The organism is Colwellia sp. MB02u-9 (assembly GCF_014077085.1).
In the GTDB taxonomy this organism is placed as follows: domain Bacteria; phylum Pseudomonadota; class Gammaproteobacteria; order Enterobacterales; family Alteromonadaceae; genus Cognaticolwellia.
Genome location: NZ_JACGVF010000099.1, coordinates 1 through 57,671, shown reverse-complemented (window position 1 = coordinate 57,671; position 57,671 = coordinate 1). Strand labels below are relative to the sequence as shown.

General features: G+C 38.5%; 46 protein-coding genes, 2 tRNA genes and 2 pseudogenes (1 of these 50 running past the window's edge). 24 read left to right on the top strand and 26 right to left on the bottom strand.

What is annotated here, in order from left to right:
• The 4 genes from H4J65_RS15210 to H4J65_RS15195 all read left to right on the top strand — a co-directional run.
• On the top strand, positions 1 to 70 hold the end of the coding sequence (locus H4J65_RS15210; RefSeq protein WP_182136526.1) for a diguanylate cyclase. The gene continues 1,220 nt to the left of window position 1, outside the view; the window shows 70 of its 1,290 coding nt (coding positions 1,221-1,290); the start codon falls outside the window, past its left edge; the stop codon is at positions 68 to 70.
• Positions 71 to 234: 164 nt separating this feature from the next.
• A complete protein-coding gene (ettA, locus tag H4J65_RS15205) occupies positions 235 to 1,914 on the top strand; it encodes an energy-dependent translational throttle protein EttA (protein ID WP_182198724.1) in 1,680 nt (559 codons plus the stop codon).
• A 124-nt stretch (positions 1,915 to 2,038) separates the two neighbouring features.
• On the top strand, positions 2,039 to 2,398 hold the full coding sequence (locus H4J65_RS15200; protein ID WP_182198723.1) for a PilZ domain-containing protein: 360 nt from the start codon (positions 2,039 to 2,041) through the stop codon (positions 2,396 to 2,398).
• Between the two features lie 41 nt (positions 2,399 to 2,439).
• A complete protein-coding gene (locus tag H4J65_RS15195; RefSeq protein ID WP_182198722.1) occupies positions 2,440 to 2,937 on the top strand; it encodes a glycine cleavage system protein R in 498 nt (165 codons plus the stop codon).
• A gap of 531 nt (positions 2,938 to 3,468) precedes the next feature.
• Here the strand turns inward: H4J65_RS15195 and H4J65_RS15190 are convergent.
• The 4 genes from H4J65_RS15190 to H4J65_RS15175 all read right to left on the bottom strand — a co-directional run bounded on the left by H4J65_RS15190 (position 3,469) and on the right by H4J65_RS15175 (position 8,249).
• Positions 3,469 to 4,428, bottom strand: coding sequence for a PstS family phosphate ABC transporter substrate-binding protein (locus H4J65_RS15190; protein ID WP_182136530.1), 960 nt, complete (start codon positions 4,426 to 4,428; stop codon positions 3,469 to 3,471).
• A 661-nt stretch (positions 4,429 to 5,089) separates the two neighbouring features.
• Complete coding sequence (gene phoR / locus H4J65_RS15185; protein ID WP_182198721.1) at positions 5,090 to 6,388, bottom strand: phosphate regulon sensor histidine kinase PhoR; 1,299 nt, start codon at positions 6,386 to 6,388, stop codon at positions 5,090 to 5,092.
• Between the two features lie 10 nt (positions 6,389 to 6,398).
• A complete protein-coding gene (gene phoB / locus H4J65_RS15180) occupies positions 6,399 to 7,100 on the bottom strand; it encodes a phosphate regulon transcriptional regulator PhoB (RefSeq protein WP_182136532.1) in 702 nt (233 codons plus the stop codon).
• Positions 7,101 to 7,322: 222 nt separating this feature from the next.
• Positions 7,323 to 8,249, bottom strand: a complete 927-nt coding sequence (locus H4J65_RS15175; RefSeq protein WP_182136533.1) for a porin — start codon at positions 8,247 to 8,249, stop codon at positions 7,323 to 7,325.
• 344 nt (positions 8,250 to 8,593) lie between these two features.
• Here H4J65_RS15175 and H4J65_RS15170 point away from each other — a divergent pair, with 344 nt between their 5' ends.
• Together H4J65_RS15170 and rdgC are read left to right on the top strand one after the other, a co-directional pair.
• Entirely contained in the window at positions 8,594 to 10,345 is a 1,752-nt protein-coding gene (locus H4J65_RS15170; protein ID WP_182198720.1) for a HAMP domain-containing sensor histidine kinase, read from the top strand.
• A 178-nt stretch (positions 10,346 to 10,523) separates the two neighbouring features.
• Entirely contained in the window at positions 10,524 to 11,444 is a 921-nt protein-coding gene (gene rdgC, locus H4J65_RS15165; protein WP_182136535.1) for a recombination-associated protein RdgC, read from the top strand.
• Positions 11,445 to 11,564: 120 nt separating this feature from the next.
• Here rdgC and H4J65_RS15160 read toward each other — a convergent pair whose 3' ends face one another.
• Positions 11,565 to 12,407, bottom strand: coding sequence for an HDOD domain-containing protein (locus H4J65_RS15160; RefSeq protein ID WP_182136536.1), 843 nt, complete (start codon positions 12,405 to 12,407; stop codon positions 11,565 to 11,567).
• 443 nt (positions 12,408 to 12,850) lie between these two features.
• On the opposite strand from H4J65_RS15160, the gene H4J65_RS15155 reads away from it, so the two are divergent.
• Together H4J65_RS15155 and H4J65_RS15150 are read left to right on the top strand one after the other, a co-directional pair.
• Positions 12,851 to 13,489, top strand: a complete 639-nt coding sequence (locus H4J65_RS15155) for a hypothetical protein (RefSeq protein WP_182198719.1) — start codon at positions 12,851 to 12,853, stop codon at positions 13,487 to 13,489.
• Positions 13,490 to 13,532: 43 nt separating this feature from the next.
• On the top strand, positions 13,533 to 13,871 hold the full coding sequence (locus H4J65_RS15150; RefSeq protein WP_182198718.1) for a hypothetical protein: 339 nt from the start codon (positions 13,533 to 13,535) through the stop codon (positions 13,869 to 13,871).
• A gap of 393 nt (positions 13,872 to 14,264) precedes the next feature.
• Here H4J65_RS15150 and H4J65_RS15145 read toward each other — a convergent pair whose 3' ends face one another.
• The 4 genes from H4J65_RS15145 to rppH form a co-directional block, all read right to left on the bottom strand.
• Entirely contained in the window at positions 14,265 to 15,098 is an 834-nt protein-coding gene (locus H4J65_RS15145; protein WP_182136539.1) for a thymidylate synthase, read from the bottom strand.
• A 193-nt stretch (positions 15,099 to 15,291) separates the two neighbouring features.
• On the bottom strand, positions 15,292 to 16,086 hold the full coding sequence (locus H4J65_RS15140; RefSeq protein WP_182198717.1) for a sulfite exporter TauE/SafE family protein: 795 nt from the start codon (positions 16,084 to 16,086) through the stop codon (positions 15,292 to 15,294).
• A gap of 47 nt (positions 16,087 to 16,133) precedes the next feature.
• The gene (ptsP, locus tag H4J65_RS15135; RefSeq protein ID WP_182198716.1) at positions 16,134 to 18,410 is read right to left on the bottom strand and encodes a phosphoenolpyruvate--protein phosphotransferase; all 2,277 of its coding nucleotides are present in this window, start codon (positions 18,408 to 18,410) and stop codon (positions 16,134 to 16,136) included.
• Between the two features lie 209 nt (positions 18,411 to 18,619).
• A complete protein-coding gene (rppH, locus tag H4J65_RS15130; RefSeq protein WP_182136571.1) occupies positions 18,620 to 19,126 on the bottom strand; it encodes an RNA pyrophosphohydrolase in 507 nt (168 codons plus the stop codon).
• A 217-nt stretch (positions 19,127 to 19,343) separates the two neighbouring features.
• Here rppH and mutH point away from each other — a divergent pair, with 217 nt between their 5' ends.
• Both mutH and H4J65_RS15120 read left to right on the top strand, forming a co-directional pair.
• A complete protein-coding gene (mutH, locus tag H4J65_RS15125) occupies positions 19,344 to 20,021 on the top strand; it encodes a DNA mismatch repair endonuclease MutH (RefSeq protein ID WP_182136542.1) in 678 nt (225 codons plus the stop codon).
• Positions 20,022 to 20,161: 140 nt separating this feature from the next.
• Positions 20,162 to 21,607, top strand: coding sequence for a sensor domain-containing diguanylate cyclase (locus tag H4J65_RS15120; RefSeq protein WP_182198715.1), 1,446 nt, complete (start codon positions 20,162 to 20,164; stop codon positions 21,605 to 21,607).
• Between the two features lie 151 nt (positions 21,608 to 21,758).
• Here the strand turns inward: H4J65_RS15120 and H4J65_RS15115 are convergent, their stop codons facing one another.
• The 6 genes from H4J65_RS15115 to H4J65_RS15090 form a co-directional block, all read right to left on the bottom strand.
• Positions 21,759 to 22,649, bottom strand: a complete 891-nt coding sequence (locus H4J65_RS15115) for a D-hexose-6-phosphate mutarotase (RefSeq protein WP_182198714.1) — start codon at positions 22,647 to 22,649, stop codon at positions 21,759 to 21,761.
• A 392-nt stretch (positions 22,650 to 23,041) separates the two neighbouring features.
• Entirely contained in the window at positions 23,042 to 24,301 is a 1,260-nt protein-coding gene (locus H4J65_RS15110; RefSeq protein WP_182198713.1) for an amidohydrolase family protein, read from the bottom strand.
• A gap of 1 nt (position 24,302) precedes the next feature.
• On the bottom strand, positions 24,303 to 25,694 hold the full coding sequence (locus H4J65_RS15105) for an amidohydrolase (RefSeq protein WP_182198712.1): 1,392 nt from the start codon (positions 25,692 to 25,694) through the stop codon (positions 24,303 to 24,305).
• Positions 25,695 to 26,102: 408 nt separating this feature from the next.
• Entirely contained in the window at positions 26,103 to 26,408 is a 306-nt protein-coding gene (locus H4J65_RS15100; RefSeq protein ID WP_182198711.1) for a DUF1289 domain-containing protein, read from the bottom strand.
• 116 nt (positions 26,409 to 26,524) lie between these two features.
• Positions 26,525 to 28,081, bottom strand: a complete 1,557-nt coding sequence (locus tag H4J65_RS15095; RefSeq protein ID WP_182136548.1) for a SulP family inorganic anion transporter — start codon at positions 28,079 to 28,081, stop codon at positions 26,525 to 26,527.
• 288 nt (positions 28,082 to 28,369) lie between these two features.
• Positions 28,370 to 29,041: a GntR family transcriptional regulator gene (locus H4J65_RS15090; protein WP_182136549.1), complete on the bottom strand. Its 672-nt coding sequence runs from the start codon at positions 29,039 to 29,041 to the stop codon at positions 28,370 to 28,372.
• A gap of 326 nt (positions 29,042 to 29,367) precedes the next feature.
• Here H4J65_RS15090 and H4J65_RS15085 point away from each other — a divergent pair, with 326 nt between their 5' ends.
• The 6 genes from H4J65_RS15085 (at position 29,368) to H4J65_RS15060 (ending at position 34,781) form a co-directional block, all read left to right on the top strand.
• Positions 29,368 to 31,098 (top strand): Na+/H+ antiporter NhaC family protein, encoded by a 1,731-nt coding sequence (locus H4J65_RS15085; RefSeq protein ID WP_182198710.1) that lies wholly within the window; start codon positions 29,368 to 29,370, stop codon positions 31,096 to 31,098.
• 484 nt (positions 31,099 to 31,582) lie between these two features.
• The gene (locus H4J65_RS15080; RefSeq protein ID WP_182136551.1) at positions 31,583 to 32,320 is read left to right on the top strand and encodes a DUF1538 domain-containing protein; all 738 of its coding nucleotides are present in this window, start codon (positions 31,583 to 31,585) and stop codon (positions 32,318 to 32,320) included.
• A gap of 42 nt (positions 32,321 to 32,362) precedes the next feature.
• Positions 32,363 to 33,133: a DUF1538 domain-containing protein gene (locus H4J65_RS15075; protein ID WP_182198709.1), complete on the top strand. Its 771-nt coding sequence runs from the start codon at positions 32,363 to 32,365 to the stop codon at positions 33,131 to 33,133.
• A complete protein-coding gene (locus H4J65_RS15070) occupies positions 33,133 to 33,483 on the top strand; it encodes a P-II family nitrogen regulator (protein WP_182136553.1) in 351 nt (116 codons plus the stop codon). Before H4J65_RS15075 ends, H4J65_RS15070 begins: the two co-directional genes overlap by 1 nt.
• On the top strand, positions 33,480 to 33,881 hold the full coding sequence (locus H4J65_RS15065) for a CBS domain-containing protein (protein ID WP_182198708.1): 402 nt from the start codon (positions 33,480 to 33,482) through the stop codon (positions 33,879 to 33,881). Before H4J65_RS15070 ends, H4J65_RS15065 begins: the two co-directional genes overlap by 4 nt.
• Before the next feature lie 423 nt (positions 33,882 to 34,304).
• The gene (locus H4J65_RS15060; RefSeq protein ID WP_182136555.1) at positions 34,305 to 34,781 is read left to right on the top strand and encodes a methylated-DNA--[protein]-cysteine S-methyltransferase; all 477 of its coding nucleotides are present in this window, start codon (positions 34,305 to 34,307) and stop codon (positions 34,779 to 34,781) included.
• A gap of 14 nt (positions 34,782 to 34,795) precedes the next feature.
• On the opposite strand, the gene H4J65_RS15055 is transcribed toward H4J65_RS15060, so the two are convergent.
• Positions 34,796 to 35,452 carry a GNAT family N-acetyltransferase gene (locus H4J65_RS15055; protein ID WP_182198707.1) on the bottom strand — a complete coding sequence of 219 codons (657 nt, stop codon included), beginning with the start codon at positions 35,450 to 35,452 and terminating at the stop codon, positions 34,796 to 34,798.
• 533 nt (positions 35,453 to 35,985) lie between these two features.
• On the opposite strand from H4J65_RS15055, the gene H4J65_RS15050 reads away from it, so the two are divergent.
• Positions 35,986 to 36,330 carry a hypothetical protein gene (locus tag H4J65_RS15050; RefSeq protein WP_182136558.1) on the top strand — a complete coding sequence of 115 codons (345 nt, stop codon included), beginning with the start codon at positions 35,986 to 35,988 and terminating at the stop codon, positions 36,328 to 36,330.
• A 783-nt stretch (positions 36,331 to 37,113) separates the two neighbouring features.
• Here H4J65_RS15050 and trmB read toward each other — a convergent pair.
• Together trmB and H4J65_RS15040 are read right to left on the bottom strand one after the other, a co-directional pair.
• Positions 37,114 to 37,839, bottom strand: coding sequence for a tRNA (guanosine(46)-N7)-methyltransferase TrmB (trmB, locus tag H4J65_RS15045; RefSeq protein WP_182198706.1), 726 nt, complete (start codon positions 37,837 to 37,839; stop codon positions 37,114 to 37,116).
• 157 nt (positions 37,840 to 37,996) lie between these two features.
• On the bottom strand, positions 37,997 to 38,335 hold the full coding sequence (locus H4J65_RS15040; protein WP_182136560.1) for a YggL family protein: 339 nt from the start codon (positions 38,333 to 38,335) through the stop codon (positions 37,997 to 37,999).
• A 297-nt stretch (positions 38,336 to 38,632) separates the two neighbouring features.
• Here H4J65_RS15040 and mutY point away from each other — a divergent pair, with 297 nt between their 5' ends.
• From mutY to H4J65_RS15015, 5 genes are all read left to right on the top strand, one after another.
• The gene (gene mutY / locus H4J65_RS15035; RefSeq protein WP_182198705.1) at positions 38,633 to 39,715 is read left to right on the top strand and encodes an A/G-specific adenine glycosylase; all 1,083 of its coding nucleotides are present in this window, start codon (positions 38,633 to 38,635) and stop codon (positions 39,713 to 39,715) included.
• A gap of 46 nt (positions 39,716 to 39,761) precedes the next feature.
• Entirely contained in the window at positions 39,762 to 40,034 is a 273-nt protein-coding gene (locus H4J65_RS15030; RefSeq protein WP_182136562.1) for an oxidative damage protection protein, read from the top strand.
• Positions 40,035 to 40,522: 488 nt separating this feature from the next.
• Positions 40,523 to 40,598: transfer RNA gene (locus tag H4J65_RS15025), tRNA-Phe, on the top strand.
• A gap of 113 nt (positions 40,599 to 40,711) precedes the next feature.
• A tRNA-Thr gene (locus H4J65_RS15020) sits at positions 40,712 to 40,787 on the top strand.
• 658 nt (positions 40,788 to 41,445) lie between these two features.
• Positions 41,446 to 42,972 carry a carbon-nitrogen hydrolase family protein gene (locus H4J65_RS15015; protein ID WP_182198704.1) on the top strand — a complete coding sequence of 509 codons (1,527 nt, stop codon included), beginning with the start codon at positions 41,446 to 41,448 and terminating at the stop codon, positions 42,970 to 42,972.
• 393 nt (positions 42,973 to 43,365) lie between these two features.
• Here the strand turns inward: H4J65_RS15015 and H4J65_RS15010 are convergent, their stop codons facing one another.
• Together H4J65_RS15010 and H4J65_RS15005 are read right to left on the bottom strand one after the other, a co-directional pair.
• Positions 43,366 to 44,226, bottom strand: a complete 861-nt coding sequence (locus tag H4J65_RS15010; protein WP_182198703.1) for an EamA family transporter — start codon at positions 44,224 to 44,226, stop codon at positions 43,366 to 43,368.
• 115 nt (positions 44,227 to 44,341) lie between these two features.
• Positions 44,342 to 46,225 carry a TonB-dependent siderophore receptor gene (locus H4J65_RS15005; protein ID WP_182198702.1) on the bottom strand — a complete coding sequence of 628 codons (1,884 nt, stop codon included), beginning with the start codon at positions 46,223 to 46,225 and terminating at the stop codon, positions 44,342 to 44,344.
• A 422-nt stretch (positions 46,226 to 46,647) separates the two neighbouring features.
• On the opposite strand from H4J65_RS15005, the gene H4J65_RS15000 reads away from it, so the two are divergent.
• Both H4J65_RS15000 and H4J65_RS14995 read left to right on the top strand, forming a co-directional pair.
• Positions 46,648 to 47,157: a peptide-methionine (S)-S-oxide reductase gene (locus H4J65_RS15000; protein ID WP_182198814.1), complete on the top strand. Its 510-nt coding sequence runs from the start codon at positions 46,648 to 46,650 to the stop codon at positions 47,155 to 47,157.
• Between the two features lie 583 nt (positions 47,158 to 47,740).
• Positions 47,741 to 48,202: a flavodoxin family protein gene (locus tag H4J65_RS14995; protein WP_182198701.1), complete on the top strand. Its 462-nt coding sequence runs from the start codon at positions 47,741 to 47,743 to the stop codon at positions 48,200 to 48,202.
• A gap of 531 nt (positions 48,203 to 48,733) precedes the next feature.
• Here the strand turns inward: H4J65_RS14995 and H4J65_RS14990 are convergent.
• The 6 genes and pseudogenes from H4J65_RS14990 to H4J65_RS14965 form a co-directional block, all read right to left on the bottom strand.
• Entirely contained in the window at positions 48,734 to 50,473 is a 1,740-nt protein-coding gene (locus tag H4J65_RS14990; RefSeq protein WP_182135475.1) for an EAL domain-containing protein, read from the bottom strand.
• Positions 50,463 to 51,035 (bottom strand): chemotaxis protein CheB, encoded by a 573-nt coding sequence (locus H4J65_RS14985; protein ID WP_182135477.1) that lies wholly within the window; start codon positions 51,033 to 51,035, stop codon positions 50,463 to 50,465. The genes H4J65_RS14990 and H4J65_RS14985 overlap by 11 nt, the downstream gene beginning before the upstream one ends.
• A 1-nt stretch (position 51,036) precedes the next feature.
• Positions 51,037 to 51,858 carry a protein-glutamate O-methyltransferase CheR gene (locus H4J65_RS14980; RefSeq protein WP_182135479.1) on the bottom strand — a complete coding sequence of 274 codons (822 nt, stop codon included), beginning with the start codon at positions 51,856 to 51,858 and terminating at the stop codon, positions 51,037 to 51,039.
• The gene (locus tag H4J65_RS14975) at positions 51,855 to 55,898 is read right to left on the bottom strand and encodes a response regulator (protein WP_182198700.1); all 4,044 of its coding nucleotides are present in this window, start codon (positions 55,896 to 55,898) and stop codon (positions 51,855 to 51,857) included. The genes H4J65_RS14980 and H4J65_RS14975 overlap by 4 nt, the downstream gene beginning before the upstream one ends.
• A gap of 448 nt (positions 55,899 to 56,346) precedes the next feature.
• Positions 56,347 to 57,234: pseudogene (locus tag H4J65_RS14970) on the bottom strand (IS110 family transposase); the annotation flags it as partial.
• 268 nt (positions 57,235 to 57,502) lie between these two features.
• Positions 57,503 to 57,671: pseudogene (locus H4J65_RS14965) on the bottom strand (IS110 family transposase); the annotation flags it as partial.

The following is a 57,671-nucleotide window of genomic DNA, read 5'->3' as shown; positions in this document are numbered from 1 at the left end:
TGCCCGCTCTGACAGTGCTTTATATCAAGCTAAGTCTCAGGGGAGGAATCACGTATATTTAATCGACTAATCATCAAAGCCTTAAGCGCATTAAAACCCAAGCGATTAATTTGCGATGCCAAACACAGATAGCTTTTAGCTTAACGACATCAAGCCCATAAAACCTCATTGCCAACAAGGTCACTATTAACCTAGAATAGCGACATTACTCACACTGTCTAAAAAAGGTTTTTCATGGCACAACCATTACCCGATAAATTCATCATGTCGATGAACCGCGTTTCCAAGGTAGTTCCACCTAAACGCACAATTTTAAAAGACATCTCACTTTCTTTCTTTCCTGGTGCAAAAATTGGTGTGCTAGGTCTCAATGGCTCAGGTAAATCTACCTTACTGCGTATTATGGCCGGTCTTGATACCGAATTTGAAGGTGAATCAAAAGCACTTCCAGGTACTAACATAGGTTATTTGCCACAAGAGCCAATATTAGACGAAGAAAAAACCGTCCGTGAAATTGTTGAAGAAGCCGTTTCTGAAGTAAAAAATGCCATAGCACGATTAGACCAAGTCTATTCAGACTACGCAGAGCCCGATGCCGACTTTGACGCTTTAGCAAAGGAACAAGGGCAATTAGAAGATATTATCAATAGCCAAGACGGCCACAATATCGACAACGTCTTAGAGCGCGCCGCTGATGCTTTACGTTTACCTGAGTGGGAACAAAAAATTGGTGTACTTAGTGGTGGTGAACGTCGTCGTGTTGCACTTTGTCGTTTGTTATTACAAAAACCTGATATGTTGCTACTTGATGAGCCCACCAACCATTTAGATGCTGAATCTGTTGCCTGGTTAGAGCGATTCTTACATGACTATCCTGGTACCGTCGTTGCTATTACGCATGATAGATATTTCTTAGATAATGTCGCTGGTTGGATCCTTGAGCTTGATAGAGGATATGGTATTCCTTATGAAGGCAACTATTCTTCATGGTTAGAGCAGAAAAACACCCGTTTAGAACAAGAAAGTAAAACTGAAAGTGCCTTGCAAAGAACCATTAAACAAGAACTTGAATGGGTACGCTCAAATCCAAAAGCGCGTCAGTCAAAAAGCAAAGCCCGTATGGCTCGCTTTGAAGAGCTTAATAGCCAAGATCATCAAAAGCGTAATGAAACAAACGAGCTGTACATCCCACCAGGACCTCGTTTAGGTGATAAAGTATTAGATGTTAAGAACTTAACCAAATCTTTTGGGGATAGAGTACTGATTGATAACTTAAGCTTTAGCGTACCTAAAGGGGCTATTGTCGGTATTATCGGACCAAACGGTGCTGGTAAATCAACCTTATTTAAAATAATGTCAGGTGCTGAACAGCCAGACTCTGGTCATGTAGAACTCGGTGATACCGTTAAGCTTGCTAGTGTTGATCAGTTTCGCGATGACATGGACAACAGTAAAACCGTATACCAAGAAATATCTCAAGGCCATGAAATCTTACAAATTGGTAGTTTTGAAATTCCAAGTCGTGCTTACGTTAGCCGCTTTAACTTTAAAGGTAATGATCAACAAAAGATCATTGGTGACTTATCTGGTGGTGAGCGTAACCGTGTTCATTTAGCCAAATTAGTGCAAACAGGTGGTAACGTATTACTGCTCGATGAACCCACCAACGATCTAGACGTTGAAACCTTGCGTGCACTAGAAGAAGCGCTGTTAGAATTTCCAGGCTGTGCCATGGTTATTTCCCATGACCGTTGGTTCCTTGACCGCATCGCCACCCATATTTTAGATTACCGTGATGAAGGCAACATCAACTTCTATGAAGGAAATTATACAGAATACGAAGAATGGTTGAAGAAAACTTATGGTCCAGCAGCAGCTGAACCACATAGAATAAAATATAAAAAAATAGGTTAACTAACTAGTTAACAACAAGTAAAAGGCACCTTAATAAATTAATTAAGGTGCCTTTTTATTAGAATAGGGCTATGCTGAGTAAATCACTTTTTGATAATTAAACTCATTTTGATAATGAAAATCAATGCAAAATAGACGCCAATTTACACGTATTCTTTTTTCTATACCGGCAGAGTTAGCAATAGAGCAGCAAGTATTTAATGTCAATATTCATGATATATCATTAAAAGGCGTTTTAATTTTTGCTGATACTAAAGGCCTATTCCTTGAAAAAAAATTGGGTTTACTATCACTTAAATTAGATGACTTTGGCGCTAAAATCATCATGGAAGTCACCGTTGCTCATCAAGAAAGCAATAAAATTGGACTGCAATGCAATGGTATTGATATTGACAGTGTGAGTTTATTACGGCGCTTAATTGAACTGAACCTTGCAGACGATAAGCAATTTCATAAAGAACTGTCACAGCTAACTCGACCTTAATTAATACGCGCAACTTCAACTAAATTTTCAAAGGATTTATTATGAATCATCTTATTATATCTTTCATCACCGCAGATCGCCCTGGCATAGTCAAAGTATTATCTGACCTTATCAGTCAGCATAAAGCCAATTGGCAAGAGTCTAGTTTACATCAGATATCAGGCGTTTTTGCTGGCGTGATCGACATTGCCGTTGCCCCTGAAAGCTCAGCAGCATTATCGAGTGAACTCGCGGCCTTAACCGGCTTTAAAATGCAAATAGAACATGTGCAACCTAATGACTCAGTACCTGAAACCTTGCTTGTTTTAGAACTAACGGCAAACGATAGAGCGGGCATAATTCAAGAAATATCTTCTACTATTCATCATCATGGTGGTAATTTACTTAAACTGGTGAGTACACAAGAAAGCGCACCACATGCCGGCCATAAATTATTCAAAGCAAAAGTTACTATTTCGACTAATACAAAAGCTATCGACTCTATGATTGATGCGCTTGAAAACCTCGCCGATGACTTGATGGTAGATATTTCTCGCTAAAAAACTAACTATTGCCCAAGACGCTAGCAATGCCTTAACTTGTTTTTCATACTGTTTTATATGTTTTTATATTATTTTATAAAAATATTATTACTCTTTCATATCGACTTAAAGCTTCTATTAATACCCTGGTGCTATGTTCTTATATAAAGGTAAGTTCGTAGCATATTACATAGCGCAATGACCAAGATGGCAAAGAATGGCAATGTGATGGCAGTATTGCCAACATGGAGGTTGGTGCTTAGTTTTTGTCTGGGAAAAAATGATCGTTCGTCCTGAACATGCCCCCTGCTGTGCATCCATGCACCCGCGATATATCCTGCATCCTGAACATAGCGGCTCTTTCACATCCATGTGATCGCAGCATACCCTTCGTCCTGAATATCGCTGCTCTTTCACATCCATGTGATCGCAGCATACTGTTCGTCCTGAACATAAAAAGTCCGCAATCATTGCTGATTGCGGACTTTTTTATTTGCTAAGCTTCTATGCGCTAAGTTTCTATGCGCTAAACTGGTATAGGCTAGTTTTTTATAAGCCTAATTTTTTAAATTCTTTTGCAGCAACTGAAGCAGGTAATGGAATATAACCATCTTTTTCTACAATGTCTTGGCCTGATTTTGACAAGACCATTTTCAAAAATTCAGCTTCCATAGGTGCTAAAGGTTTGATCGGGTGCTTATTAACGTAAACATATAAAAAGCGTGATAATGGATACTCTTTAGAAATTGCATTTTCCATATTAGCTTCAATAAAGTTTTCACCTTTTCTAGACAATGGCAATGCGCGAACGCCTGAGGTTTTATAGCCAATGCCTGAATAACCAATACCGTTTAATGAGGCAGAAACCGATTGTACAACCGATGCTGAGCCCGGCTGTTCGTTAACACTATTTTTAAAGTCTCCTTTACATAGTGCTTCTTTTTTAAAGTAACCGTAAGTACCTGACACTGAGTTACGACCGTACAATTGTATATCTTTAGCGCTCCAATCACCTGTTAGCCCTAAGTCTCCCCAGCGTTCAACATCTTTGAAAGCACCACATTTACGGTTATTTGAAAAAATAGCATCAACTTGATCTATGCGAAGACCCTTTATCGGATTGTCTTTGTGAACAAACACAGCTAAAGCATCAATAGCGACTCGAACAGCCGTTGGCTTGTAACCATAACGCTTTTGAAACGCTTCAATTTCACTTGACTTCATCTTACGGCTCATTGGGCCAAGGTTAGATGTTGCTTCCGTTAATGCCGGTGGCGCTGTAGATGAACCTGCCGCTTGTATTTGCACATTAACATTAGGATATATGCGTTTAAACTCTTCCGCCCAAAATGTCATCATATTAGCTAAGGTATCTGATCCAACAGACGAAACATTGCCTGAAACACCACTGACTTTTTTATAGATTGGTAACTCATTCTCAACTGCAAATGCAGAAAAACTGATAAGACTTGATAAACCAATAACGCCTAATGTACTTTTTAAACTCATGTTACTCTCCGATGAGAACTATAATTAATTTAACAACACTATAGAAAGTGAATATGACAATAATAAGTAAAGTTTGTGACACTTGTATGACAAACTAAAAAAGCGGTCAGTTGAAAAGCAATAGCGGTCAGCTTTCAGTTAAAAGCAAAACAATAACCCAAGGTGACATCATCACCGACAAGCCCTTTGTAGGATGGACTTTAGTCCATCAGATTTTAAAAATAGCTTTCAGTTAAAAGCAAAACAATCACCCAGGCTAGATTATCACCGGCAAATCTTTTGTAGGGTGGACTTTAGTCCACCAGGTTTTAAAATAACTTTCAGTTAAAAGCAAAACAATCACCCAGGCTAGATTATCACCGGCAAGCCCTTTGTAGGTTGGACTTTAGTCCATCAGTTTTTAAAAATCGCTGTAAGTTTTAAGTTTATTTGCAGAAGACTGAGCTTTTGATTACCAGGTTAAACATTTTATTTTACTGTCAAAATATATAGCGTTTTAGCCTTGCTAAGTGATAGATTTGCTAGCCAAAACTATACAAACAATGAAGGTAAAATTAATTACAAATGACTTTTATTATTCTTAGATGAGTTATTTGCATCTTAAGATAAAAAAATAACCCAACAATGATATTTAGTCATACAGGCAGACATATTAACAAACCTATTTACTAGCTATTTCAGGACTGAAATAGATAATAAATTCGCTGCCTTGATGCCACTCACTTTCAATTGAAAGCTCACCGTGGTGGTGATTCAACACATGTTTAACTATCGCCAAACCGAGGCCAGAGCCACCCGTATTACGTGATCTAGACTTATCAACACGGAAAAAGCGTTCAGTTAAACGATTAACATGCTCAGGTTTAATACCGGGGCCATTATCTTTCACACTAAAGCGTATTTTATTACCGTCATTACCAAGTCTTATATCAATAATGCCATTAGGCGGAGTATAGGCAATAGCATTTGAAATTAAATTCAAGCAGGCGCTTTTTAATTCGTGTTCATTGCCATTAATACTTATATTTGGCGCAATATCATTGTTAATATTATGGTTTTTATCTTGATTTAGCCACTGCACCTCTTCAATTATCGTTAAGATTAAGCGCGACAAATTAACTTCTTGATGATTATCTGCGTCAACATTATGCTCGATTCGTGATAACACTAAAAGTTGTTCAACTAGCCTATCCATTCGTGACACTTGTGATTCTATCGTGGTAAAGGCTTTTTTCCAATGTGGGTCCAGCGCAGTTTCACTGGCTTGCACCATTTCAACATAACCACGTACCACTGTTAGAGGCGTTTTTAGCTCATGGGATACATTAGCAACAAAATCACGGCGCATTTCCTCTAACCTTTGTATTTTACTGATATCACGCGCTAATAATAAAATTTGATCACTACCGTAAGCCATCATCCGCAGCTCAAGCTGTAACTCATTATTTATCGGTGAAATAATTAAACAAGGGCTATTATAATCGCCATCATCTAAGTATTTAGAAAACTCTGGAAATCGAATCAAGTTGTCAATACGTAAACCAATATCCTCGGGCCAACGCACCCCTAAAAACTTTGACGCTTTTTTATTACCCCATAAAATGATCAGTTCATTTGATAGCACTAACGCTGCATCAGGCAAGGCTTCAGCGCCATCACGAAACTTTCGAATACGTTCATTAAGTTGCTTCTGTTTTAAGCGCTGCTTGCGAATACGGCGATAAAGACCATCATATATTCTGCCCCAAATGCCATTAGCTTGTGGTGGTGCTATTGATTTTCCTTGCCACAGCCACTGAATCAATTTAAACAAGTGATTATAATGCCAAGCAAGCAGGCATAGTGAGACAATACTGACAGCAAGAAATGTTTGGCCAAACAAATAGCCAACAAAACCACTGACAATAATTACGCCAAAAATACGGGTAAAAAGCGTTCTAGCTGAAATGCGAAAAAACATAAATTAGTTATTAACCTGAGGGTTGAATTTTGCCCGAAAAGCGATAACCTGAACCTCGTACCGTCTGAATAAAATCTTCATGGCCGTCACCAGAAATAGCTTTACGTAAACGTCGAATATGGACATCAACCGTTCTATCTTCAACATAAACGTTTGTGCCCCATACATTGTCTAGTAATTGTTCTCGGCTATAAACCCGTTCAGTATGGGTTAGGAAAAAATGTAACAAACGAAACTCTGTTGGGCCAAGGTCTAAATTTTTATTATTTATTGACACTCGATGCGCGACTGGGTCTAAGGTAATGCCGTGAAAATCAATGGTCTCTTCTAACGCTGTCGGCGCAACGCGGCGAATAACCGCTTTAATGCGAGCAATTAATTCTTTCGGTGAGAAAGGTTTAGTTACGTAGTCATCAATGCCGGCTTCAAAGCCTTTAACTTTATCATCTTCGTCTGCTCTAGCGGTTAGCATAATAATTGGAATGGTACGGGTATACTCATTTTGTTTTAATGATTTTGCTAACTTTACCCCTGTGCCACCTGGTAACATCCAATCCAGTAAAATTAAGTCAGGATAAGGTTCTTTAATTTGAGCTTGTGCTTGCTCTATCGTTTCAGCCTCGATGGCATTAAAACCATTTTGCTCCAAAACAAAGATGATCATTTCTCTTATTGCGGCTTCGTCTTCAACAACCAAAATCTGTCTACTCATGTATCCTTCCTAATCGCCTAATCGTATAGCAAACATTGTGATAAATTATTGTGACAGTTTCATGACAACGATAGAATTATTATCCTTGGGTTGATTTATTAAGCCCTAAACAACATTAATCTGTTTGTTATTGTTGTTATGATCATCGATACCAAACCATTAGGCAAGAAAAAAGCCGCACAAAGCGGCTTTTAATCATTAATGTATCAACAACTACAATGGTTAAAACTTATATTCGATACCCGCGGCTAAGTAATCTTGGTCTTCGCCACTGTCCATATCAAAAGTGGTGTAAAAAGTGTATAGCTTAGTGCTTTTAGCTAGTGAATAATCTGCACCGAGAGTAATACCAGATTTATCATCACCGTCTTTAAAGTCAGCCGCTTGATATTGGCCTTTAAAGGTTATTTTATCCATTTTATATTTAGCCGATACCATGAAACCATCCATTTCACCGCTACCATCTATTTTTTCTTGGCTTTGCACTATGGCGCCTAACACAACACCAGAGACTTTACCCTGCACAGTCGCACGAGTAATATCGTAACCATTAACGTCAGAATCGACAGCAACAGAAGCAAAAATAGCTGACTTTTTCAATTTTGCATCACCGTAAAATATGGCAACAGAAACACCATCTTCTGCGTCAACCGCATCTTCAGCGATATAAGTAACACCTAATTGAAAATCACTAAATTTAGGTGATTTATAAGAAAGTGTATCCGCCATGCGGTTTTCACCTTTCCATAAACTTTTAATATCACCATTTAAATCACTAAACAAATCAACTTTGCCTTGTGATTGCTTAAGCATAGTGTCATTTTTACCCAATAAAACCTCACCAAAACCACCGGCTAAGCCAACATACTGGTTACGATCAGTAATGCTATCGCCTTTTGCACTATCACCATCTAAGTCAACCTGAAACTCTGCTTTATAGATAACAGATAAGCCTTCACCCAGATCATGTGTACCTTTAAGTCCAATACGTGACGCATTACTTTTTACTTCTGTAAATGACCCTTCACCTTCATCAGAAGATTGCAGTGAAAGATTTGCTTTGCCGTAAACTTCAACATCAGCTGCAAATGCCGACAATGATAAAGAAGACAATAAAACGACAGCGATTTTGTTGTAAGTATGTTTCATGTTGATACCTTTAAGAATTAGTATGGCTAAAAATAATTGAGCTTAGTTTGCCTAGTCTTTATGACATTATTGTGACATCAAGAAATAATTTTTCACCATTATGCCAAAAAATACAATTTGTATTAAATGTTAATCACCACTACCTCAAGCTTTTATAGTGCTTTTGCGGTAAATTAATGGTGTTCCCTTTATGTGGAATGAATTATGCTGAAAATAAATTAAAAATAAATAAAGCATAGTGTTTATTTACAACTCAAATTATTACTTAAAGTCGCTAAATTTATAATAACCTTAAGCTACTTTAAAACAGCAAAATAAAGCAACACTAACAAAAGAAATATTTAATGAAATCAACTAGCCTGTCACGAAAGTTACTTACACGAGTATTGTCATTATATTTTGTTCTGACATTTATTGTTACTTGTGTGCAAATTGGTGCCGAATACATCAATACCAAAAATCACATTGCCAATGAATTACTCACCCTAGAGAAAACCTTTAGTGGCAGTTTAACCCGAGCGGTATGGGAACTAAATACCCAACAAGCGATATCTATTGCAGAAGGTTTAGTTGCTATTCCCATGATTAAAGGCATCACGGTGACTGATGAAAACAATCTCATTATCGCCCAATTAGGCTTAACAGCTGATGCAGAAACGCTTTATATTGAGTTAGTTGGCGATGACGTTAACAACCCTGAGTATTTTAATGTTAGCTCCCAAAGCGAAGGACTATTTGGTCATGGTTTTCCGTTAATTTTTGAATTTTCAGGTCGCACCACTAAAGTTGGCTCAGTGACCTTATTATCCAGCAATGAGGTCATTTTTAACCGAATACAGGTCGGTATTTATTTTCTTATTGGTAATGCCATGGTGAAAACCGCCGCACTGGTATTGTTATTTTCCTTAGCTTTTTCAAGCCTTTTGACCAACCCACTTAACGCACTAACCGAACAAATTAATCAATTTGATATCGATGACCCTGAAGCCTCTAAATTACACGTAACTAACTATGAAAATAACGAATTAAACATTCTGCAAAACGCCTATAATAATTTAATTGATGAGCTGGTGGCGTATAAAGACGAACTCGCGCTGGCCCAAAGCAACATTATATCCGCTAACAACAAACTTGATGAACAAAACCTGATACTTGAACAAGAGGTAGCACGTAAAACATCATCATTAAGTACCTCGATGTTAAAAATGGAAATGCAGCAACGTGAATTGTTAACTCAGCAAAAAAATCTACAAACTGAAAATGCTCGCAGAAGCACCACAGAAAAAACTTTGCTCGAAACAAATCACGAATTGAAAAATTCTATTATTCAATTAAACAAAGCGCAAGAGCGCTTACTTGACGCAGAAAAAATGGCGGTACTGGGTAGTATGTCAGCCGAAGTGACCCATGAAATTAATACCCCAATAGGCGTCAGTATAACCTCCACATCTTATCTGGCAGATTTACTCACTGCGCTTAAAGCTGACATAAAAGACAATAAACTCTCAAAACGCGTGCTTAATGACTTTACCAAGAATTCAGAGCAAGGTCTTAATTTAGTGTTAAACAACCTCGAACGTGCCTCTGAATTGGTCACGAGTTATAAACAAGTGGCGGTTGACCAAATAAGCGAAAAAATTCGTCAAGTCAATCTGGGCAAATATATTGATGAAATCATCCGTTCATTGCACCCTAAATTTAAAAACACCCAACACACGATTAAAGTAGATTGCCCGCAAGATGCTGAAGTTTATTGCCATGCCGGCGCTATTTCTCAAATATTTACCAACCTCATCATCAACTCAATCATGCATGGCTTTAAAGATATGGAACGCGGTGTAATTACCATATTGGTAAAACTCAACGGTGAACATGTACATATAACATATAAGGACAATGGCCACGGCTTATCTGACGAACAATTAACACACCTCTTTGATCCATTTTATACTACCGCTGGAAATAGAGGCGGCACAGGCTTAGGCACTTATATCGTTAATAACCTAGTAAATGACACCTTAAATGGTAGCGTTAGTGCAAGTTCAGCTCTTGAACAAGGGCTAAGTTATGATATCAAGTTTGATAATATGCACTAACTGCTCCTTGCCTAATGAGATTAATCTAAGGCGTGCGTGATGCAAACAAGTACGGTAATATACCCGCTCAACATACCCGATCAACTTTAAGATAGATATTTTAGCTTGAAGTAGAACGGGTATAGTGCCTTCGTTTTTCAATTATTCGCCCACTTTTATCGGGCCTAGGATTATCTTAATGTGGTTTAAAAACCTATACTTTTTTGCCTTTACCCGCCCTTTTGATTGTTCTGAAGAAGATTTAGAGAAACAATTATCTGAGCATTTATTTACCCCCTGTGCTTCAACTGAACAATCGCATTTTGGTTGGGTTAATGCCTTAGGCAAGCATGGCGACTCAACTGTTCACGCGGTAAACGGTAATTATTTATTGTGTGCTCGTAAAGAAGAAAAAATTCTCCCCGCTCCTGTTGTTAAAGACATGATCGAACAAAAAGTAGCGCAATTAGAAGTAGAGCAATCACGCGGCGCCACTAAAAAAGAGAAAGAACAGTTTAAAGAAGATATTATTTTTGAATTACTACCACGAGCATTTTCTCGCTTTAGTGATACTCGTGCTTATATTAATGCTGTGCATAACATTATTGTTATCGATACCAGTAGTCGTGGTAAAGCCGAAGACTTTTTAGCACTTTTACGTAAATCACTTGGTACATTGCCCGTAACCACTCCGTCACCAGAAAAAGCCCCTGATGAAGTTATGACCGAATGGTTAGTCGAAAGTAACTTAGGCGCTAACTTTCAATTAGGCATGGAAGCTGAATTCAATGCCTTAGGCGATGACGGCGCAGTGGTTAGGGTTAAAAACCAAGATCTTACCAGTGAAGAAATCAAAGCACATTTAGATGCTGATAAATATGTTGTCAAAGTAGCGCTAGAGTGGGACGAGTCCTTGTCATTTATATTATGTGATGATTTAGCCGTTAAACGTCTTAAATTCTATGACGTTATTCAAGAGCAAAACGACGATATTGATAGCGATGATGTTGTCGCGAAACTCGATGCCGACTTTGCCTTAATGACCGGTGAGCTAAACCGTTTTATAGATCACTTGTTAGCTGAGTTTTCACTTAAAGCCAGTGATTATTTAGAAGCATAGTTTATCGCTAACATAGCGGGTTAAAAAGGCGCTACTTAGCGCCTTTTTTGTCATTTTACATTAACAACTTGATAAACAATTAAATAAAGACTTAGATGCAAATAATAAGTCCAATTAGCCTTAATTAAACATGGCGCGAACTTGTGTCAAAAGTTCACTAAACGCTTCCGAATCCATAAATTTGGCATCCGGTAAAATGTCTTTAGTCACCAAGCTTTCAAGTAAAATATCTCGTGTTGATTCACTAGTAAATATTTCATGATAAACCGCACCAGCTCGAATAAAATCAAGGTAGTGAACCTCTTTTAACAAAATAGATAAATCATTCCATGACATTACTAACTCGGTAAGCTCTTCAGAAAAACCCCAAGCTTTGGTTATCTCAGCACCAATTTCATTAGAAAGCCTTGCAATCGCTTGTTGTAAAAATACTGGCTTTGCAAACACCTCAGGATGATTTTCAGCTTCTGTTAATATGGGTAAAGTACCAATATTATGAATAAGGGCTGCCAGCGTTAGCGTATCTAAGGTGAATGGTGCACGTTTATGCTTTGTTAAATATAACGTCATTAAGGCGATAGCAACTGAAGCCACATCAACAGTTTCACCCCATGACTTTTGCATATATTTGGAAATTACGGGGTTATTAGAGACAAACATTTGCTCTATAGCAATCCCTGTAGCAATACTTTTAATTTTTCTTAGGCCAATACGAGTAACGGCTTGAGCAACCGACTCAACTTTGATTTCTCGCCCAAACACAACACTATTTGCCACTTTAAGCATACCTAAAGATAATGCAGCATCGTGGCTAATAATATCACTCATCTTGCCTAAACTAATATCTGCATCGTCTGCAGCTTGCCTCACGTTCAATGCGATTTTAGGCAAGAGAGGTAAAACTAATGCATCCTGTTTAATTTTCTCAACAAGTATCGTATAAAGTGCACTTTCTGCGCCCATAACCATTCCTTACTATTTGTAGATTCATAAATTTAACACAAAGTAATATTATTAAAGTAGATAAAAGCGCATTTATTAAAAGTTTTTACATCTATCACGTTAATCATCATGCAAAAAATATCAGCATAAACAACAAATTGCTTTGCTTAATATTTATATACTGTCAATTTCAGTGATAGAAAGCACAGTTATAATTTTTTTCTTTATATTCAAAGATTGTAGGAATACAGACCTAAAAATTATAATTTCAGCAGAAAAAGTAGAGAATAGCCAGATTAACCTGTAACTTGATATTGCTCATTATTTGTACTATTAATTATAATCTGATCATAAATTCTAATACGTCCTAACTTGAATGTTCTAATACGTCCTAACTTGAATGTTTTGTTGTGTTGCTGATTTTATTTTTATTTTTATTTTCTGAGCAAGCATAGGTAAATATTATGAAAGATAATGTAAATCCACATTCATCAAACGAGCAAAACTTAGCCCCGCAATCCAGTACCTCACATCAGACTGAACCAAAAAAATGGTGGCAATGGTTTCTCGTTTATCCAACGATACTTTTAGCGTTAATGGGGGCCATGCCAACCTATTATGAAATGGGCAGCGCTTATATCAAGGGAGTTAAAGCAGGAGATTCAGATAAAGCGATACTAAGTAATAAAATGTGGATAAAAAATTTCGAGTGCACAACATTACCCTATGAACCTTTTGTCACCCCAACAAACACTGAGGTTGATGCAACTATATGCAAATCTGGTGATGTTTTAATCAAAATAAGGACTGCCAATAATGAACAGTTTTTTGAATGGGTTGCCGTAGAAAAAATATCGCGCATTAAAACAGCCGCTATTCATTTTAATTTATTCAATCAAGCCATGGCTAGCCCGAGCAAAATAAATACAACTTCATCTACATCTACATCCAACAATGGTGTAGTGGTATTGTGTCAAAAGTGGATTGGTCCAAATTTATTACTAAGACGTGTGCAATATCAAGGTAGAGGTTGTTTTGATGAAACAATAAACACTTACTCAGGACAAGTAGTTAAATCAATACCTGCACCATGTAACTGTTAATAACATGAAATACATATTTTTTGTTATAGTCATTACCCTCATAATGAGTTTTTCACCTAGTTTACTCGCCAAAACTCAACATGCGCTTATCTCTAGCATAGCGCAAACTGATGCTAGTGGTAAAAAAGCAAAAAAAGAAGTTAACGCTCAGAAAAATAATACAATTAATGACGAGAAAAAAGCCAAAGAAGAAGTTAACACGCCAATAAACAATGCAGCTAATAACCAGCAAAAAGCGAAGACGGAAGTTAACTCACCAGAAAATAATACCACTAATAACGAGCAGAAAGCTAAAGAAGGACAAAAAGCTAAAGAAGGACAAAAAGCTAAAAAGGCGGCTGACAATAAAGCTAAGATAAAAATAGTGTCAAATAACCTCTAACTAACTTATACCCGCTGCATTAATTAGCGGCTCTACTTTATACCTGAGTAACATCTTCGAATACCTGAGTAACATCTTAGAATACATGATATTTATTGCCAACTATCAAGGGGTTTATCTGATCAATATTAACCCTTCATTTTCCTTGATAACTTTCTTTAGCAAAATTCAAGCTAACTAACCATAATGCTCAAGCAGAGCCTAATTATCAGGTATCATTTTTTTGCTCATATTGGCAACATAACTAATATAGTAACTAGTACAGTTACTCGTGCGGTTATTTTATACAATAAGATATGAAGACAACTGCAGAGTAATATTATATCAAGAAAATGAAAATGAAAATCAAGCTTAGCAAAAGTGCATAACACTTTTGCTATAAAGTTGGCTCAATTATACCGAAATGGCGGCTTTAATGTGTGGGTGAGCTTGATAGTTTTGTAGCTCAAAGTCTGCGAAAGTAAAATCAAAGATACTTTTTACTTCAGGATTAATCCACATATTGGGTAATGGCAAAGGCTCACGCGATAATTGCTCGTCGACTTGCTCAAGATGATTTAAGTATAAATGCGCGTCACCAAAAGTATGGACAAAGTCACCCAGTTCTAAATCACAAACTTGCGCGATCATCATAGTAAACAAGGCATAACTAGCAATATTAAATGGCACTCCAAGAAAAATATCTGCACTTCTTTGGTATAGCTGACAGCTCAACCTGCCATTTAAGACATAAAACTGAAACAACGTATGGCATGGCGGTAAAGCTTGTTTGCCCAGTGCCGCATTAGCGGTTGGACTTATCGAGGTATCAGGTAATAACGCAGGGTTCCAAGCGGTAATGATATGGCGACGTGAATCAGGATTATTTTTTAAATCATCAATTAATTGTGCTAATTGATCAATAGTTTCGCCATTTTGTGCCGGCCAGTTACGCCATTGCACTCCGTATACTGGGCCAAGTTCACCTTCATCAGTAGCCCAAGCATCCCAAATTTTCACGCCATTTTGCTGTAAATAAGCGATATTAGACTCACCCTTTATAAACCACAATAGTTCATGGATTATCGACTTAAGATGACATTTTTTTGTGGTTACTAACGGAAAGCCTTTCGCAAGATCAAAACGCATTTGATGACCAAATATACTTTTAGTACCGGTACCAGTGCGATCAGATTTTTCAACCCCTTCGTCTCTAACATGGCGCATTAAATCAAGATATGCTTTCACTAGGTTTTCCTTTAACGTTATTAATTAGAACAAATAGTTTATGCCAAATACCGTAAGGCTAAAGCGGTAAACTTAACCACTGATTTCAGCAGGGTCAGTTTATCAGTATTTGGCTTTTTTTGCGTGAAATTGTTGGTAAAGAAGAGCCTAATTATCGACAATTATTTTTACAAAAATGAGCGACGCCCAGCCGTTAATACCACATCATTTTAATTGCCACTAACATCAAGAAAATGGCAAAGCCTTTTTTCAAGTAAGGTAAAGACAATTTAGCACCTGCCTTTACACCCAGTGGCGCAAATAACGACGAGGTTAATACAATACCTAATAAGGCGGGTAAATAGATATAACCGATACTCCAGGGTGGCAAGTCGCTTTGTCCAAAACCGATAATAACATAGCCCAAAGCACCAAATAACGCGACAATAATACCACTGGCTGTGGCCACACCGATTGCTTGGCGCATAGATAATGAGTAATACATTAAAATGGGTACCAATATAGCGCCACCAGCAATACCCATCAAACTTGCTAACACACCGGTAAACAACCCAATAAATTGTAATACCCAGTTGCTAGGTAGCGCTACACTGCGCTCAACTTTAATCGATAAAAACATATAAGCCGCTAAAATAAGTACTGCACTGGCAAATATTAGCGTTAAGGCTTTTAACGACAGCATGCCGGCAATAACGGCGCCGAGCATAGCACCAATAGCCACGGTTATGACCAGTCGTTGCGCAATTGGCCAAGGAATATTACCGTTTTTATGATGGGCGAAAGCCGCCGAAGTAGAGGTGAATATGATCGAAGCCAACGAGGTGGCAAGTGCCATGGGAAAGGCAAGCTCTGCGCTTATGCCTAATAACGGTAATAAATACACCAACACAGGCACAATAATAAGCCCACCGCCAATACCGAGTAAACCAGCAAAAAAACCCACCACAGTACCCAGCAAGGCGCAGGCTAAAAATACACTAATAAACATCGAAATTACTTACTTTATAATGGTGCAATAACAGTATTAAGAAACGCTTATTGTAATCTGGCATGCACAAAGTCCCCTAAACCTAATTGAACTAATTGCTCATGCATATAACTATGTACATCACTGGTATTGGTGAAGCTCAATACTCGAACTAAAATTTGTTTTAATTGCTGATAGTCAACATGGCGAATAACCCATTTAACTTTCGCAAGACTATGAGCGCTCATGCTCAAATTTTGGTAACCCATGGCGATCAATAAAAGCGCACCGGTCGGCTCATTGGCTAATTCTCCACAGATACTTAATGGCACATCTCGATGTTGACTTTTTTGTGCTATATGGTGCAGCGCACGTAAAACCGCAGGGTGATAAAAATCATATAAACTCGCTACGCGGCTATTGTTGCGATCAACCGCCAATAAATATTGAGTTAAGTCATTACTGCCAACAGAGAAAAAATCAACTTTATCGGCTAAATCTTCTAACTGAAAAATAATGCCAGGCACTTCAATCATCACGCCCACTTTTGGCCGTTCTAAAGCGTCATTTTCATTACAAAATAATTCTGAGGTAAGCTCATAATACGCTTGATTAATCAGCCTATTGGCTTCATCCACTTCAGTGATACTAGAGATCATCGGCAACATAATAGCTAAGTTACCCAGGCCATAATTTGCCTTCATCATTGCTCGTACTTGCACTAAAAATATTTCAGGGTGATCTAAGGTAATTCGAATACCGCGCCAACCTAAAAAAGGGTTGGCTTCAATAATGGGGAAATAAGGTAGCGACTTATCACCACCAACATCTAAAGTTCGCATGGTGACAGGCTTGTCTGGGAATGACGCTAAAACTTGCTGATATAACACGGTTTGTTCTGACTCAGACGGAAAACAACTACGATTCATAAAGGGAATTTCAGTACGATATAAACCGACACCATCAGCACCAACATTTTGTGAGTATTCAAACCCTGCCGATAAACCAGCATTAATCAATAAGCTGACATGATGACCATCTTGGGTCAATGCCGGTAAATGTTCTGCCTCTTTTACTTGCGCGTATAATTTATTTTCTGCCGCGACAATATGTCGATACTCATTAATTAGGGCATCTGCGGGAGTAACATAAAGCTGGCAAGCATAACCGTCTAAAATCGCCTGCTTTTTATGCAGCTGACGTATAGCAAGATAATCAACGCCCATAATTGCTGGAATATTCAACGCTTTCGCTAAAATAGCTGTATGAGAATTATTTGAGCCTGTGATTGAAACAATACCCAACAGCCCAAGATGTTGATATTCAGCGAGCATGGCTGCACTAACGTCTTCTGCAACAAGTATAAATTGCTCAGGTAATTGCTGATCTTGCTCTGCCAAGTTTTGAATATTATTTAATAAGCGATTACCTAAATCTTTAATATCGTAGGCACGCTCTCGCAAGTACTCATCTTCCAAGCTTTCAAACTGCATAACATAGCTATCAACAACCAGTTTCAAAGCACTTTGAGCATTCCAAGCCAGTTTAATTTTAGCAATAACTTCCGCTTTAAAATTATCACTTTCAAGCAACTGCTTATAAACATCAAAAATATCGAGACTGTTATCTGAAATTATCGCTTTTAATTTTTCACTCATTTGAGAAAATTCAGCGAATGTGCGACTTGCTGCATCATCAAAAATCATCAGTTGCTGCTGACTATCACTGACTTTGTTAAGCGCTATTTTAGATAAATCAGCTTTAGGGTGCATCACGATCATTTCACCAATAGCCACTCCTGGTGAACCGCCTATACCGGCAAGGTTTTTACCGATATTTTGGCTATAACTTAATTCAATCATGCCTTGCGCTTCAACACTGGCTAATGCGGTGGCAAGCTGTGCCGATAGCGTGACCAAAAATGCTTCTTCATTTTCGTTAAAAAAACGTGCCTGTTCTTGTTGTACGGTTAATATGCCCAAGACTTTGCGCTGATGAATAATTGGTGTACCTAAAAAAGCTTTAAAATGCTCTTCTTCGACTTCTGGCGCATGAATAAAATCTGGATGTTGATGAGCGTTGGCAATATTAATCGGTTCTTCACGTTGCCCAACTAAACCCACAAGACCTTCGGTAAAGCCAATACAAGTTCGGCCAAAAGCATTTTCGGCTAGGCCATTAGAGGCCATTAAAATGAAATGCTGCTTTTCATGATCCGCTAAATATACTGAGCAACATTGGGTAGAGAGTGCGTTTTTAACCTGACTAACTAAACGTAATAACGCTTGGTCAAGCTCTGAAGCCTGACTAAACTCTAGAACAATTCGACGTAAAATAGTAAGCATTACCATCCCTTTAGATAAGTTGTTTTGGCATCTTCAATGCTACAGAGATACCAAGCCGCATGATTGAAGTGACCTATGCTAAGTTAGTAGCTATTAATGAAATCTGTTATGTCATCCATGCTGATAACTCATTCAATAATTTTAAACAAAATAGCTCACCGAAGTGAGCTATTTTACAAGACATAATAATAATCTAGGTTGAACAATAATCAAGCACGACGTCGGCGACGCTCTTGACGATAACTAGGCATTGCCGCTAAAGCAAATTCTTTCATCACCTTGCGATAAACCTCGCGTTTAAATGACACAACTTGCCTAACTGGATACCAGTATGAAACCCAACGCCAATCGTCAAACTCGGGATGATTTGAATGCAATAAATCAACCGCTGATTCTGGTGCGGTCAATTGCAGTAAAAACCACTTCTGCTTTTGACCAATACATACGGGTAAACTTTCGTGCCTAATTAATCTTTTTGGTAATTTATATCTTAACCAATTCTTAGTGGTCGCTACAATTTTAACATGTTCAGGTTTTAAACCGACTTCTTCGTCTAATTCCCGGTACATAGTTTGCTCTGCAGATTCACCCTCATCAACGCCACCTTGTGGATATTGCCAAGAATGCTGACCAAAACGCCTTGCCCAAAATACTTGTCCTCTGTCATTGATTATTACTATGCCAACGTTGGCTCGATAGCCTTCGGCATCTATCAAAGGAACTCCTGACAGCATTAAATAATGCTTTGATTCTTCCACATTCTGCACTTTTGGGCAAACACTTATTAACACAAAGCAGCACTATATGCCGGTATTAACCCTTGTTTGTGCATAACATTTAAAATGTTTAAAATGTAACAAAAAATAATTGCCTTGCTCAAAGACTTAAAACTGAATGATAATAAGCTAAACAACCTTGATTACAGAGCCAGCCTTGAATAGCAATAAAAGTCCTAAAAACGAAGCAGAGTTACTAACACGAGCACAAAACCTTGCTGGTATGACACTAGGAGAGATTGCAAAATTTATTAACGTTGTTGTACCTAAGGACCTAAAGCGTGATAAAGGCTGGATAGGCTTATTGTTAGAGCAAGTATTAGGCGCTAGTGCCGGTTCTCGACCAGAGCCCGACTTTCCACATTTAGGCATTGAGCTAAAATCATTACCGATTAATTATCAAGGTAAGCCCTTAGAAACGACCTTTGTCTGCGTTGCCCCGTTAACAGGTTTAGTCGGCGCCCAATGGCAAACAAGTCATATTCGTAATAAAATCGCGCGGGTGTTGTGGATACCTGTTATTTCTGAACGCAGCATCGCCATCGCAGATCGTATTGTTGGCACAGCTTTTATTTGGTCACCTTCACCAGAAGAAGAACACCTGCTCGCCCTCGACTGGCAAGAACTCACTGATATGATAGTGTTAGGGGATGTGGAAAACATTCATGGTAAGCATGGGCAAGTTTTGCAATTGCGGCCAAAAGCAGCAAATAGCCAGGCGAAAACCCAAGCATTTAATCGCCTTGGTCAACCCTTTATGACCTTACCTCGTGGCTTTTATTTAAAAACGAGCTTTACACAGGCGCTATTAAATAAATACTTACGTATTAACTAGCTATTCATTAGGTATTTATTAGCTATAAGCTCATCGCTAACACGATTGAAATACTCATTTAATTGTAAAAATTCGTAGCTAAAATAAACTAACCACGTTATAAACAGTCAAACATTGACACTTGGCTCTATTATCCCCCAATGAAGTTCAATAATAAATTTGATCGCTACATAGCTGTAATATTTTTCGTTACAATTGCTACCGCTATTTTAACCTCTTATTTCACCTTAAAAGATGTTATTAATAACCACAATAAACAAGTGCAAAGTGCTATAACGCCACTATTTTCATTAGTCGCTAGTGAAATACTTCGCCCTTTAAATGTGGCAAACTTTATGGCGAATAATCATTTTATTATTGATTATGCCAATCAAGAAAAAATAGAAAAAGACTACCTTACTTCTTATCTAGAAAAAATTGCCAAGTCCTATAATATGGTGGCATTTATTGCCTTGGAAAAACATAACTTGATGCTCGACTCTAATGGTCGAGAATCCATGTTAAACAGTAACGAAACTGAATGGTATAGTCGCCTCAAAGAATTACCAGGCGAGCAATTTACTGACATAGGTAATTCTGAAGATCCACATTTATACTTTGATAATAAAATTCGCAATAGCGACGGTGAGTTTATCGGCTTTACCGGCGTAGCCATTGACCTAAATTATTTTTCCAGTAAATTTCAAGAATACAGTGATCGCTTTGGTTTTGAATTATTCTTTGTTGATAGTAATAATATTATTACCTTATCTTCCAATAAAATTTTGGAATCAAAAAGCCATCATCGCCAAAACTTAATGACGCGATTAAATGATTTACCTTGGCATCAATCGCTACTTAAACATAATGCCACAGATATAAACTTAAGCTCAGAACTCATCTATACCACTGATGAAGGTTTGTTAATTTCTCAAATGCCGATAAAAGAGCTTAATTGGCGCATGTTTATTGTCTCGCCGCCGGCTGATCAGCAAAGCGAATATTGGGAAATATTTATCGGACGCTTTCTGCTATTTTTCATAGTCGCCATGCTTTTTTATATGATGCTTTTATATAGTATAAATTATTTAAAATCACGATTAATTAAGCAGGCAGAAACTGACCATCTAACCCAACTGCCAAACCGCAGCCATATTCATTGGCGCTTTAATAATATTGTTAAAACCAATGAAAACCTTTGCCTAGTGTTAGCTGATATTGACAACTTCAAAAATATTAATGACACCTACGGACATTTAGTGGGTGATGATGTATTGCGAATTATTGCTGAGCAATTATCCCAAACCATACGAAAAGTTGACGTGGTAGGCCGCTGGGGCGGCGAAGAGTTTGTGATGTTGTTACCCGAAACAACCGCCAAACAGGCACATATTATTGTTGAGCGCATTAGAAAAAATATCGCTGATATTTCTTTTCCTATATCAACCACTGGCAGTTCATTTACCAGCACCATTAGCTTTGGTATTTGTGAATTACCGGTAAAAAATAAAACCATCAAAGATTATATTGAAAGTGCCGATAAAGCGTTATACCAAGCTAAAAGTAATGGCAGAAATAAAAGTGTTATTTTTACTCACACAACTTAAGTTAAGGCTAGGTAAACTTTTTAATAACAATAGTTTACCTAATAAAAAATCAAGTGTTGTGGTTTCAAAAACACTTTTCTAAACATCAGCTTGAGTGCATCACAGCGATACTATAGTGCAGGAAAATGTGTAAAAAAAGGTGGAGGAAAAGTTATCCTATCGCCTTTAATTTAATGGTTTGGCTGATGCTGACACTAGTTTGACTCGCTATTGCTTGCCAATGAGTATTTGCGGCTTCTAGGCAAATAAATTCATTTTCACCGTCAGCATGTAAATCAGCTATGGTTTTAGCCTCTTCGCCCGGATTCCATAATACCCACTGCTGACAACCTTGGCTCGATACTTCAATCTCTCGTTGCCACTTATGATCAACAATAACCATGCTATTGTTACTGTGATAAATACGGTCAGTTGGGCCGAGACAATTTTTTAACACTGATTGTTGGCCATTGCTGCCACTTAGTTTGTCATCATATAGCACATCATTTAACGCTGGAATTTGTGTCTCCTGTGCATTACCAACACAAAAATAGCTATGCAATGCACCGGTATATTCTAGCGTTTGCTGAGATAAATTTTTCATGGTTAAGGTTTGTACAAACGACTCATCAAACACCAGTGTTTGTGTTAATTCAAAAGCGCCCGGCCAATGGGGTGAAAGTTGCTCGCCGGTGAGTGATAATGTTATTTCAACGCCAGACTCTAACAGTTTAATATCAGCGACTTGCCATTGGCTTTGCCTAGCAAAACCATGATTACTGACTTTATGTAACTCACCATTAGGTAATTTCACCTCTCCACCAAACCATGGCCAGCATAGTGGCACACCACCACGAATGGCTTTGCCTGAACGATAGTGACTAGTCTCACTCAGCCAAAACACCGGTTGTTGGCCCTGGGGTTGCCAACTTAGCACTTGGCCACCATACAAACTTACCGAGCCTTGACCCTTTTGATGAACAAAGCGCAGCGCTTGTAGGCCTTTTGCCAACTCATACAACTCAATATGACCAAATTCATTTTCTAACAATACTTCTAGCATTTTTTATCTCTAAAATTTATATGTCTGTGGTTTATATGCCTGTGGTTTACATATCTATGGTTTACATGTTCGCCATTTATTTGGCTATGGCCTATATTTCTGCAGTACTTACACAGGGGAAGTGTCAGTTGCTCCAAAACTTACGGCATAAATACCCAACTACAGCTGAGCATTAGATCTTGACACTAACTGACTGATACCAGTAATAAGCACAAAATTTATTATCGCAATGTAAATAATGAGTATGTTAGACAATCAAGAAGATGGAGGAAAGCATTAAAGTATTCCAATCGACTTTCAATGGCTTAATTCAATAGTGCAGTTCAGCGTAAATCACGCAAAAAAAAGCCACGTATTAACGTGGCTTTGATAGTTCACATTGTATACTCAAATTACTTTATGTAAGCTTTCGGCATATCGCTTGGCGTTGTGTAGCGAGCGCGCAACGCATCTTGGCGGCTTTGAGTCGAATATTCTTTGCCATCAATCCACATCTGACTAACCTTGGTGCTTAGTTCAAATGGATCAGCACTCCATAAAACTAAATCAGCTGTTTTGCCAACAGCAATGGTACCACTGTCAAGATTAAAAGCCTTGGCAACATTAGCGGTTACCGACGCCAGTGCACTGTCACGTGATAAACCATTGGCAATAGCATTGCCGACATGAAAGCGCAATTGATAAAGGTTGTGCGTATCACCATTTACCGTTAAGGCCACACTCACACCAGCTTGAGTTAACTTAGCCGCATTTTCAAGTGACACATGTAAAGCATCAAAACTGCCCGGTAAGTTATCTAACGCTGTCATTACAACAGGTACTTTAGCATCAGCAATTTTATCCGCAATTAATACGGCATCCGCTGCACCCACTAGCACCAAATCTAGTGAAAATTGTTCTTTCATTTTTAATAATGCCAAAAGATCTGTGGCACGGTCAGCATAAGCGACCAAAGCTTTTTCACCTGCGAGTAAGGCATTAATAACTTGCGCTTCACGACTTGGCTCTTTTGCTTCTTTTTCATCTTTCGCGTTTTTAGTTTTCTTATTTGCTTTGGCTAATTCCTTAACCGCATCTTCAAATTTAAACTGTAAATTTTGTAAGCTTAATGCGCGCGAACCTTTACTTTTCGCGCCTAAGTCAATCACCACACTATTGTTATTCATCCGAACACTATCAAACTCTCCAGACAGGTCAGCAACAAAAGTTTGGCCTTTAAACATATCGTCACCGCCGCGAGGCGCAACAACATTACTGGTAATGCCACCTTTACGGCTATAAGGAATAACCGTAGAACGTGGGTTAAAGGCTAAACTGGCATCAAAGGTAATATTGGCTTTTTTATCGCTAGCATCACGACTACGTGAAACCGCGCTAACTTCCACTAAACCTAATTGGTTCATTGAGCCAATTAAACCCGGTGTTAAAATTTTTCCTTTCGCGTCAATAATGCTATCAGCGTTAATTGTTTCAGGGTTGATAGCAATCACTTTGCCATCTTCAACGACTACTGTGGCGTTCTCAAGTACACCTTGCGCTGTTACCGTGTGTACTGTGGCATGAGTAATAGCAAAGCTTTCTGCAAAACTTGCGCTTGAACTCGCTAGTGCCAAAGCAATTAGCGATGATTTAAATAATGTTAACTGCTTCATTTTATTCACCTTCTCTTTGACCCAACATGAAATCACTTTTCGCTTGGTATTTTTCATCAAAACGGTCATATACTTTTGCACCGTCAACAAATACCTGTTCGGCTTGTGCATAAACACTAAATGGGTTTTGATTCCAAATCACCACATCAGCATTTTTACCCATTTCTAAGCTGCCGGTTTTATCCGCTAAACCCAAAGATTCTGCTGCATTCGCCGTGATCCAAGTTATCGCTAATTCTGGCGCAATATCAAAACCGTTTTCGTTGGCACGATACATAACCTTACCCGCTTCTTGGTTCAAACGTTGAATGGTACTAGCCGAGTCAGAATGTATTATTGCGCAAGAATTTTTTACAGCATCAACAATAGCTGCATTTTCGTGCACCATATCATAGGCTTCCATTTTAAAACCCCACCAATCTGGCCACATTGCTGCACAGTTGCCATTTTCAGCCAGCGTATCTGCTATTTTATACGCTTCAATAGCGTGATGAAAAGTACCTGACTGATAATTAAACTCTTTACCTAGATCTATCATCATCGCCATTTCTTCGGCTTTATAACAATGGTTATGAATTAAAATATCACCATCGAGTACACCTTTTAAGGTATCTAACTCAATATCACGCTTAGGGGCGGCAGGGTTTTTACCGGCAGCATAATCAGCGTCATATTTCTCCCATGCACGCTTGTATTCGGTTGCTTCTGCCCAGGCCATGCGGTAACCGGCCATATTGCCCATACGCGTAGAAGGTAATACTTTACGCGCACCGTAAACCCGCTTAGGGTTCTCACCACAGGCCATTTTTAAGCCATAAGGTGCCGCTGGAAATTTCATACCTTGCATAGTCTCACTAGGTACATTGCGTAATGTCACACCGCGACCACCAAATAAATTGGCTGAACCTGGTAAAATTTGTAAGGTGGTAACGCCGCCAGCGCGTGCTTTTTGAAAGCCAGGGTCTTGTGGCCAAACGCTGTGCTCAGCCCATACTTCAGAAGTATTAGGCGAACTCATTTCATTCCCATCAGAATGCGACTCAACCGAGGGGCTTGGATATACCCCTAAGTGTGAATGTACATCGATAATACCTGGGGTTATCCATTTGCCATTAGCGTCAATTTCAACCGCGCCCTCGGCCGATAAGTTGTTACCAATTTTATTAATTTTACCGTCTATCATTAAGACATCGGCATTTTCCATACGGCTACCTGTACCCGTTAATACCGTCGCGTTTTTAATCAGCGTAGTTTCTAACGGTAATGCTTTATAGGTGCTTGGGTATGGGTTTTTATTAATAACAACTTTTTCGTCTTGCTGTTCGCTTTGCAAACAACCGGTCAAGGCAACAGAAAGTGCTGCCATCACTAGCGATGGTAGAAATTTTTGCATAAATGTGTCCTGTTTTGCTCCACACACAGTAGAAAAACATTATGTTATTCAGCCGAGTTTGTATGAGCTTATTATAATTGGGTCTAAGTTATTTAACGTAAATATGAGGTTAATACCAATCTCACTAAATACCTGATCATTTTTACTGGTTAAAATAACCAACTACTACGTGATTTATTTAATAATTAGAACCACTAGTTATTAAATAAATGCCTTGTATTTGGCCATTTTTCCTGCGTATAAAGTAGACCACCTAATTAATAAAATCGGTATAACTACCGCGCGTTAGCACAATATTAATAACTACAATATGATGAATTGTCTTCGACAACAAGTCAGACATATAGGGGAGTTGAGCAATTGCGTTGAACTGTCAACTATCTGCGATAAATGGGCGCTAGTGGTTATTTAAAGTTCAAAATCGCCAAAGTCACCATCGTGACTGTTATCGATCTTAGACTGGCTGGGGGGTTCAAATAGCGAGGATTGCTTATTTTCAACAATTACTTCAACTACTTTAATTTTTGCTGGCTTGGTTTTACGATTTTTACGCTGCTGGCAACGTTTTATGACTTTTTGACGCTGGTTGGCATCTAATGAAAGCCAATTTAAGCGTTCGTCCCGCGTACGAAAACAGCCCAAACATTGGCCTTTGTCATCAGACTGACAAACACCAATACAAGGGCTAGGAACATCAAAAAATTCTAACTGCATCTAATTATACTTTGTGTTGTACCAATTAAATTAAATTTAATTAAATTTGGTCATTGGGCAGATACCATTAAGTAGATAGTATTAAGTATCTACTTAATGTAAACCTAAATGCTCATTTAACCCAGTTTGTCAGTCGCGATATAGTACTCAGGATCTTCAATCACGTTGATTTCTACTAAGCTACCGGCTTTAGTTAACAGTTGCGTACATTCTTTACTTAAATGTCTTAAATGCATTTGCTTACCGTGACTAATATAACGATCGGCTAAAGTATCAATGGCTTCAATGGCTGAATGGTCAGCAACACGTGAGTCTTTAAAATCAACAATAACGTCGTCACTATCACCTTGTAAGTCAAATTGCTCTAAAAAGCCAGAAACAGAACCGAAAAATAACGGCCCAGAAACGTCATAAACCGTTGAACCATTGTCATTTATTGAACGATTAACAACGACATGCTTAGCGTGTTCCCAAGCAAATACCAAGGCAGAAACAATAACACCCACCACAACAGCTATCGCTAAATCAGTGGCAACAGTCACCCCAGACACTAAGATAATAATGAAAGCATCGGCTTTTGGCACTTTGCCTAAAATACGAATACTCGACCATTCAAAAGTACCAATGACAACAATAAACATAACACCAACAAGCGCTGCTAGTGGAATTTGTTCAATTAAACTCGAGCCAAATAAGATAAAACCCAGTAGCGCAAGTGCCGCTGTAACACCCGACATACGACCACGACCGCCTGAATTAACGTTGATCATCGATTGACCGATCATCGCACAACCACCCATACCACCGAAAAAGCCAGTAACGGTATTTGCTGCGCCTTGTGCAATACATTCTTTATTACCATGGCCACGCGTACCGGTTAATTCATCAATTAGCGTTAACGTTAGTAATGATTCGATTAAACCAATAGCTGCTAAAATTAGGGAAAAAGGTAAAATTATTTGGAAAGTTTCAAAACTAAATGGCACGCTTGGAATACTAAATTGTGGTAGACCGCCGGCAATAGAAGCTGCAGGATCATTGGTCATATCACGAACAAAATCGACTACTGTACGAGCATCTAAATCAAGGCTTTGCGCTAAAAGTGTTACCACAACAATAGCAACTAATGATGACGGTATGGCTTTAGTCAACTTAGGCAAAAAGTGAATAATCGCCATAGTTAACAAGATTAGGCCAAACATAACGAGCAATTGGCTGCCTTGCATCCAGGCTAAAACACCGGCATCGTTAGTGACCTTAAATTGCCCTAACTGAGCCAGAAAAATCACAATAGCTAAGCCATTAACAAAGCCAAGCATAACCGGATGCGGCACTAAACGAATAAACTTACCGAGCTTAAATAAGCCAGCGAGTATTTGCAGCACACCGGTTAACACTACCGTGGCAAATAAATATTCGACACCATGAACAGCGACTAAACTTACCATCACAACGGCCATTGCACCGGTAGCACCCGAGATCATTCCTGGACGACCACCGAATATAGCCGTGATTAAACCCACTATAAAGGCGGCATATAGACCAACGAGTGGTCCAACACCGGCAACAAAGGCAAATGCTACGGCTTCAGGTACTAAGGCTAAAGATACCGTTAAGCCTGATAAAACATCATTTTTTAAATTTGCCACTTTACTGGCGTGTAGTTCAAACATTATTTTCTCTACTTTGATTAGAACATCAAAAATACAAGCGTAATTTTACAATCGAGCTTGGTTTTTAAAATTAGCTTGTATTTAAATACTTTGGTTTCCCCAAAAAACCTTAATGGTAGGCAATTCAAGCGAAAACTAAACGAAAATCGCTATTTTTTGGGGTTTGAAGGCGCGGGTATACTATAGATACATCAGTGAAAAGTCAATATTCGCTCAAAAATACATCAAAGCTAACGAGTCGATATCAAACTTAAAGTCGTTGTTTTAGTAAGGATTTAACAGCGATAGTTAACGGTTAATTATCGCTTCACGTTCATTTAAAAAAGCTTTGATCTCATCACGAGAACCGAGAATATGTTGCTTTAATAATGCCACGGCTTTTTCAACATCACGGGCTTTGCAGAGCGCTAAAATTTCATTATGTTCAGATTCTGCTTTAGAAATACCACCGGCCCACAGCAAGTGCATACGAATATAGCGATCAGCATTTTTGTTCAGGGTACTGACCAAAGCTTGTGTTTGTGGGCGTTCAGCTCCAGAGTATAAGCAATGATGATAATCTGAGTTGAGCTTACTCCAAGTATTAACCGCGTCTTCTTTACCTAGGGCCTTATTGAGTTTGTGCAATAACTGTGTCGCCTCTTCCAGCTTTTCATTGCTAATATGTGGTAGCGAATAAGCTAATAAATCAGCCTCTAACATGGCGCGTAATTCAAAAAGCTCATCTACTTGATCGGCATTGAGCTCAGTTGCAGTGGCACCTTTATGAGGTTCAAAATCCACTAAGCCTTCACCTTCTAGCTGCAGCAATGCTTCTCTGACAGGAATTCGGCTCACATTTAACTCAGCGGCAAGCGCGGCTTGTCTTAAAGGCTGACCCGCTTTAATTTCGCCACTTAATATTTTTTCTCTTAGTGTTTCAACAACTAATTGAGTTCTAGTTTTATATACAATGCTCATATTGGGCTTCCTAAAAATATTACCGCTATTATAGGGCTCCACCGGTTAAACACAAAATAATAGCGCAATATCTAGTCTACTAAATGCTTTTTTTGTTTGCTTCAAACGCGCTTGTAGCGCATTAAATTGGCAATAAACTAAATAGCATGAGTGCTTTTATTCATTACTCGGTTAGTTTTGCGCTTAATTTTCTTTTATAGCCTAAAAATTCTGTTATCGTAAACTTGAACTTATGACCCTTGAGTTCACTTGCTATTGCCTTTGGCTAAGGTAAGTAAAGACAAAAAGTCTCAACCAAATAACAATAAAAATAAAAGAGTACCTGTATGCCAAAACACAATAGCATCGCCTTAGTGGCCTTTATTTTTGCCATTTTATCCGCAATTTATATTAAACAGTTTATCGCGCCGCAATGGGTAGAACAAAGTTATGTTTATGATGTCAGTACCAACAATAACGCTGTTTCGAGTTATATTTATAAGGGGCAAAAAGTTATTATTGAACAGGTTGTTGACTATCAAAGTTCGCCACTTAACCAAAGTAACCTAAGCAACCTGAGTAATTCAGCAAATTCACCCGCGCTTGAACAACAATGGGTCCGAGATGAAAAACAGCAATTAAAACTACTCAAACCAGCCTTTCACTTTGGTGTTTGGTCACTCCTGCCCGCCTTTATAACCATTGCATTATGCTTATTAACCCGTGAGCCACTAACGGCATTACTCGGCGGCGTAGTCGTGGGCGCCATTATGTTAGGGCGCTACGACTTAACCGACAAAGTTATTATTCCTAATCTTGCTAAAGAAGGCACGGCAGCACTGCTATTACTATATTTATGGCTGTTGGGTGGTTTATTAGGTATCTGGTCTAAAACGGGGGCAGCACAAGCTTTTGCCAATTACATGACCAAACATTTTGTTAAAGGCAAAAAGTCGGCAAAACTGGTTTCATGGTTATTGGGCATATTATTTTTTCAAGGTGGCACTATGAGTACTGTGCTAGTTGGCACTACCGTCAGACCCTTAGCAGACCAGGCAAATGTTAGTCACGAAGAAATGAGTTACATTGTCGATTCAACCGCATCACCTATTGCCTCCATATTAGCCTTCAATGCATGGCCCGCCTATGTTCAAGCCTTGATATTTATTCCTGGTGTTTCTTTTTTAGCCACTGAAGCAGACCGGATCAGTTTTTTCTTTCAAAGCATTCCCTTTAGCTTCTACAGTATGTTTGCGGTTGCTGGGACTTTGCTTTTAAGTCTTAATATCACCACTTTTTCTGGTAAACGTATACGAGCAGCAAAGCTACGTGCTGAAAAAACTCATCAACTAGATGCTCCTGGTGCCAAGCCTTTAAGTGCCAAAGAATTACAAAGTACCGATATACCCGACGGTTATAAACCTCACGTGCTTGAGTTTATTTTACCTTTAGTCACCTTAACAACAATTGCCATTGGCAGTTTTGTTATGCTGGGCTCACCTAAAATTAATTGGGCTTTTGGTGCCGCTTTAGTACTTTCTGCAGTTATTGCCTTAATAAAAGGGATGTCGTTAAATCATGTGGTTGATGGTTTTGGTAACGGATTAAAGGGCGTAGTGTTCGCGTCGGTCATTTTAATGTTGGCGGTGATTATTGGCAGTATCAGTAAAGAAACCGGTGGTGGCTTATTTTTGGTGTCTTTACTTGGCGAGCAACTGCCTTTTTGGATTTTACCCGTTATTTTGCAACTGATGACTATGATTATTGCTTTTTCTACTGGCACAAGTTGGGGCACTTATGCCATCGCATTTCCTTTAGCCATGCCATTAGCTTGGGCCATTTGTCAAAGCCAAGGGGTAGCTGATCCTGAGCTATTTATGATGCTCTGTTTTGCCTCCGTGCTCAATGGCAGTGTTTTTGGCGATCAATGCTCACCAATTTCTGATACCACTATTCTCAGTGCCATGACCACAGGCTGTGATTTAATGGACCATGTGAAGTCTCAATTAGTCCCCGCAACACTGGCAGCCTCATTAGCAGGAGTGCTATGGACCCTAACCGCTTACTTTTTCGCTTGATTAATCTTCTAGGGATAACGTGATTGGTCATATGTCATAGATCATTACTCATAGATGGTTGCTCATAACTGCAGTTTATTGGCTATTACAAAAAGTAAAAATAAGGCCGTTTGCCTTAGCAAAAAAACTGAAGCAGCTAGGTCACTCTTGATTTAGCCTGAACTGCGAATAAGCTATTTTATCTAACAACGCTTTCTTAGCGCATATCAGTCTTGTGGGTAGCAAGTAATAACTTATTACTGGCTACCCTTGCCTAAATACCCCAATACCTAAAGACCAATACTTTCATACCCAAAAAAATTTTGTCATTAAATTCTTCGTAATTAAAATCACAGTTTAATCAATATTATACTAATTCAGCTGTGTAAAGCTGCTGATTTAAACCTCAGTTGATTAACAATGAGCTGCTAGCTTGTTTTGGATCAAACTTTGTTTCATCACGCTCAGTATAATAAAGTTTTACCTTGGCATTTTTTATAGCGATATGAAACAACAGTTAATAATTTTCCTCAAAGCACTTTTTGGTAGCTGTAAAGACTTACTGCCCATAGTGCTAGTGATCGCGTTTTTTCAATTTGCCGTGTTACAACAACCTATGCCAAACCTCAGTGATATTTTTGTTGGTTTGATTTTAGTGATCTTGGGTTTAACCTTTTTCATTTATGGTTTAGAGATGGGCTTATTTCCTATTGGCGAGTCTATGGCAAAAGCGTTTGCGCAAAAAGGCAGTACAACTTGGCTGCTAATATTTGCTTTTTGTTTAGGCTTTGGTACCACAGTTGCCGAGCCCGCTCTGATTGCGGTTGCCAGTGAAGCAGCCACTGTTGCTGCTAGTGGCGGTATTATTGGCGCAACAGACATTGCACAAAACGAGTACGCTAATGGTTTGCGTTATACCGTAGCCTTTGCTGTTGGTTTAGCGATTGTTATTGGGGTGTTACGTATTCTTCGTGGCTGGCCAATACAGTACCTTATTTTAGGTGGCTATGTGTTAGTGGTTATCATGACGTCATTTGCCCCCACCTGGATCATCGGCATTGCCTATGACTCAGGCGGTGTAACAACCTCAACCATTACCGTTCCTTTAGTCACCGCACTGGGTGTCGGCTTAGCATCAGCAATTAAAGGCAGAAACCCTATGATAGACGGTTTTGGTTTAATTGCCTTTGCCTCACTTACCCCAATGATTTTTGTCATGTTATACGGCATGGTATTAAGCTAATGAACGCAATAAATTTATTGCTTACGCTCGGAGCACACTAGCTTGAATTTTCTGATAGCGTTCCTCGACATATTAAAATCAACCGTCATTGACGTATTACCTATTTTATCAATTATTGTGATTTTTCAATTATTGGTGATACGCCGCCCTATTCCCAACATAAAACAAGTTGGCTTTGGCTTTTTCTACGTCTTAATTGGCTTAGCGTTTTTCTTATTAGGCTTAGAAAAAGCCTTGTTTCCACTAGGAAAAATAATGGCTGAGCAATTAACCGCTAGCGAATTTATTAATGCGGGCGCTGTCATCAGTTGGACTGACTATACTTGGGTATACATTTTTGCTGCTGCCATAGGTTTTAGCACCACCATTGCTGAGCCCTCACTGATTGCCGTGGCATTAAAAGCAGAAGAAGTCTCTGGCGGCGGCATTCGGGCTAACAGCTTACGCATTGCGGTAGCTATAGGTGTTGCTATTGGTATCGCTTTAGGTAGCTATCGCATTGTTGTTGGACACCCCATACATTACTACATTATATCGGGTTATATCGTGGTGGTTATTCAAACATTCTTCTGTCCAAAAATGATTGTACCCTTAGCATATGACTCGGGTGGCGTCACTACGTCAACCGTTACTGTGCCACTAGTCGCGGCTTTAGGCTTAGGTTTAGCGAGTACCATACCCGGCAGAAGCCCGTTAATAGATGGTTTTGGCTTGATTGCCTTTGCCAGCTTATTTCCAATCATTGCGGTCATGGCCTATGCACAAATTAGCCAACTACAAACCAAAAAACTAACTGAAAGTGAGAATAAGTAATGCACTTTAAATTGATCATTGCATTCATTGAAGATGAGGTTACCGAAAAGGTAATGAAAGAAGCTCGTATGGCTGGTGCTACGGGTGCGACAATAATTAATCATGCCCGTGGAGAAGGTATTAACCGGCAACGAACATTTTTTGGCCTGCAACTAGAGTCCCAACGCGATGTATTATTATTTGTTGTTGAAGAGCATTTGTCTCGAAAAATTTTAGAACGTATCGCTAAAATCGCAGGTTTTGATGAAGAACCCGGTAAAGGCATTGCCATACAAATTGATATTGAAGATGCCGTAGGGGTTGCCCACCAAGTTGAGCGTTTAAAAGGTAAAATTGAGGAAGAACTATGAACACTAAATTAGTGCAAGTAAAAGACGCGATGACCACTGACAGTTATCACTTTACCGATGGCATGGTCACAGTAGCCGAAGGCATAAAACTGGCAAAAAAACATAATATTTCCGCATTAATCATTAACAAACGCCATGAGAATGACGAATATGGCTTAGTGTTATTGTCAGATATTGCTAAGCAAGTTATCGCAAAAGATAGGTCACCTGAGCGGGTAAATTTATACGAAATTATGGCTAAACCATTACTGTCAGTTTCACCCGATATGGACGTGCGTTATTGTGCACGCCTATTTGAAAATTTTGGTATTAATACCGCCCCTGTCATTAAAGACCAGAAAATACTAGGCTTAGTCAATTATACCAACATGGTACTTACTTTATTAGGTGAAGACTAATGGGCTAGCCTTTGGTATTCAAAGCAGCTTAAACCTGAGCTATTTATGTTGCTTGAGTTGCTTTAAGCTGAACTAATAACGTTAAATCATTTGTTCTATTGCCAACTTTTTTTAACATAAGCTCCAAAGTTTATCGCTACTTTATATTTTAGGCCTTGTCCGATTACCGCCAGTGATTTACCTTAGCTAGCGTATGATCAAAAAATATCACTCACCAGTGTAACCAGAGTAATAGGACAAATATGTTAAGTGTTGAGGTATGTGAAAGTGCACGCTTATGCGGCAATATATTTATGGCAGTCGCTGGCAACTCAAAACTAATGACACCATTTAAGCACTCGATATCATAACTAAATGTCATTACTCAATATCATCACTAAATACTAGCCCTAAATGTCAGCACTAACACTGAGGAAGCTTTAAATGTATTACTGTACTTATCAATCACCCTTAGGTGAAATTGCCTTAACGGCAAACGACAATGGCTTAAGCGCACTGGCTTTTCAAACCGGAAAGTCACCAATTACACTGGCCGGTTTGACTGAAGATAAAACTAAGTTCAAGCAAGTCATCCAACAATTAACTGAATACTTTGACGGTGACAGAAAACACTTTGATCTACCGCTAGCGCCTACTGGTACCAATTTTCAACAGCAAGTTTGGCAAGCCTTAATGCAAATACCTTGTGGCGAAACCAAAAGTTATGGCTGGATTGCCAAGCGTATTAATAATGAAAAAGCGGTTCGCGCGGTCGGTAGCGCAAATGGCGCAAATCCCATAGCGTTAATCGTGCCCTGTCATCGTGTTATTGGTAGCAACGGAAAATTGACCGGTTATGCCGGTGGTTTGGCATTAAAGGCAAAACTGTTGATGCATGAAGGGGCGCAATTTAGGGTTTGATACTGATTAACGATTTAATCTTTTTTACGATACATATACAAAGGGATCTCGGCTTCAAATCCTAACTTTTCATATAAAGGTAAACCCGCCTGAGAAGCTTGTAAGCTGAAAAAGTGCGCACCGCTTTGCTTAGCATAGGCAATTAAGTGCTGCATCATCTCCTTCGCTAAACCTTGAGCACGAAAAGCAGGTAGCGTCGTCATTTGGTGCAAGCCAATGGTATCACCGGTTTTATGTAGAATGGCAGTCACGGCAATGTCTTGGCCAATTTTTAGCGACAGCAGGGTATTATTTACATTTTCAGCCAATGTTTTGATCACATTAGCGTCAATCTCATAATTAAAACCTAATCCACAAGCAAAAGCCCAGCGAGTAAAATCAGTTTCAAGCGTTACCCGTGGCGATAAACTAGCAGTTAAGATAGTATCTAGCTTTAAATTCATCAATGTTAGGTGAGAACGAGTAAACTGCTCTGTTTTAATATCATCAATACTGAGCCATACTTTTTTACCTAGCTGATGAGGAGTAAGCTCAGCAGTAGCACTAAAGCCAGCTTGCCAATATTTATTAGGCCAACGGGTATGACAAACATAGTCACCCTCAATGCGATAAGGCATGGTTAACAAAAAACTATCCAGGTTCGCAATGTTTGCGCTAATTAATGCCTTCATTTTGCTTCCTTATTAATTAAAATCAAACCAGCAATCATCATTATAATCTCAAGTGATTTTTGCCCATCAACTTGCTTGACCAGACGTTCAAAAAAACCAAAGTGGCTGATAGTAAAAAAGATGTTGAGTTAATTAAAGCTATGGCTGATAAAGCGCTAAGTGAAATAGTAAAATAGTAAAAGCCGAAGATAAAACATCTACCCTTGCAAATCAATTAAACACGGTAACTGATGCTTTGATTAAAGGTATAACAGAGCACCAATAGCATTAGAATAAACTCTAATGGTTAGCAAATCTCGGCTCATTCACATCCATGTGATCGCAACATAGCCGACATACTGTAGATAAAAATAGGAAGTTTAATCGCTTGCTATTTTTATTTTTTCATATTGAAAACGCTAAAAACGTCAGGGCAATTTATAGCCTTTTTGTTAAATAAACAGCGGAAGAAATAGCGCTATTAAAAATTTAACCGTGAGCCAATTTACTGTTATGATGTCGCTGATATTTAACAGAGATACTAGAGTATAGTTTTGGAAATAATTGCACTTATCGCGGTTTTATTTTTAGCTTGGCTAATTTGGCAGCTTCGGCGGGCTAAGCACTTCACCAAATTTAAACGTCAAATAATACAAGAGCTAAAACCAAAAGTTATTGCCAATATTATTGAGGAAATGGCCGAAACACGTTCAGAGCTACATCCCAATACCACAGCCCATCAAGCAGCAACGATTAGTTATTGGAGCGCTTCTGCCGGCAGAGTATTACAAGCGGCATTAATGCGAGAAATTATTAACCAGCAATGGTTAATAGAAACCGGTAATTTGCGTAACAGTCAGCATTTATTTCATATTGAACAAGATAAACTACACCGCTAGAACTTGAATCACTTGTAGGTTGGACTTTAGTCCATCAGCTTTTAAAGTTCAGCTATCAGTAGTTGTCAGGGAAAATAGCTATCAGCTTTCAGATACAAAGAAACACCTGACTGTTTACTTTTTGAATATCACGTTATGCGTGTGCTGTGCGGTTGTCGGACTAAAGTCCGACCTACAAAACAATCGCCTAAATCTACATTATCTCCCGTAGGCTCTATGTAGGTTGGACTTTAGTCCATCAGCTTTTAAAATGCAGCTATCAGTAGTTGTCAGTGAAAATAGCTATCAACTTTCAGATACAAAAAAACACCTGTCTGTTTATCTTGTGAACATCACGTTATGTGTGTGCTGTGCGGTTGTCGGACTAAAGTCCGACCTACAAAACAATCGCCTAAATCTACATTATCTCCCGTAGGCCCTATGTAGAATGGACTTTAGTCCGTCAGCTTTTAAAATTCAGCTATCAGTAGTTGTCAGGGAAAATAGCTTTCAGCTTTCAGATACAAAGAAATACCTGTCTGTTTATCTTGTGAACATCACGTTATGCGTATGCTGTGCGGTTGTCGGACTAAAGTCCGACCTACAAAACTGCCCAAGATTACATTATCACCCGTAGGCTTCGATGTAGGGTGGACTTTAGTCCATCAGCCTTAAATATCAGCCACACTGAACTTCATAGATCACCCACAAAAAAAGAGCGTATTCGCTCTTTTTTTTTCACTGACAGTGTTATCAATAACTCGAAGTCATCACTCACTCAGTGTAGTAACCAACTGATCAAAATTAATCAAGTTTGGTAAATTGTAGATCCCAAACACCATGGCCCAGGTCTTGACCGCGGTTTTCAAACTTAGTTAACGGACGTGAATCTGGACGTGGTACATAATCATTGTTCACTGATAAGTTTTTAAAGCCAGGCGAAGATGTCATATCTTCTAACATGCACTGTGCGTAATTTTCCCAGTCAGTTGCCATGTGAAACACACCACCGACTTTCAGCTTTTGACGAATAGCCTCAACAAAACTGGCTTGCACAATACGGCGTTTGTGATGCTTTTTCTTATGCCAAGGATCAGGGAAAAATAATTGTACGGTCGTTAACGACTCAATAGGAATACAATCGGCTAAAACCTCGATAGCATCGTGCTCGTAAACTTTTAGGTTATTAACACCCTCTTCTTGGGCTAAGCCAATACAAGCGCCAACACCTGGACGGTGAACTTCAACACCAATAAAGTTAAGCTCAGGGGAATTTTTAGCCATTTCAACTAAAGATTTACCCATGCCAAAACCAATTTCGAGCACAATAGGGTTGTCATTACCAAACAAAACTTTAGGATCGATCAATCCGTCTTGATGTTTCAATCCCATCGTATCCCAAAACTGCTCTAACGCTTTTGCTTGGCCATTAGTAAGGCGGCCTTCGCGCTTGACAAAGCTTCGTACTTTTCTAATGTACTTGCCTTCTTGTTCTGCTTGTTCAACGGTTTTATGGCTTCTGTCTATCATAATGCTATCTATTATTTACTTACGTCATCAAAATTGGGGCGCACATTATCCTTGTTTAATGACTAAAATTCAATCACCGCATAATGCCTATCAAGATCTAATTGTACGCCCGTAAAGTTATTTAACCTTAGTTCGGGTTAATATCGTTTGTTAAGGACTACTCTGCCCACCAAACGTCGTATAATGGGCCAACAGTCACTGAGCTTGCGCCATTATCTGTTAACCACTTTTCTACTAATTGGCGATGTGCTTCTGTACATTTACCCAGTTTTTGAGTACAAATTAAACCATGCCACAAAGTATCACCTTCACCGCCAAAACCTAAGCCGTTTGGATCTATGGTTTCATCGAAAAATTTAGTTAAAAATGCATCAACTGTTTCATTGTCAGCGCCTTCATCTAGTTGCCAAGCAATATCAAAACCTAGTTCTTGGTACTCATCAACACGTAATTTTTTACGTAAACGATCACTACGATTTTTTGCATCTATTTTCATCTTTCATTCCTTACAGTTAGGTTTAAAGCAAACACGATAGCCGTTTCACTTTAAGGTGCAGTTTCAGAGCTAAGCTCCTTACACGCAAGCCGATAAAGGGTAGTCTTCGGCGATATGAGTTTCGACAATATAACCACTATTCTCTTAAATCCATACCAGGTAGCTAACCCTTTCTCGATTTGCTGAAATCTACAGCTTGAAGTGGAGCGGGTATATATTAACTAACTGCGAGAGGATAGAGGCAATAGAAATTTTTGCAATGAAAATTTCAGCTTTATTCGCTACACTGTCGCCAATATGACAAATAAAACTACTATCTCAGCCAAATCTGCGCAACAATTTAGCGACCAAGTATTATCATGGTTTCAGTTGCAAGGCAGAAAACACTTGCCGTGGCAGCAAGACAAAACCCCTTATCGAGTTTGGATTTCAGAAATTATGCTGCAGCAAACGCAAGTAGCAACCGTGATCCCATACTATTTAAGATTTATGGAAAGCTTTCCTAACATTATTGATTTAGCCAATGCCGATGAAGATAGCGTGCTACATCACTGGACCGGGCTTGGCTACTATGCACGAGCACGAAACTTACACAAAACAGCAAAAAAAATTCGTGACGACTATCAAGGTGATTTTCCTGAAAATATTGACGAGGTAATCGCGCTTCCTGGTATCGGACGCTCTACTGCAGGCGCAGTATTAAGCTTAGCCTTAAACAAACATCACGCCATTTTAGACGGCAATGTAAAACGGGTTTTAGCCCGCTGCTATAAAGTACAAGGACATACTGGCCAAGCCATTTATGAAAAAACCTTGTGGCCCATTACCGATGCATTAACACCAAAACTTGGCGTGGCGCAGTTTAACCAAGCCATGATGGATTTAGGCGCTATGGTTTGCACACGCTCTAAGCCCAAGTGTGACATTTGTCCGCTAAAAAGCAGTTGTTTAGCTCAAGCTAGCGATGAACAAGCAAATTATCCACAAAAGAAACCGAAAAAAACCATACCAGAAAAACACACTATTATGGTGATACCACGTATTGCTCAGCAAGTATTAATGGAAAAACGCCCTCCAGCAGGAATTTGGGGCGGCTTATGGTGCTTCTTAGAATTATCAGACCTTGACCAACTACCGCATTTATTAGCCGAGTTAAACCTAAAGCAAACAGCAACATTTGCCTTAGATAAGTTTCGCCATACCTTTAGCCACTTTCATCTCGACATAGAAGCCATAGTGATAGATTGTGAAATGTTACCGGCAAAAGAAATTAGCGAAAATAGCACATTGCAATGGTACAATTTAGCCACAGTCGCATCAGTTGGTTTAGCCGCATCGACACAAAAATTAATTAAACAGCTTGAGCAACTTCCTGTTTAATTTATATATGCATTTATTCATCCCTTAGACAAAAAGAGACCTTATTATGAGCCGTACCGTTTTTTGCCAAAATTTACAAAAAGAAGCCGAAGGCCTTGGCTTTCAACTTTATCCAGGCGAAATAGGCAAACGTATTTTTGATAACATTTGTAAAGAAGCATGGGGTCACTGGCAAAAAAAGCAAACCATGCTGATAAACGAAAAGAAAATGAATATGATGAACCCTGATGACCGCGCATTTTTAGAATCAGCCATGGTCGCCTATCTCTTTGAAGGTAAAGAACCTGAAATCGAAGGCTTCACACCAGAGAAAAAATAATTACCTAAAAATAATGACCTAATAAGGGGATAAGTTAAAATATATCCCCTTTTTTTCTGCCGTTTTTTAGTTAACACCTGACTGATAAATTTTTTATTGCCGGCTTTCGCCACAAAGTTGATTGTTGCAGCCACTGTTAATGTATTTTTTTGATTTATTTCTTATATTTTTTTCTTTACTACTTAATAGTCCCTAGCCTATTTACCCGCCTATTATTAATAAACAACTTTTTTATCGCACCTCTACAGCATTTATCCTGATTACTCATGACACTGCATAAACAAATTAATGACGATATTACCGATTAGAAATAGCAAGATTCAGCCTAAATTGCTCCATAAAAGCACAATACGTTGAAAAAAACGGCAAACAAACATTTATTTAAAAAAAAGGGTTGACGGGGTAAACGAAAAACAGTTTAATACGCCCCGTCTTCAAGGCACAGCCAAGAAGACAATGTACAGAGCAATCATTATGATTGTTAATGTGCCTCGATAGCTCAGTCGGTAGAGCAGAGGATTGAAAATCCTCGTGTCCCTGGTTCGATTCCGGGTCGAGGCACCATTTACACTTTTAGCTTTTATTAAGTTAAATGTAGAATCAACAAGTTCCGATGTTGATTCGGTGCCAAGATAGTTAGTTCAATAGAATATAATTATCGCACACGTTCTTCGTGTGCCGACTTAGCTCAGTTGGTAGAGCAACTGACTTGTAATCAGTAGGTCGCCAGTTCGACTCCGGCAGTCGGCACCATTCATAACGAAGCCTCAACAGCAATGTTGAGGCTTTTTTATTGCCTAAAATAAACTGACACTGATTGAATCAGTAGCTCAAATAAGCAAAACAGACGGCACAATTCCTTTGCAGTAGGCATCAAGCCCTAAGCTCGGTTAGAGCTTTTTTGTTGCTATAAAATAGTCGAATGCTAGAGGTGTTTCATTAATACCAATAAACTCCCCTATCCCATCTATTCTACGTCCTATTCATGAATTAACCCTAAGGGTAGCAAGGTGTTAGAAAGTCTCTAATACACAGCTTTTAGCATGCCACCTGACTAAGGCTGTCATTTAAATTTAGCAGTAAGAACCTGCAAGTTGGTGTCATGCAGATTTATTAAAATAGCCCTTTATTAATAAAGTGATCCTAGCTAGATGTTTTCCACCCTACTTGCCAAGCCGTTGAATTTTAGTTGAGTTTATTGCGGGAAATAGGCACAAGTTATTATGGTTGGCCTGATAAGTTTCTCTGATAAGTTCCTAAGTGCTATCTGGGCTGATGTTTCGCTGTGCTATATTTTTTATAATATGCTTGTATAAGTTGATTTTTTGGTATAAAAATCACAACAATCGTCTTTTTGCACTCTACGATGAGAGAAAGGAATGATTATGACCAATATCGATTAGGAATATAAATGGAAGCAAATAGCGTTACCGTCCGTCATTTAACCTTGCAAGATATGACAGAGCTTCGACAAGCGAGTGAATCAGTTTACCTTAATAAAGAATTAGCAACCTGGAATGAATCTACGGTAAAAGCTTTATTAACTAAATTTCCAGATGGGCAAATCTGTGTGGTGGTTGATGGCGTTGTAGTCGGTTGTGCCTTTTCATTAATCATTGAATATGCTGATTTTGGTGATGAACATACTTATGCTGAAATCACGAGCGATATGACTTTTGATAATCATGATCCCAAAGGTGACTCTTTGTATGGTATTGAGGTTTTTATTCACCCTAGTTACCGTGGGTTACGTTTGGCTAGACGTTTGTACGATGCGCGTAAAGAACTTTGCGAAAACTTGAATTTGCGCGCTATTGTCGCGGGCGGTCGTATGCCTAACTATGCACAGCATGCTGACAAAATGAGTGCAAAGCAGTACATTGAAAAAGTTAAAATTAAAGAATTATATGATCCGGTATTAAGTTTTCAGCTTGCTAATGATTTCTATGTCCGCAAGTTACTGACCGGTTACTTATCAGGTGATAAGGAATCAATGGAATATGCCACGTTACTGGAATGGCCAAATATTTTTTATACTAAATCGGTAAAGCTGATCAATGCCCCACGCTCAGAAGTGCGTTTAGGTTTAGTACAATGGCAAATGCGTTCTATGAAAAGCATTGATGATTTATTTGAACAAATGGAATTTTATGTCGATGCAGTCTCAGATTACAAAAGTGACTTTGTCTTGTTTCCTGAATTGTTTAATGCGCCTTTGATGGCCGAATTTAATCACTTACGTTTAACTGAAAGTATTCGCCGGTTGGCGGAATATACTGAACAAATTCGTGATAAATTTATCGAATTTGCCATTAGTTACAATATTAATATTATTACCGGTAGTATGCCGTTTTTTGTTGATGGCAATCTTTATAATTCTGGTTTTTTGTGTCGTCGTGATGGTTCATGGGAACGTTACGATAAAATTCATTTAACGCCAGCAGAAGTGCGTAGCTGGTCTATGGTGGGTGGTAAAAATCTTAAGGTGTTTGATACTGACTGTGGCAAAATTGGTATCATGATTTGTTATGATGTCGAATTTCCAGAGTACTCGAGAATACTGGCCGATCAAGGGATGAATATTTTGTTTGTGCCCTTCTTAACCGACACCCAAAATGGTTACACCCGAGTACGTCACTGTGCGATGGCAAGAGCGATTGAAAATGAGTGCTATGTCGCCATTGCTGGCGCAGTAGGTAATTTGCCCAAAGTGAATAATATGGATATTCAATATGCGCAATCTGCCGTCTTTACGCCGTCTGACTTTGCTTTCCCCACTACAGGTATTAAAGCGGAAGCAACACCCAATTCAGAAATGACCGTTATCGTCGACGTAAATTTAGATTTATTAAAGCAGTTACATAGTCATGGCTCTGTACATACCATGCGAGATAGACGTCATGATTTGTATAGCATTACCGAGCATGACAAAGCTTAGTTGGTCAGTTGGTTATCGATAGCATACATTAGCTACTTGAAAATCTGTCGGTTCAAAGCACCTGAAATCGAATCTAACGCTTCAGGTGCTGATTTGAAATATAGCGACTATTTTGTGGGGAAAGTTTTCGACAAAATAGCCGAATTTAGTCTGACGCCTAGATGGGCGATATTTGAAAGTTTACTCTGACACTGCCCCTAAATTTGCGTTAACAACCTAGCTGTTTTTATCAGTGAGTGTTGGCTTAATTTCATGCTTAATTTCATGCTTATTTTCGCACGACTCATATCAATTACCCCCAATAATAGAGGGATGCAGGGATATTCAAGCAGCTTAGCGATAAATATCCCACAAACACCTAGCACCTAATATCTAGCACCTAGAATTTAGAATTTATTTTCGTTTTGCGATCAAGAGTGCCGCCACAATTAACAGTGATCCTATGGCAAGCCTGAGCAGTTCTTCTGGTGATCCGCCCTTAGCTTCACCAAAAATAAATAAGGAGGCAAACATAGCCAGTGGCACAACCGCATTGTTAAACGTGGCTAATACCCCGACACTGGTTTGGGTTGCGCCTTTATTCCAAAAGAAGAAACCAAGCCCTGAAGCAATGAAGCCCATATAAACTAAAACCAACCACTGCGTTGGTGTTGCATCTAAAGGAATAGGAGGCTGCGAAGAAATTAACAGGGTAGCTATGCTAGTAAAAACCGCCGCACCTAGGTATAAAAAACCAAATACAGAGCTGTCACTAATATCTGGTCTGTCTTGTTTCCAATCACGATAATAAACTTGTCCAAAAGCAAAAGCCATATTGGCTATTTGCATCAGGAAAAACCCTAACCAAATTTCGCTTGAGTCTATATCGTCCATTTTTATAACCGCGGCGCCAAAAACAGACAGTAGTGTCGCCACTAAATACCAAGGTGTAAAACAACGCTGTCGAAGATCGTTGATAATAACGATATAAAGTGGCGTAAACACGCTAAATAGCGCCACTAAATGAGATGGTATATAACGAAAAGCGGAAAGATAACAGGTATACATAACACCGTATTGCAGTGCGCCAAGCAATATCAGTTGCCATTTTTCCTGCCGGTTGGTGTTCGCTAGTTTTATAAAAGGCAGAAAAGCAATCAACGCAAATAATAGTCGGGTATCTGCTATTTGAAGTGGGTCAAGACCTTTGAGTGTGTTGCCTATAAGACCAAAAGAAAAAGCCCAAATCAGCGTAGGTATCACGAGATAAATCATTCAAGGTCTCTAATAATTAATGTTAGTTTATTCAATAGCTTTTGTTCAAATGCTACTGAGTAATAATTTGACCCCAGCCAATAAGCTGGGGCCGATGCAAGTACTTTTAACCATGTTACCAGTGGTAAGTAGCACTAAGCGTGTATTGTTCTCCGCGTCCAGGCGTACCTGGTACTTCTTCAAAAGATTCATCCCAAAGATTATCTGCTGCAAGCACAATATCTAAACCGTCAAACTGCGTAGGAGAAATCTTTACCGTAAGGTGGGTAAATAAAGCGTCGTCATCACCGTTTCTAAGGATATTTTCTTCTTGTTTGCGCCACTCGTTATCAACACGGACTTCAACAATGTCGGTTGGGTGCCAAATAAGCCCTAAGGTTACGCGGTGATCTGGGTAGTTCAAGGCATAAAAGCTAGCATCGATATCCGCAGCACCATAATTTTCAGACTTGTCAAAGAAGGTATAGCTAGTGATAATTTCTGCATGCTCAAAACGCTTTACCGCCAGTAGCTCTAAACCTAATGTATCGATATCAACCGGATTTGCCGAACGCGCAGAGCTTGAACTCAAGCTATAAGTCCAATCGGTTAAATCATCATCTTGTCGATAAAAAATAGCCGCATCAAGACGCCAAGTTTCTCGATCTAATGCCAAACCTAATTCAATATTTTTAGTGGTTTCTCGCTCAAGATCATAATTACTTCTGAATAATCCACCTTTATTACTGCCCCCTATAGCAGTATAACCTGCCACTTGACTCGCTTCTGCATAAGAGAAATAAAGTGTTTGTGAGCTGTCATCAGCATTGATGATATTCCACGTTATATCACCAATTAGTGACACTTGTGAATCGTCGCGGTTAGTGTCGTCAAAAGCAGCACCAAGACGAACAGTTAACTGTTGATCCTCTTGTAGATCCATTCGATATTCAGGCAAAACACTGAGTTTGTAATAATGGCGAGAGGTAAAGTTATTTTCAAGCGTAGTTGATTCAATGCTGTCTGCTATAAACTGACTTGAGTAATTCAGGGCAAATGATGCTGTTTGTGCATGGCGACCAGAAACGGCTATCGATTTAACCTCAGTTTCATGAAAGGCTTGAAATACATCAGGGTTTTCACGCGAAAAAACATAATGGTCATTGTTACGACGAAAATAAGTGGAAATTTCAAAGCTGCTGTCTTGTGCATACTGCTGTTGATGATTAAGAATTAATAATCGCGTTTTAATATCTTCAGTTTCATTAACATTAAATGGCGTGTACATATTTGGCCAGCCAAAAAACTTTTCTTGAGAGCCAAAAAACAGATCAGTCTGTGATGATGGCCCAACTAACTGAATACGACCAGAAGCACGTTGAAAGTCGTGGTCACCATTCTCTATTGTACCGTCACTTTCAGAGCGAGAATATTCAGCTTCAGCACCGATAGTCCAATCGGTATAATCAGCCAATGCCATACTAATGCCACTGTGTACGCGTTGTAGATTAAAGTTATTATTACCTGCGCCAATTGAAGCACTACCTGCGGTTTTTATGGCTGTCCAGTCGCGCGAAACCGTGCCTACCGAGCTGTTAACACCGAGTAGAGCATTGTCTGCACCGGTCAGTATATTAGCGTTAGATAACATTTCCTGAGCAATAGGAATTTCAGCAAAGTAATGTCCGGTTTGCGGATCAAGTAAGGTCGCGCTACCCACCCTAAAGCCAGTATTTTCGAAAATACCACCACGAATAGTTACATCGGCTTGAGCTTCTGCCATATTGCGCGACTGTAGGTCAACGCGCGGATCATATTCTAGGTTTGAAACTGGCGAACCAAAGGTGCCCACAGGTTTAGTATTAGCCGTGGTTGAAGCCTCAATCGTAATTCGCTCAATATTATTACTGACTTTTTTACTTACATCATTAGTTACATCATGAGTATCGTCGGCTGCCGATGAAAAGCTTGATAGGCTAAATAATAAAACGGGCAAAGCAATTGGTACAACTCGAATCATGTTAATCTTCTCTATTTACACTGTTTGATCTTTAAGTAAAAACGATTTTATGTATTCCCTAACTCACCCAACTATATAACCCAGTAGCAGAAAGAGCTATTGCTCATCTTTGTGCTAACAATAGGATTAAACATATGGGAACAACCAAACGAAAATATCGTAAGATAAAGTTGAGGTTTATTTGAAAGGTAGTAATCGTTACGTGAATCAGTATTATATCTTAGCGGGTAAAATATTACACATGGTAACCATGCTCAACTGATAACGGTTTACAACTGGGTATATAACAAACACACTTAGAACAAACAGCGCAGTATAAATATATTAGTAAAAAACAGAGCAGTAACAATTTACTCGCTATTGCCATAATCAATAACATAACGCATAAAACTTAATTCACCTCTTATAAAGGCCAACAAGTGATAAAACCACAACAACATATTAAGCAGGCTAACAGGACACAAGAAATTGTTTATTTCGCCGGCGGTTGCCTTTGGGGTGTGCAAGAATTTATGAAGCACTTACCTGGCATTTTTACCACAGAAGCAGGTCGAGCTAATGGCTTAACCGATTGCACCAACACTAGTTATGATGGCTATGCAGAGTGTGTGAAAGTAACCTTCTACCCAAGCGCTGTTAATCTTGATGAGCTAATAGGTTACTTTTTTGAAATTATTGACCCTTACAGTGTCAATAAGCAAGGCGAAGATATTGGTAAAAAATACCGCACCGGCATATACAGTCAACACACTAGTCACCTCAAAACGGCTATCGAGTATATTGCCCGCCACGACGATGGCGATAAGATGGTGGTTGAAGTTTTGCCACTGCTTAATTATGTGAAAAGCGATGAAGAACATCAAGAAAGATTAACTCGCTTTCCTGATGATTATTGTCATATTCCTAAGCAGATATTACATAAATACAAGTAGCGTTAAAAATAACCTTATGCCAATATTTAGCTATTCAGACAAAGTGCTACCTTAATTTAAAAACATCATGTATAAACCTAAAAAATGATGGCATTTATTTCAAGGTTCACAGGTTTAGCCTGCGCTAGTGACAAATTTAAAATCATCACTAGCCCTAAGAATGCAACATCAAGTTAATTCATAGTCGACTCATAAGCCCGACAATATATCCGCAAAAAAGCGGCTGGCTTTAAGGGCTATCCACTTAGCCCAACCGACCACTGTATGTTGTGTTTACTAGATTTAACCTCTTCGATCACTTATGCCACTTTGCTGACCTAAATAATAGATTAAAATCACCCTGTTTTATGTTCACTTTGATACGATTATAGTTCTCCACAGATATAAAAACGCATTAATTTGACTATAAGTATTACCAATTAATCGAATAATCTGACTGGCAAAAATGCCACCACAGCGTTCATTCGTCATCAAACTGTTAATGCTAACTTTGTGGCTAAATTGACTATGTCACTATAAACGAACTAAACTTCGATGACCCTTTATTTCCAAAGGGGCGTTTTAAGTCAAAGTGAGTTGACCAATGAAAACACTTTTAATTGTAGCGCATGCTCCTTCAGAAAATACGCAATTAATGGTTGAAGCGATATTGAAAGGTGCACAGCATTCTGATATTGAACAGGTTAAAACAAGCTGGATACCACCTTTAGAAACTACACCTGAGGATGTATTAGCATGTGATGCGATAATTTTGGGGACGACTGAAAATCTCGGTTATATGAGTGGAGCTTTGAAAGATTTTTTTGATCGCTGCTATTACCCTTGTCTGGAAGTAAAGCAGGGATTGCCTTGTGCGTTATATGTTCGTGCTGGGAATGATGGAACTGGTACTTGTCGGGCAGTCGAATCGATCTGTACAGGTTTGCGTTGGAATTGGATTCGACCACCATTAGTGTGCCGTGGTGGCTGGCAATCAACGTTTCTTGACCAGTGTGAAGAACTAGGTATGACAATGGCTGCCGGACTTGATATTGGAATTTATTAATTCGCCTTTTACATTGCAGAGGTCATAGATTTCATAGCATCATCCAACCCGATTGAACATCACCATGACTGACTCCTGAGCCACCATTGCGGTCATAGGATATTAGTTAAGCCTTACGACAACTGATAGCCATTACCTGACATTAGTTTTTGAGTTAATAACAGCAGATCAGAGATTCTAAAACTTCCTTTTTCATTCAAAATTCACATCCATTCACAACTAAAATTATGACTAAAACTTTTGCATGGCGTTAGATCTCAAATCCCCAAAGCAGACATTGGAATTATTTAAGTTTTGAATAAATATAGAGTATTAAGTCTAAGGCACTAACGCCCCATAGCACCATACAAAGGTAGGTTTATATTAGCAAAAGATTACTCTCTAATTAAAAACATAAGGTTTATGACTGTTTTGAGGAGGTAAAATAAACGGTATTTGTTCATTCAACTTCATGAATTCATTTAAGGTAAGTGACAAGGATTTTGATGATATATAGCTAATACAAGAAATTCCTCTCCTATTTTAAGCGACTTATATCGCACTATTTAGATTAGTAATATCGGTTAAGTTAATAGCATCATATCGATTTTCGGGTTTCGGTTTGCCAAAATAATATCCTTGAAATACATCACAACCAAGCTGGGTTAAGAACTGAACTTGATTTAAGTTTTCAACACCCTCAGCGATAACAATCATCCCTAGAGTATGTGCTAAATCAATGATTGCTTTGATAATTAAATCGGTACCTTTATCAGTATTAATCGCTCTAACAAAAGAGAGATCTATCTTGATGGTATCAATAGGCAATTTTTGTAAATAACTCAGTGAAGAATAACCCGTACCGAAGTCATCAATCGAAATTTTAACGCCTAACTCATGAATGTCGTTTAATAATGTAGTGGCATATTCTTTGTTTTCCATCAATGCTGTTTCTGTCACCTCAAGCTCGAGTAAACTTGGTGCAAGCCCTGAACTTGTTAGGTTTTTTTTGAGAGTATTAATAAAGTCTTTACTTGTTAATTGTTTTACCGAAACGTTTACCGCCATTGATTTTTGTAAGTGAGGTGCATTATTTTTATTCCAAAGTACAGCTTGCTCAATAGCCTGTTTCAATACCCAATTGCCGATAGTGATAATTTGCCCGGTATCTTCTGCGATAGGAATAAACTTATCTGGACCTATGACTCCTATTTTCGCACTGTTCCAGCGTAATAACGCTTCCATTCCTATAATGACATTGGATTTAACATCGACCTTAGGTTGGTAATGCAATTCAAATTCATTATTTTCAATAGCATGGTGTAAACCTTGTACTATCGATAAACGCATCAACATTTTCTTCTGCATTTCAGCATTATAAAACTGAAAACCATTACGAGCTTCTTTGGCTTTATACATGGCGATATCTGCTGATTTATTTAATTCAGCACAGCTTTCACCGCAGCTAGGGTAAGTGGCAATACCTATGCTGGCTGTCGTTCGTATTTCATCATCAAGATATTTAGTAATAACATTAATTTTCTTTAATATTTCTTGGGCGACGACTCCGGCATCTTCAGAACAAGTAATCGTTGACAAAATAATGGCAAATTCATCCCCGCCCATACGTGCAACAATATCACTATTACGCAAGCAATCCTTTATATTATTAGCAACAGATTTTAATAATATGTCACCCGCATCATGACCTAAGGTATCGTTGATTTCTTTAAAATTATCAAGATCTAAAAATAAAATGGCAAAGATACTTTTATTTCGAACCGCCGAATTAAGTACCGATAATTCGTAACTTTGAAAGTGAGCTCGGTTAGGTAATTTAGTTAAGGTATCAGTTGTCGCTAATCGATACATTTCATCGTGGGCGGCATTCAAATCTAGAAATATTTTTACTTTACTGATTAATATATGTGATGAAATGGGTTTTATTAGGTAGTCTACCGCCCCAGTATCGTATCCCTGTTTTACAAAAATTTCATCCTTATTAACCGCCGTAAGGAATATAACGGGTATGTGTTTATAGTTATCATTTGAATGTATGCAGGTCACGGCTTCAAAGCCGCTCATATTAGGTAAGTTTACATCCATTAAAATTAAGAAAAAACTGTGGTTTACCACCGCTTTTAACGCGTCTTCACCAGACTCGACCGTAATAATATTGATTTCTAATTCTTGTAATATACGTTTAGTTGAATGCAAATTTTTAGGGTTGTCATCTACAACAAGCAAATTTGGTCGTGGCGCTTGTGCCTTGCCATCAATGTTATGGACCATTGCAACATTCCTTAAGGTATTGACCAATTTTATCAATCGATAACACGTGATCGGCTCCTGCAATTGTTATTGCTCGCTCAGGCATGGTAGAAAACCCTGCGGTAGCGGGGTTTTCTACTATGGCTAGTCCGCGTAATTCTCTAACTTTCTTTAAACCATTACTCCCATCATAATTGGCACCGGTAAGAATAACGGCAATTAATTTATTTTTAAAAACATCGGCAGCACTTTCAAACAACACATCAATAGAGGGACGGGAATATTCCACTTTAGGATCACGTGATAGTGAAAAGCTTTTATCTGCCTCTATTTGCAGGTGGTATCCTGATGGGGCAACATAAATGGTTTGTGGTTTAATCACTTCATTAAACTCAACGTCTTTTACTTGCGTTGTAGTCATGTTATTTAACAGGTTTGATAACATATTTTCGTGCTCGTCTTGTCGATGTTGTACAATAATGACAGGGGTTTTTAACGATTGATCAAAGTGAGGTAAAATACGATTTAATGCGTGTAAACCTCCAGCAGAAACACCAATAACAATAGCTTCGTAGTTGTTCATGTTATCTCACTTGATAAATTCTTGCTTTACTAGAAACCGCAGTAAGTTTAGAATTTATTTCCGAATAATCAATACTTTCTTTATCACCTAATAGTAAAACCCCTCTCGGCATTAAACTGTCATAAAACAAGGTAAATACGCGGTTTTGTAAGGTTTTATTAAAATATATCAGTACATTGCGGCATATTATTAGATTCATTTCACCAAATGCTTGATCAACCCCCATATTATGATGACTAAAAGTAATGCGTTCAGTTAATTCACGACTAAATTTGGCTACATCGTATTTAACATCGTAATATTCTGATAACGAATATTTACCCCCCGCATCTAGGTAATTTTTACTATAACGTTGCATCTTTTCAAGTGGATAAATGCCTTTTTTAGCAATATCCAAAGAATGATTGTTAAAGTCTGTGGCGTAAATACGAGAATATTTAAGTAGACCTTCTTCTTTAAGTAATATTGCCATGGAGTAAACTTCTTCACCAGTAGCACAGCCGGCATGCCAGATATTAATTTGTGGGTGAATACGCAACTGCGGAATGATTTTTTCTTTAAATATCTTAAAAACCCATGGGTCACGAAACATATCAGTTACTGTGACCGACATACCTTTTAGGAATTTATCCAAAAAGTTATCTTGATATAATACTTTAGGTATCAACTCAGAAATATGCTCGCAATTACAGGCGCTAGCGAGGTTTTGAATTCTTCGTTTAATACTCGCACGCGAGTAATCCTTAAAATTGTAACCGTAACATTTATCAATTAAGTCAAGTATGGTATCTAACTCAAATTCTTCTATATCATGCGGGTTCATTTTTTAAATAACCAGACTTTTAACATGGAACATAACTTGTCAAAATCAATCGGTTTAGTGAGGTAGTCAGTTGCCCCTGCTTGAATGCATTTGGCGCGATCTTGCGGCATGGCTTTAGCTGTTAAGGCTATAATAGGCACATCTTTATAAAGGGGGTCTTGTCTTATTTTTTTCATTGCCTCATAGCCGTCCATCACTGGCATCATAATATCCATTAATATTAGTTCAATATCATTATGCTGGACTAATTTATTCAGTGCGGTTTGGCCATTGTCAGCTTCATAAATGGTTAAGCCTAATCGTTGCAAGTTTTTTGATAAAGCAAAAGTATTGCGTATATCATCATCAACCAGTAATACTTTTCGCCCGGTTAGTAGCTTGCTTTCATCATGAATATTGTAGATGGATTTTTTCTGGGTAGAGGATAAATCTTTACTCATACTATGCATAAACATTAAGGCTTCATCTAATAGTTTATCTGGTGAAGCCGCATCTTTTAAAATTAAACTAACCGAGTGTTTGTTAAGTTGACTGCGCTGTTCATCATCGAGTTCTGCGCCAGTAAAGACAATAACAGGGGTCTTTTTAATACTAAGGTTATCAGCTAATATGTCTAAAAAATCAAAACCACTGATATCGGGTAAGCCTAAATCAAGAATAATACAGTCAACCTCATTATCATGAAGGTATGTAAGGGCGCCATTACCGCTATTAATGCTAGATGTTTTAATGCCCTTGTTTTCAATGAGTTGACTAATGGCGTGCCTACTATTCTCGTCATCTTCGATGATGAGAATTTTTCGTATTTCCCCGGAATTGATATATTCAATATCTTGTAGTAATTTTTCTATATCGTCTGCGTCTACCGGCTTTTGTGCAAAACTACGAGCGCCCATTTTCAGTAGCTCGGTATCTTCTTCTGTACCGGTAATGATATGAACTGGGGTATGTTTGGTCGATAAATGGAACTTCAATTGTTCCAATACCTCTTTACCGGATAAGTCAGGTAAACCCAGATCAAGAAATATGCCTTTAGGTTTATATTCAAACGCTTTATACAAGCCATTTCTACCATCAGTGGCTACGAGGCCTTTATAACCATAACCGCGCACCATTTTTAATAAGGTTTTAGCAAATGCTTCATCATCTTCAATAATCAAAATAACATTATCACCTTCACTGATGTTATGACTATCATCCCCCATGAGGCTTTCAACGTTATTAATGGGGGTGGTCTCTATAAGACTTTGTTGTATTTCAATTATTGGTTCATTTACCAAAGAGGGTGTGGTGTAGTTGTTTATCGTGTGCTCTGTCGTATTCGACAGTGCAGCATTAGCAATAGGTAAATATAAGGTGAAAGTAGAGCCTTGCCCTGGAATACTACTGAGTTGTATTTCACCACCAAGCAGGTGTGCTAATTCTTTAGAAATGGTTAAACCTAAACCAGTGCCGCCATATTTTCTGCTGGTTGAACCATCAGCTTGTTGGAAGGCTTCAAATATTTCGCGTTGTTTATTAGCAGCAATACCGATGCCTGTATCAGTTACTGAAAGTGCCACTGCACTCGTTGGCTGTAAGTTAGCATGTAAAAAACGAACATTATTGGGAACATTCTTAATGGTAAATTCAATAGTACCTGAAGGGGTAAACTTAAAAGCATTTGATAAAAAGTTTTTTAATATTTGCTCTAAGCGTTGCTGATCCGAAATAATCGTTGCCGGCGCGTCATCGTCTCGTGTCACAGTGAAGGCTAATGCTTTATCTTTTGCACTTGGGGAAAATAAATTCTGTAGGTTTTTACAGATGTGATCTAATGTAACTTCCTCATTTTGAAGTGTTAACTTGCCGGCCTCAACCTTAGATAAATCCATAATGTCATTTATTAAATGCAGTAAATCTGTACCGCCTTCATAAATAATCTTGATATCTTCAAGTTGCTCCTCATCCAGGTTGCCTTTAGGATTATCACTCAATGCTTTAGACAGTAATAAAAAACTATTTAGCGGGGTGCGTAATTCATGAGACATATTGGCGAGAAATTCAGACTTATATTTGCTGCTAACTTCAATAGCAGCGGCTTTCTCGGCGATATCCTCCGCTTGTTTTTGTAAATCTTTTTTCTGTTGATCTAACGCTGAATTTTTCTCTTCAAGCTGCTCATTAGTCGCCCTTAATTCTTCCGATTGTGATGCTAACTCTTCAGTTTGGCTTTGTGCATCTGCTAGTAAGTTATCAATTCTGTCTTTACCTTTACGCGCCTGTAAACCCGCCGCGATAGCTTGAGCTATCACTTCACAATATTTCAGGTGTGATGAAGTAAACTCGGTAACAGCCGCTATTTCAATGACGCCTACGACCTTGTTAGCAATAAGTAATGGGATCAATAACGCATTACTGGGTAAGGTGTCACCCAGAGATGAATTTATACGGGTGTAATGCTCCGGTAGATGAGTGATCGATAATATTTTTTTCTCAAAAGCAGCTTGCCCTAATAAACCCTCCCCCATTGTAATGCGATTATTGTCGCCTTTACGGTGAGTAAAAGCGTAGCTGGCTGTAAGGAAAAATTCATCTTGCTCATTTTCAGTATCATCAGCAAGCTCATAGAAAGTGCCTACTTGGCCATTAATGTATTGTGTGGTGTGGCTGATGATGGCTTCGGCGAGTTCTTTGGCATTTTTGACGTCACGAATAACTTTATTAATCTCTATTTGCCCTTGAGCTAACCATTCATTATCACTGTTTTTTAAGGTGATAGAGGCTAGCCTTTTGCTCATAACATTTAAAGACTGGGAAAGCACATCATGAGTACTACGTTCCACGATTTTTTGATCATAATTGCCGTTGGCAATGTTATTGGTGGTTTCGTTAACTTCTTGTAGTGAGACGTTAATAGCATTGATGTTGTCAATTAATTCACCAATTTCATCATCACGCTTTTTTTCAAGGCTAGAAGTTAAATCCCCTTTGGCGATACTTTTTAAATAAATGATGGCATCAGATAATGAACTGTTAATGGTATTGGTTAAAAAGAGTGCGATAAAAACGATAATAATAAGGCTAATGAGGGTTAAGGTAATGAGGAAGTTGCGAGCATCTTCAATGCGCTGGTCGTTAGCGGCTTTGTCGACATCTAAGTCCGATTCCGCCTTTTCAACAATGGCAGCCATTTGCTTTTGTGCTAAATCATTTAATTGACGCCCTTTACCAGTAGATAAATTGTACGCTTTGGCATTGGTATTAAGGAGGGTTAATTCTTGAACTTTGTTATATAACAGCTCATAATCGTTATAGGATTGAATAAAACGATTACCTAGTAATCGTCCTTCTTCTGTTAATAAAGGTTTTAATACTTCAAATAAATTACTGACTTCTTCTTTTCGTAATTTACCGGTAGCGATATATTCTTGCATTTCTTTTTGTGTTTTAGCCAAAATAAAGTTTTTTTCTGCCCGTTGCATTTCGGTTAAGGCTAAGGCTAATTGAGTACCTAGTTTTATTTTAACAGCAACTTTTCTTAATATTTCAATCTCTTTGGCGGCAACGGCTTCTAACTCATTTGAATCGGCAATTTTTTGTGCTGCTAATGCGGCGCGATCGAATGCTTCCCGTGCTTCGCCTTGTGATAGTTCTCTGGCATGTGTATTAGCGTTAACCCTTCCTAAGTTGTTTATTTTATTGCTTATTCTTAAGTACCCCCCCCAGGTTTTAGAAAACTTATCGAGTAATACATTACTTTCATCATCAACTAAGCTACGTAACAACTGACGACGTTGTTCCATATCTTCGGTGGTAAAGCGAATAAAATCGATATACTCATCAATCTCATCGGTATCTATTGATAATATAATATTTTTTTCAGCGCGTGATACTGCAATTACTCCTTGATTTATACGCGCCGCAAGTTTAATTTTTTGAGCGTTAAAACCGTTATTAACTTCATGTAATGAATTAACACCGTAATAAGCTGAAAAAACTAATAGCATGGAAAATAAAACAAAACTGACAAGGAGTTTAAATCGAATAGTTATACGCATCATGAACCTCAAATATTATTTGTTTGTCATTGAATACAGGTTAGTTGGCACGTTACCGGCAGAAAACCGTATTTTTCGCTTAAAGATAACTATGCCTAATAAGAAAAAAGGCATCTGTGATTAAATTATTGTTCAAGAAAGTGAATTCAGCCTGAAACTTTGTGATCCATAAACTACTATTATATTAAGAATTTATTCTATTTTAAATCAGACATCTATTTATTCTATTTTAAATCAGACATCTAAATGTATCTTTAGCACTAGAAGTGCGATATGTCAAGTAAGTCTTACCAAGTAAGATGCCGTCGTATATACGGCTTATTATTGAGAGAGCTACTCTCTAGCCTATGATGTTTGCGCACCTATTATTCTTTTTGCTATGGCAGTCTTTATGACTTTCGAGATAGACAGGTTTTAATAGGTTGGTCTTAACGTTTATGCTGAATTATTATGCTGCAATTAATTGTTGTTGCTCATGTTTACTTTCATGCCTGAGCATTGCCCAAGCTGTTCTAAGGGTTTTATTGGCCAGCGTAAGACATGTTCGCTTAATACCGATTCGCTTTACCAATTGAATTAGCCAGGCTTGCTTAACTTTTTTCGGTTCATCTGGCAAATGTGTAACTATTGACATAGCCACTTGATATAAAGCGGTTCTTAATTCTTTAACCCTACCTTTTTTATCAATACCCATCATGAATACTTTACCGCCAGAGCTATATTGTTTTGGTGTTAATCCAACGAAGGCTGAGGCCTCTCTGCCATTTTTAAACTGTTTTCCATTACCTATAGAAGAATAAAGCATACCAGCACAAACTTCTGCGACACCTTCTAATGCCATCAGTTGCTTGCATGGCTTTATTTGACGAACTATCGAGTTTTTAGCTTTTTCAAGTTTAGATATTGTGCCCACAATTGATAATGTAGATATCAGGCAAGTAGGAAGCGCATTGTTTTCTTCAAACGTATCTTCAATAACCTTTCTTAGTCTAGCAGCCCCTTTAGCACTAACAATGCCATATTCGTATAACATTGCCCGAATGTGGTTACTTAATGATGTGATATTCCTAGAAAGAAAAATACGAATAGCTTCAAGAGATTGAAGTGATTGTTGCTCTTCATTTTTAGGCTTACTGTATTTTAATCCTATTTGCATAGCAGCGTTTGCAATAGCAAGCGCATCATTTGCATCTGTTTTATGACCTTCGAGAAACCCTTTTACTTTTTTAGGGCTGATGATACGCACATCATGACCGAATGATTCGGCTAACAGCCCCCAATAATGGCTACTAACATAACCTTCAATACCAACAATCGAAGGTGATGATTTGGCTAATCTCTCTTTTAATTTTTAACGACTGACCATTTTATTACTGACTAATTCACCATGTTTGCTAATAACACAGATTTGAAGTACGTTTTTTGCTAAATCAATACCGATAACATTAAATTTTAACATTGTATGCTCTCCTGAATAGTTAGCTAAAACATAGCTTAAGGGAGTAAAGTCCATAAATCGCTATGTGCCCCGAATCGCCATAGAATCATAGAATTTAATACCGAAAATCAAATTAATCTAATGTCCGCTCTACGCCCTGAGACCTTTAACAAGCTTTTTCTTTAAAAAGTAATGGCGAATTTCTGTCGATCAACGCTTTTAAATACTTGGCTTCATTGTATGGCTCTTTAGTTTTCCAGCATCGAAATACGATCCGTATCCACTTAAATGCTAACGAACGCACAGCTGCCTGGTGAGTATTGCCTTTTTCCCTT

Coding starts and splice junctions, on each gene's coding strand:
- H4J65_RS15190 (WP_182136530.1), bottom strand. CDS start 4,428: ATGAGTTTAAAAAGTACATTAGGCGTTATTGGTTTATCAAGTCTTATC.
- H4J65_RS15105 (WP_182198712.1), bottom strand. CDS start 25,694: ATGCAAAAATTTCTACCATCGCTAGTGATGGCAGCACTTTCTGTTGCC.
- H4J65_RS15095 (WP_182136548.1), bottom strand. CDS start 28,081: ATGTTTGAACTACACGCCAGTAAAGTGGCAAATTTAAAAAATGATGTT.
- H4J65_RS15140 (WP_182198717.1), bottom strand. CDS start 16,086: ATGTTTATTAGTGTATTTTTAGCCTGCGCCTTGCTGGGTACTGTGGTG.
- trmB (WP_182198706.1), bottom strand. CDS start 37,839: ATGATAGACAGAAGCCATAAAACCGTTGAACAAGCAGAACAAGAAGGC.
- H4J65_RS15155 (WP_182198719.1), top strand. CDS start 12,851: ATGAAAGATAATGTAAATCCACATTCATCAAACGAGCAAAACTTAGCC.
- H4J65_RS15080 (WP_182136551.1), top strand. CDS start 31,583: ATGAAACAACAGTTAATAATTTTCCTCAAAGCACTTTTTGGTAGCTGT.
- H4J65_RS15085 (WP_182198710.1), top strand. CDS start 29,368: ATGCCAAAACACAATAGCATCGCCTTAGTGGCCTTTATTTTTGCCATT.
- rdgC (WP_182136535.1), top strand. CDS start 10,524: ATGTGGTTTAAAAACCTATACTTTTTTGCCTTTACCCGCCCTTTTGAT.
- H4J65_RS15065 (WP_182198708.1), top strand. CDS start 33,480: ATGAACACTAAATTAGTGCAAGTAAAAGACGCGATGACCACTGACAGT.
- phoR (WP_182198721.1), bottom strand. CDS start 6,388: ATGTTTTTTCGCATTTCAGCTAGAACGCTTTTTACCCGTATTTTTGGC.
- H4J65_RS15040 (WP_182136560.1), bottom strand. CDS start 38,335: ATGAAAATAGATGCAAAAAATCGTAGTGATCGTTTACGTAAAAAATTA.
- ettA (WP_182198724.1), top strand. CDS start 235: ATGGCACAACCATTACCCGATAAATTCATCATGTCGATGAACCGCGTT.
- mutY (WP_182198705.1), top strand. CDS start 38,633: ATGACAAATAAAACTACTATCTCAGCCAAATCTGCGCAACAATTTAGC.
- H4J65_RS15015 (WP_182198704.1), top strand. CDS start 41,446: ATGGAAGCAAATAGCGTTACCGTCCGTCATTTAACCTTGCAAGATATG.
- H4J65_RS15115 (WP_182198714.1), bottom strand. CDS start 22,649: ATGCTAGAAGTATTGTTAGAAAATGAATTTGGTCATATTGAGTTGTAT.
- H4J65_RS15010 (WP_182198703.1), bottom strand. CDS start 44,226: ATGATTTATCTCGTGATACCTACGCTGATTTGGGCTTTTTCTTTTGGT.
- H4J65_RS15120 (WP_182198715.1), top strand. CDS start 20,162: ATGAAGTTCAATAATAAATTTGATCGCTACATAGCTGTAATATTTTTC.
- ptsP (WP_182198716.1), bottom strand. CDS start 18,410: ATGCTTACTATTTTACGTCGAATTGTTCTAGAGTTTAGTCAGGCTTCA.
- H4J65_RS14980 (WP_182135479.1), bottom strand. CDS start 51,858: ATGAACCCGCATGATATAGAAGAATTTGAGTTAGATACCATACTTGAC.
- H4J65_RS15195 (WP_182198722.1), top strand. CDS start 2,440: ATGAATCATCTTATTATATCTTTCATCACCGCAGATCGCCCTGGCATA.
- H4J65_RS15160 (WP_182136536.1), bottom strand. CDS start 12,407: ATGGGCGCAGAAAGTGCACTTTATACGATACTTGTTGAGAAAATTAAA.
- H4J65_RS14990 (WP_182135475.1), bottom strand. CDS start 50,473: ATGGTCCATAACATTGATGGCAAGGCACAAGCGCCACGACCAAATTTG.
- H4J65_RS15090 (WP_182136549.1), bottom strand. CDS start 29,041: ATGAGCATTGTATATAAAACTAGAACTCAATTAGTTGTTGAAACACTA.
- H4J65_RS15055 (WP_182198707.1), bottom strand. CDS start 35,452: ATGAAGGCATTAATTAGCGCAAACATTGCGAACCTGGATAGTTTTTTG.
- H4J65_RS15060 (WP_182136555.1), top strand. CDS start 34,305: ATGTATTACTGTACTTATCAATCACCCTTAGGTGAAATTGCCTTAACG.
- H4J65_RS15170 (WP_182198720.1), top strand. CDS start 8,594: ATGAAATCAACTAGCCTGTCACGAAAGTTACTTACACGAGTATTGTCA.
- H4J65_RS15200 (WP_182198723.1), top strand. CDS start 2,039: ATGCAAAATAGACGCCAATTTACACGTATTCTTTTTTCTATACCGGCA.
- H4J65_RS15175 (WP_182136533.1), bottom strand. CDS start 8,249: ATGAAACATACTTACAACAAAATCGCTGTCGTTTTATTGTCTTCTTTA.
- phoB (WP_182136532.1), bottom strand. CDS start 7,100: ATGAGTAGACAGATTTTGGTTGTTGAAGACGAAGCCGCAATAAGAGAA.
- H4J65_RS15110 (WP_182198713.1), bottom strand. CDS start 24,301: ATGAAGCAGTTAACATTATTTAAATCATCGCTAATTGCTTTGGCACTA.
- H4J65_RS14975 (WP_182198700.1), bottom strand. CDS start 55,898: ATGCGTATAACTATTCGATTTAAACTCCTTGTCAGTTTTGTTTTATTT.
- H4J65_RS15150 (WP_182198718.1), top strand. CDS start 13,533: ATGAGTTTTTCACCTAGTTTACTCGCCAAAACTCAACATGCGCTTATC.
- H4J65_RS14995 (WP_182198701.1), top strand. CDS start 47,741: ATGAAAACACTTTTAATTGTAGCGCATGCTCCTTCAGAAAATACGCAA.
- H4J65_RS15100 (WP_182198711.1), bottom strand. CDS start 26,408: ATGCAGTTAGAATTTTTTGATGTTCCTAGCCCTTGTATTGGTGTTTGT.
- H4J65_RS15070 (WP_182136553.1), top strand. CDS start 33,133: ATGCACTTTAAATTGATCATTGCATTCATTGAAGATGAGGTTACCGAA.
- H4J65_RS15030 (WP_182136562.1), top strand. CDS start 39,762: ATGAGCCGTACCGTTTTTTGCCAAAATTTACAAAAAGAAGCCGAAGGC.
- H4J65_RS14985 (WP_182135477.1), bottom strand. CDS start 51,035: ATGAACAACTACGAAGCTATTGTTATTGGTGTTTCTGCTGGAGGTTTA.
- H4J65_RS15005 (WP_182198702.1), bottom strand. CDS start 46,225: ATGATTCGAGTTGTACCAATTGCTTTGCCCGTTTTATTATTTAGCCTA.